Source organism: Rhodococcus sp. NPDC004095, from assembly GCF_053604015.1.
Map to the genome: position 1 here is coordinate 112623 of NZ_JBSGGS010000011.1, position 57671 is coordinate 170293.

30 protein-coding genes (2 of these 30 cut by a window edge) are annotated in these 57671 nt (G+C 67.8%); 15 read left to right on the plus strand and 15 right to left on the minus strand.

Annotated elements, in window-relative coordinates; genetic code table 11:
• On the minus strand, positions 1-189 hold the 5' end (the start) of the coding sequence (locus tag ACWEPG_RS21525; RefSeq protein ID WP_452595254.1) for a hypothetical protein. Its footprint begins 540 nt before the window's first position; the window shows 189 of its 729 coding nt (coding positions 1-189); the start codon lies at positions 187-189; its stop codon lies beyond the left edge, outside the window.
• A 771-nt stretch (positions 190-960) separates the two neighbouring features.
• On the opposite strand from ACWEPG_RS21525, the gene ACWEPG_RS21530 reads away from it, so the two are divergent.
• Positions 961-1299, plus strand: coding sequence for a hypothetical protein (locus tag ACWEPG_RS21530; protein WP_452595255.1), 339 nt, complete (start codon positions 961-963; stop codon positions 1297-1299).
• Here the strand turns inward: ACWEPG_RS21530 and ACWEPG_RS21535 are convergent, their stop codons facing one another.
• Both ACWEPG_RS21535 and ACWEPG_RS21540 read right to left on the minus strand, forming a co-directional pair.
• Positions 1300-6240 (minus strand): DEAD/DEAH box helicase, encoded by a 4941-nt coding sequence (locus ACWEPG_RS21535; RefSeq protein ID WP_452595256.1) that lies wholly within the window; start codon positions 6238-6240, stop codon positions 1300-1302. It abuts the gene before it with no gap.
• Positions 6237-9647, minus strand: coding sequence for a hypothetical protein (locus ACWEPG_RS21540; RefSeq protein WP_452595257.1), 3411 nt, complete (start codon positions 9645-9647; stop codon positions 6237-6239). Before ACWEPG_RS21540 ends, ACWEPG_RS21535 begins: the two co-directional genes overlap by 4 nt.
• A 232-nt stretch (positions 9648-9879) precedes the next feature.
• On the opposite strand from ACWEPG_RS21540, the gene ACWEPG_RS21545 reads away from it, so the two are divergent.
• The 8 genes from ACWEPG_RS21545 (at position 9880) to ACWEPG_RS21580 (ending at position 32394) form a co-directional block, all read left to right on the plus strand.
• Positions 9880-12711: a helicase-related protein gene (locus tag ACWEPG_RS21545; protein ID WP_452595299.1), complete on the plus strand. Its 2832-nt coding sequence runs from the start codon at positions 9880-9882 to the stop codon at positions 12709-12711.
• Positions 12712-12714: 3 nt separating this feature from the next.
• Positions 12715-17298, plus strand: a complete 4584-nt coding sequence (locus ACWEPG_RS21550; RefSeq protein WP_452595258.1) for a DNA methyltransferase — start codon at positions 12715-12717, stop codon at positions 17296-17298.
• Positions 17299-17378: 80 nt separating this feature from the next.
• Positions 17379-19100 carry a GmrSD restriction endonuclease domain-containing protein gene (locus ACWEPG_RS21555; protein WP_452595259.1) on the plus strand — a complete coding sequence of 574 codons (1722 nt, stop codon included), beginning with the start codon at positions 17379-17381 and terminating at the stop codon, positions 19098-19100.
• A 244-nt stretch (positions 19101-19344) separates the two neighbouring features.
• Positions 19345-25713, plus strand: coding sequence for a DEAD/DEAH box helicase (locus ACWEPG_RS21560; protein ID WP_452595260.1), 6369 nt, complete (start codon positions 19345-19347; stop codon positions 25711-25713).
• Complete coding sequence (locus ACWEPG_RS21565; protein WP_452595261.1) at positions 25714-27951, plus strand: 3'-5' exonuclease; 2238 nt, start codon at positions 25714-25716, stop codon at positions 27949-27951.
• Positions 27948-29795: an McrB family protein gene (locus tag ACWEPG_RS21570; RefSeq protein ID WP_452595262.1), complete on the plus strand. Its 1848-nt coding sequence runs from the start codon at positions 27948-27950 to the stop codon at positions 29793-29795. Before ACWEPG_RS21565 ends, ACWEPG_RS21570 begins: the two co-directional genes overlap by 4 nt.
• A gap of 170 nt (positions 29796-29965) precedes the next feature.
• A complete protein-coding gene (locus ACWEPG_RS21575) occupies positions 29966-31258 on the plus strand; it encodes a 5-methylcytosine restriction system specificity protein McrC (RefSeq protein WP_452595263.1) in 1293 nt (430 codons plus the stop codon).
• Positions 31259-31437: 179 nt separating this feature from the next.
• A complete protein-coding gene (locus ACWEPG_RS21580; RefSeq protein WP_452595264.1) occupies positions 31438-32394 on the plus strand; it encodes a hypothetical protein in 957 nt (318 codons plus the stop codon).
• A gap of 139 nt (positions 32395-32533) precedes the next feature.
• On the opposite strand, the gene ACWEPG_RS21585 is transcribed toward ACWEPG_RS21580, so the two are convergent.
• The 3 genes from ACWEPG_RS21585 to ACWEPG_RS21595 form a co-directional block, all read right to left on the minus strand.
• Positions 32534-34690 carry a DEAD/DEAH box helicase gene (locus tag ACWEPG_RS21585; RefSeq protein ID WP_452595265.1) on the minus strand — a complete coding sequence of 719 codons (2157 nt, stop codon included), beginning with the start codon at positions 34688-34690 and terminating at the stop codon, positions 32534-32536.
• 25 nt (positions 34691-34715) lie between these two features.
• The gene (locus ACWEPG_RS21590) at positions 34716-35336 is read right to left on the minus strand and encodes a hypothetical protein (RefSeq protein ID WP_452595266.1); all 621 of its coding nucleotides are present in this window, start codon (positions 35334-35336) and stop codon (positions 34716-34718) included.
• 84 nt (positions 35337-35420) lie between these two features.
• Positions 35421-35861: a hypothetical protein gene (locus ACWEPG_RS21595; protein WP_452595267.1), complete on the minus strand. Its 441-nt coding sequence runs from the start codon at positions 35859-35861 to the stop codon at positions 35421-35423.
• A gap of 370 nt (positions 35862-36231) precedes the next feature.
• Here ACWEPG_RS21595 and ACWEPG_RS21600 point away from each other — a divergent pair, with 370 nt between their 5' ends.
• Positions 36232-37518, plus strand: coding sequence for a T3SS (YopN, CesT) and YbjN peptide-binding chaperone 1 (locus ACWEPG_RS21600; RefSeq protein WP_452595268.1), 1287 nt, complete (start codon positions 36232-36234; stop codon positions 37516-37518).
• A gap of 148 nt (positions 37519-37666) precedes the next feature.
• Positions 37667-38263, plus strand: a complete 597-nt coding sequence (locus ACWEPG_RS21605; protein ID WP_452595269.1) for a T3SS (YopN, CesT) and YbjN peptide-binding chaperone 1 — start codon at positions 37667-37669, stop codon at positions 38261-38263.
• 131 nt (positions 38264-38394) lie between these two features.
• Here ACWEPG_RS21605 and ACWEPG_RS21610 read toward each other — a convergent pair whose 3' ends face one another.
• From ACWEPG_RS21610 to ACWEPG_RS21625, 4 genes are read right to left on the minus strand one after another with little or no spacing between them, the layout of a single operon-like run.
• Positions 38395-39138, minus strand: coding sequence for a glycerophosphodiester phosphodiesterase (locus ACWEPG_RS21610; protein ID WP_452595270.1), 744 nt, complete (start codon positions 39136-39138; stop codon positions 38395-38397).
• Positions 39138-40505, minus strand: a complete 1368-nt coding sequence (locus ACWEPG_RS21615) for an ABC transporter substrate-binding protein (RefSeq protein ID WP_452595271.1) — start codon at positions 40503-40505, stop codon at positions 39138-39140. The genes ACWEPG_RS21610 and ACWEPG_RS21615 overlap by 1 nt, the downstream gene beginning before the upstream one ends.
• A 49-nt stretch (positions 40506-40554) precedes the next feature.
• The gene (locus ACWEPG_RS21620; RefSeq protein WP_452595272.1) at positions 40555-41424 is read right to left on the minus strand and encodes a carbohydrate ABC transporter permease; all 870 of its coding nucleotides are present in this window, start codon (positions 41422-41424) and stop codon (positions 40555-40557) included.
• Entirely contained in the window at positions 41424-42404 is a 981-nt protein-coding gene (locus tag ACWEPG_RS21625) for a carbohydrate ABC transporter permease (protein ID WP_450114228.1), read from the minus strand. Before ACWEPG_RS21625 ends, ACWEPG_RS21620 begins: the two co-directional genes overlap by 1 nt.
• Before the next feature lie 311 nt (positions 42405-42715).
• On the opposite strand from ACWEPG_RS21625, the gene ACWEPG_RS21630 reads away from it, so the two are divergent.
• Both ACWEPG_RS21630 and ACWEPG_RS21635 read left to right on the plus strand, forming a co-directional pair.
• Complete coding sequence (locus ACWEPG_RS21630; RefSeq protein ID WP_452595273.1) at positions 42716-43543, plus strand: DeoR/GlpR family DNA-binding transcription regulator; 828 nt, start codon at positions 42716-42718, stop codon at positions 43541-43543.
• Positions 43543-44220 carry an HAD family hydrolase gene (locus ACWEPG_RS21635; RefSeq protein ID WP_452595274.1) on the plus strand — a complete coding sequence of 226 codons (678 nt, stop codon included), beginning with the start codon at positions 43543-43545 and terminating at the stop codon, positions 44218-44220. The genes ACWEPG_RS21630 and ACWEPG_RS21635 overlap by 1 nt, the downstream gene beginning before the upstream one ends.
• Positions 44221-44404: 184 nt before the next feature.
• On the opposite strand, the gene ACWEPG_RS21640 is transcribed toward ACWEPG_RS21635, so the two are convergent.
• The 5 genes from ACWEPG_RS21640 to recC all read right to left on the minus strand — a co-directional run bounded on the left by ACWEPG_RS21640 (position 44405) and on the right by recC (position 54711).
• Entirely contained in the window at positions 44405-45487 is a 1083-nt protein-coding gene (locus ACWEPG_RS21640) for an ABC transporter ATP-binding protein (protein WP_450114231.1), read from the minus strand.
• 141 nt (positions 45488-45628) lie between these two features.
• A complete protein-coding gene (locus ACWEPG_RS21645) occupies positions 45629-46111 on the minus strand; it encodes a hypothetical protein (protein ID WP_452595275.1) in 483 nt (160 codons plus the stop codon).
• Positions 46112-46193: 82 nt separating this feature from the next.
• Positions 46194-48026, minus strand: coding sequence for an exodeoxyribonuclease V subunit alpha (gene recD, locus ACWEPG_RS21650; protein ID WP_452595276.1), 1833 nt, complete (start codon positions 48024-48026; stop codon positions 46194-46196).
• Entirely contained in the window at positions 48023-51427 is a 3405-nt protein-coding gene (locus tag ACWEPG_RS21655) for a UvrD-helicase domain-containing protein (RefSeq protein ID WP_452595277.1), read from the minus strand. Before ACWEPG_RS21655 ends, recD begins: the two co-directional genes overlap by 4 nt.
• On the minus strand, positions 51427-54711 hold the full coding sequence (gene recC / locus ACWEPG_RS21660; RefSeq protein WP_452595278.1) for an exodeoxyribonuclease V subunit gamma: 3285 nt from the start codon (positions 54709-54711) through the stop codon (positions 51427-51429). The genes ACWEPG_RS21655 and recC overlap by 1 nt, the downstream gene beginning before the upstream one ends.
• A 438-nt stretch (positions 54712-55149) precedes the next feature.
• Between recC and ACWEPG_RS21665 the strand changes: the two genes are divergently transcribed.
• Both ACWEPG_RS21665 and ACWEPG_RS21670 read left to right on the plus strand, forming a co-directional pair.
• Positions 55150-56151, plus strand: coding sequence for an MBL fold metallo-hydrolase (locus ACWEPG_RS21665; protein ID WP_452595279.1), 1002 nt, complete (start codon positions 55150-55152; stop codon positions 56149-56151).
• 101 nt (positions 56152-56252) lie between these two features.
• On the plus strand, positions 56253-57671 hold the 5' portion of the coding sequence (locus ACWEPG_RS21670; RefSeq protein WP_452595280.1) for an acyl-CoA synthetase. The gene runs 120 nt beyond the window's last position; the window shows 1419 of its 1539 coding nt (coding positions 1-1419); it begins with the start codon at positions 56253-56255; its stop codon lies beyond the right edge, outside the window.

Genomic DNA, 57671 nt, shown 5'->3' on the forward strand with positions numbered 1-57671 from the left:
ATAGCCGTGGGCAACACCGACAATCGCCTTCGAGTCGTAGAAGCGTCCGTCGTGCACGAGCCGAAAGTTGCGTGCTTCGGCGAAGCCTCGTCGCCGGAGGAACTCCGCCTGCCCCAAGTCGTCGAACTCGGCGATTGCCTTCAGTACGGCAGGGTGGTTCACCGACGCGAGATTCACCGAGGAGGTCACGACGCGCACTGTAACCGAGCGTCGGACTCGCGCACGCGACGGCGCCGCTCACACCCTGATCAAGTTGGGCCGGCCTTCCCGCGCCGGCCACGTGGTGCTGCACCGGTTCTGATGCGTCGGCGCGTGCACCACTTAGACAAGGGTTCGGTCAGCCTTGGCGGCACTTACGAGCAACACAGGTAGAGCGTCCTGTCCCTTGTCGAGGACACTGCGTCGGCGACACGAAGGAGGTTGTCATACCCATCGGGGACCATCGGGCTGTGCAACCATCTGTCTCCGACTACCTCTCGATATCCGCGATCGCGGTGTCCGTGTTCGCACTGATTCTCAACCTGGAGAATCGGGGCGCATCCGCGACGCTCGACGATGTCACACCCGACCGGTTCATCTGGCGTTCGGCCGGACCGACACCGATACGTCGGTTTCAATTTCGCACACTCGAACCGGTCCATCCCAATCATTTGTGGCCCAGCGGATGGACGAAGCTGGGTGGACCGTACGCAACGGGCGAGCTGTTCGTCGGCACGTACCCGGCGGGCGCCGGTTCGGGACCTCATTCGGTCGAGGTGCGCTACGCACGGTCACGGTATGTCCCGTTCCCGATGAAACGACAGGTCTTCGAGATGCGGTGAACGGCACGACGGCATTCGAGACTCTCCACAAGTCCGAGTGATTGGTTCGGTTAGGGATGCACGTGGCTGGTTGCTCAGAGGCGAAAGACTGCCACCAGTCGGGTGCCGGTCGACAACCGCGTCGGCATACCATGCCGACATGGCACGAATCCGCTCCCTCGACAAGGGAACCCAGTCGATCACCGCGCACACCAGCTTGGTCGACTGCTTTCACAGCACGGTCCTCGATGCAGACGGCGAGCTTCTGCTGCACCTGTCGACGTTCGGGTCGGATCAGCGCAAGTCGAAGCCGAAGAGCAGCCAGTCGATCCAGATCGACGCCGCGATGGCGGCGCAGTTGCTCGAAGTTATCTATGAGGCGTTTCCGGCCCTCTCTCAGAAGACCGGCGGCGCTCACCCGATCCCGTCCGGATCGGGTGAGGCCGGCGATTCCCCCATCTACCATCAGCTCGCCGAGCAGTACGGCGCCGCCGACTGATCAGACCGTCGGCAGCAGTGGCACCAGCTGGTCGGCATCGGTGTCCTCCGCGTTGATCACCGTGTACCCCTCGTCAATGAGCTCGTAGTCCCGGTCCGGATCTTCTCCGTCGACGAGGACGACGCGCACCTCGGGCCACACCGCTTCGACGGGCCAGTAGTTCTTCCCCAGGTCGGTGCCCAGGTCGGGCTTGGCGACACCGCGCAGCGACAGCGCCAGCAGCAGCTCGACGACGGTCTGGGCAGTGTATGCCAGTTCCTCACCCCAGGGACCGTCCACGACCTCCGGCGTCGCCTCGACCTCGAGTTCCGCGAAGATCGACAGCGCACCCTCGCGGGACAGCTGCTCGTGGTGGCGTTCGTTGCGGAACGAGCGCAGGCAGCCGTAGCACGAGGTCTCCTCTCCGCAGTCGCATCGGGTCACCCGGTCGACCGCGAACTGGATGACCTTGTCCAGGTTCTCGGCGATCTTCTTGGCCGCGCCGGCGCCAGCGGGGACGGTGTCGAACAGGACGAGACTGCGTCGGCCGTCCGCCGTCCACGACAGCGTTCCCTCGATGTCGTCGCGGCTGATCTCGAGCGCCTCGGAGGCGCCTTCGAGCAGCGCGTAGAGCACCGACAGCCACCGTCCCACGGAGCCCCTGTCGTAGGCGATCGAGCTGAACGAGAGCTCGGCGATGTCGGTCTCGTAGCGGTGGGCCAGGGAGACGATCCGGGTGGAGCCCTCGCACGGCTTGTCCGTCACCGGGTGCTTGTGCGCGCCCCTGGTCGCCTTGCCGCCCTTCCCGGCGACCGACGTCGCCCACCCACAACGCCCGCACAACAGGAATCCCGGCCCACCACCGTCGGAGATCACCGCCATCCGCGCGCGGGTGCCGGCACGCGCCCGCACCTCCACACCTCCTGTGGAGACCCACGGGAACGGGTCACTGATCTCGCCGAGGCTCTCGACGTAGCTGCTTCCGCCCCAACGCCGTTCGGGTGGCTCGGGTTTGACGTCCTCGACCTTCCGGTCGGCGACGAACCCGAACTCCGGGACGACGAACGTGCGGATCTTGTCGAACTGCTGCTGGCAGCTGGGGCAGACCTCGTCGATGTCGAGTTCGCGTCCGCTCTGGAACTGCCCACAGTCCCGGCATGTCCGGTACTTGAGTTCGACCAGCTCCCGCTTCGGGAGCTTGTGCAGTCCGCGGGAGGTCCACAGCTTGCCGCCGGCCACGATCTGGTTTCCGGGCGCATAGTCGTAGATGGCCTGGCTCAGGTCGCGGGACAGTTCCAGCGACCCGCCGACGTCGCCCTCGCAGTGCACGGTGCGCAGTTCGACGGTGTCGACGGGGAATCCGTACTTGGGCAGGATGTTCTTGTTCGCGAGATAGCCGAACAGTTGACGGGTTTCGATGGTGCGCAATGTCTTCTGAAGGCGGCCACCGAACGCCAGTTTGTCGGCGGCCTTGGCCTCCTCGATCAGCGCACGGTAGGTGTCGAGGTCGGTGCAGATCTCCTGTTCGGCGATCGCCAGCAGATCGCACAGGCGCTCCACCCAGGTGCCGTCGTCGACACCGATCGAGGAAAGGAGCGGGGGTGGCAGCACGTCCCTCAGCGCGGCGTCCACCCGGTCCGGAACCGGGGTGAGGAACTGCCGCACCTGCTGCGCGGGCGAGTCCTGACCATCCTCGGTCGGGGAAAAGAAGTCGCCGGCGTGCTTCCAGCTGAGGCCGTCGTTCTCGTAGCGGTCCCGGAAGTACGCAGCGAGGGCAACGGAGTGTGCGTGCCGTCGGGCGATGCGCTCGTTCTCGATGGGAATCCACGGGATACGCATCTCGCCGGCGATCATCGACACCGGGTTCTGGTACTTGGACAGGTCGTGGGAGCTGCGCTTGGCGTAGGTGAGCACCAATGCGGCGGACGCGGCGCGGCGGCCGGCACGGCCGGCGCGCTGCACGTAGTTCGCGGTCTTCGGCGGCATGTTCCGCAGCACCACCGACTGGAGATCGCCGACGTCGACGCCGAGTTCGAAGGTGGTCGAGCAGGACAGCACATTCACCTTGCCGTCGATGAACTCCTTCTGAATGGACGCCGCCTTCTTCGACGCCCACTGCGCGGTGTGTTCCTTCGCCGACAGTGGCGCCGGATTCATCGTCCGGTACATCGTCCGATAGTGGTGGCTGTCCTGTTCGACGGCGGGAATCTCGAACGGTGTCACCGTTCCTGCGCAGGTGCCCTGCGGGCACACACCGCGAAGGTCGTTGGCGGTCAGTCGTCTGCACACCGAGCACTGGTACCAGGCACAGTCCGCGCCGGAGCGGATGCGAAGCTTCTCGTGATCGACCTGGTAGGTGTCGCCGGCGAACTTGTCCGCTGCGAGCTTGAGGTAGCCGTTCTCGACAAGGAACGTCCAGCACGCCTGGAGCAGGCGATCGGCGGCCATGTCCGATCCCAGCGCTTCCAACACCTTGCGGACCAGCAGGATTCGGTTGTTCGTGGTGCCGGGGCGACCGCCCGGAAGCCAGCTCATGATGTTCTTGGTGGCGTCCGAACCCGTCGAGCGGATCCGGATGTTGGCGTTGCGGGGTGCGAAGATCTCGGCCTTGATGTCGACGTCGTCGAGGAGGGTGATCGCGCCCTGGAGCCGGACTATCTTGAGCAGTTCCTCGAACAACCCCCAGGTCTCGTCGTCGGTCAGGCCGATCTTGGCGAAGCCGGGCGGCAGCTCGGCGCGGCGTGGGCGGAACAGCCGCACGCCCATCAAGCCGAGTCCTTCGAGGGACTGCCGCTGGTCCATCGCGGTCAGCTCGGCCATCACCCACGGGTTGACCGCACGCACGATCTCACCCTTGGTCGCCGATTCCGGGAAGTGGTACGCCTCCCGGGCCTTCTTCGCGGCGTAGCCGGCGAGGTCGTCGGCGGACAGTTCGTCGTCCCGGTATCGCGGGTCGGCGAGGACCAGCGCGAGGTAGCGGCGTTCGAGCATCCGACCGTATGTCTTGTCGAGGTACGGTGCGGCGAACGCTGCCGCCTGCCGGGAGTCCGAGAACATCAGCAGTTTTCGACCCTCGCCGATCTCCTCGACCGTCACGTCGTCGGCGGGGGGCAGGTGCTGGTAGAGCGCGGTGGTGATGACGGCCGGTGCCGCGTTGGTGTCGGTGCGCAGTCGGCGGATCACCTGCCGGGCGCGGGCGCCGCACTCGGTGCACTTGCTCATCACGCTGGTGCGGGTGGCGTGTTGACGGACCCGCAGCACCGGACCGCCGGGGCAGTCGGACTCGGTGCAGGTCTCGCCCCCCAGGGCACCGCATCCGGCACACAGGTGCCGAATGCTCGTTTCGTGCGTCGTATCCTTCTCCTGGGTGAGGGTCGCCTCGTCCTCGTCGATCAGATCGTCGCCGCGGGTGTCGGTGACCACCAGCCAGCGGGCACTCTCCTCCGACTTGACCGGTCGGAAGTACTCTCGCCCCTGGCGGATTTCGGGGTTTCCGGCCAGGTGGACTGCGCCGCACCGCTGACAGGTGCCGAACTCGAACACCGCCCGCCCGGTCTCGGGATCCACTTCGTGACGACCGAGCAGCACCTTCGGCCCCGCGTCGGTGTACACCACATACGCGCCCTCAGTGGCGCGGACGAACATGTGGTACCGCGCGGACAGCACCGGGTTCCCCGCGGTGTCGCGAACCTTGGAGCCAAGAGCGACGAGTGCCTCGAGCTTGCCGCCGCTATCCGGGTCGTCCGGCCACAGCTGCCCTTCCAGACCGCGCACGTCGACGGGCCCGCGGGAGAGGATCGACTGCAGGTTCGCGATGTGCCGCTCGGCGTGGAGGGCGTCGGCCGGGTCACCGCCTTCTCCGTGCTCGGCGAGCGCGGAGAGATTGGCGCCCGACTGCGCGAGCGTCACAAGCTGCTCGTCGTCCAACTCCCAGGTGGGTGCGTCGCGGCGGGTCTGCCGGGTCGCGGTTACCAGGTCCTGCCGGGACTGCTCGCCGTCAACGTACTCGAAGGGCACGTCGAACAGGTTGTGCGCGAACGTGGTTGCCTCGTCCCCCTGCGATGCGGGGGTGCGGCCCGTGAGCGAGGCGGAGGTAGCGATGCACTGCAGCGGTCGGGTGCCACCAACCCGTTCACGCAGGCGGCGTAGCAGCAGCGCGACCTCGGCTCCCTGTGCACCGTCGTAGACATGCGCCTCGTCGAGCGCGATGAACCGCCAGGTGCCGGCGTGGTCGCCGTCGAACAGGTCGAGGTCGGCGGGACGCAGCAGCAGGTACTCCAGCATCGCGTAGTTGGTGAGCAGGATGTGCGGCGGGGTGGCCCGCATCTCCTCGCGGCTGAGCAGCTCGTTGGGCAGCCGCTGCTGCCCGGGATGGGCGGCTCGAAAGGACGATTCCGCGTCCCGCGTGTACTCCTCGGTCTCCCCCGTGTACCGGCCGAAGGTGAGATCCGGCATCCCGGCGAGCAGCGACCGGAGCCGTTTGAGCTGATCGTTGGCGAGGGCGTTCATCGGGTATAGCAGCAACGCCCGCACGCCCGGCCCGAGCGTGCCGCTGGCACGTTCGGTGATGAGCGCGTTGAGGATCGGCAGCATGAAGCTCTCGGTCTTGCCGGAGCCTGTGCCGGTGCTGACCACCAGGTTCCGCCCGGAGACGACCTTGCGAATCGCGGTCTCCTGGTGCCGGTACAGCGGCCGGCCCAGCGGGAGGGCGTCGCTGGCCAGCAGGGGGAAGTCGCGGTGCAGGGTGCCGTCGGCGACGAGGTCGGTGAGGGAGGCACCGGGCGCGTAGGGCGGGGTGAGCTCGAGCATCGGACCCTTCGTCAGCAGCGTCGACTCGTCGACGGCGGTATCGAAGGCGGCGGAGAGCTCGGGGTCGCGCGGCGCGAGCAGCGTCTTGAGATAGCGCTTGTAGCTCGCGTCGATTCCGGCCCCGGCGGCGAGGGGGTCGAGGCGGTCGGTCATGCGGTCTCTCCGATCAGGTCTCCGTGCGCGAGGTGCGCCGCGAGCGCCTCCGCGATCAACAGGTCACCGGCCACCATCGCCGGGAAGTGCTCGGCCATCTTCGCCCAGGCCGCGCGCATGTCGGTGGTCATCGGCGAGTAAGCGAACTCGCCGCGGGCCTCGAGCCGGGCGACGGCGGCGAGGGTGAGCGACTGCACGGACAGCAGCATCCACGGGTGCGCTCCGACGTCCACGCCGTGCAGCGCCTCGTTTCGGGCGGCGACCAAGTCGTACAGTGCCGGGGACGCCTTCTTCACCTCCCGCAGCGCCTTGTTGACGTAACCGGGCAGGTCGCGGCACAGGGGTTCGTCCATCCAGTCGGCGCGACGGTGGAACGCGTCGACGGTGGCGCTGGTGCGGGTATCGATGTCGAGGAGCGCGCCGGGCACGAGCCGGAAGTGCTCGAACAGCTCCTCCACCCGGGCGGGGTCCATCGCGTGCACTGCGAGGACGTTCCGGTCGAACACGCCGGATCGGGGGTCGCCCATCTTCCCGGTACGCAGCAGGTCCATCAGCACCCGCCCGCCCTGGGTTTCGAGGTAGGCGAGTGTTTCCGCCCGCTCCCCCGCCACCGCGCGACCCCGATCTCGCAACGACGGCAGGTCGGAGATCTCGACCATGCAGCCGACCCACGCATTCGGGTGCAGATCGTTGAGGGTGAAGCTGGCCGAGTAGGGGCTGTCGACGAGCTGGGTGCGGATCAGCAGGGACATCATCTGGTCCTGCGGAATGGTGCTGCTGCCCAACGCCTCCAGTGCGGCACGCGGGTGACGTCCGAGCACGCGGATCAGGCCGCCGCGGAGTCGCTCCGACTCGGGGTCGGTACTGTCCCAGGGCAGCAGCGCGAGCGCAGCCCAGGCCGCACCGGTGGCCTCCCGCATCAGCGGCGGCTGCCCGACACCGGAGAGGAATCGGGCAAGCCCATCGCGGGCAGCGTTGTCGTCGCGCACCCACCCGAGCTGGGCCACCCGGAGTGCGTCCCGATCGGGTCGGCTGGGGCGGGTCACGATGGAGAACGGGTCGTCGGCGAACACCTGGGCGATGAGGTCGCCGGCCTCGCGCAGTTCCTCCGGCAGCGTGGCGCGGCCGGAGGTGATGTCGAGGCGGACGAGGGGGCGCCACGGCGCGGTCGCCGCCCACACCCACACCGCCGGATCGTCGATGTCGGCGAGCTGCTCGAAGACCAGGTCGGCGCCGTCGATATGCACGCGCTCGCACAGTCTCGCGGGTCGCACGTCAGCGACGGTGATCCGATGACTGACAGCGGACTCGTCCTCGACGATCGCGACGAGGCTACACACACCGACTCGGCGTGCGGTGTCGACGAAGCGGCGGGTGGACACTTGGAAGACGTTGTCCGACGGTCGTTCCGACGTCTCCTGCTGCACCGGATGATCGTGTTGGTCGACGAGCACGAAGGTGGCACGGGCTGCGCCAGGGACCCGGACCGCGATGATCGCGTGTTCCTCGAGGTCTCGCGGGCTCACCGCCTGCGGCGAGGTCCGCCACTGCGCCGGGGTACCTACCTTGTCGATGCGCGCCTCGGCGTACGGCGGACGCACCACCAGCTTCTGGGCGCGATTCCCGGCACCGACACGGATCTCGCGTTCCCGGTCGGCGACGCCGAAGCTCACCCTTGGCGTGTCGACGGTGAGCCCGTGCGCCGAGATGAGGGTGCTGACGCTGGCTCCGAGGCCGCCGGAGACAGGGAGACGGAACCTGCCGCCGTGGTCCACACCGACGCCCTCGGCCAGGAACAGGGTGGCGCGAAGATCCGCGCCGCCACCGTCGCACGTGACCTCGACCTCGTACAGGCCGAGCAACCCCGCCTCGACACCGTCGAAGGGGTCGAGAGTTGTTTCTTCGGTACCGGATTCCCACTCGCAGTCGACGAGCCACTTTCGGTCACCCGATCGGCGGGCGCGGACCCGCCACAGCACCGGTTCGGACCCGACGTACGGGGGCAGGTCCACACAGGGTCGCTCGGTGTAGACGCGCAGTCCGTTCGGGGTGTACAGGCCGGGGACCGGGTCCGCCGGCACGAACGTCGGCGATCCCAGGGTGCGGATGCCACGCACGGGGCCGTCGTCGCGACCGTTGCGGCGCAGCAGGATCGAGTCGTGTCCGGCGAGATCGAGGGTTTCAACTCGCCAGCCGGTCCACCCGGACGGCACCCGCGGATCGTCCGCGGCCCGCACGGGTGTGTCGGTCGCGGCGTCGATCACCGCGGCGTCCTTCGGGTGCATCGCCAACACGAGTCCGCGCGGGAGTGTGGCGGTGCGCCGCAGCAGTTTGCCGTCGAGTGTGAACAGCAGCAGCGGGTCGGCGGAGTCGAACACGGGGACGGTGTGGTTGGTGCCCGATGCGTCGTGGACGAGCAGCACCTCGCGCGCCGGGGCTGTGACCGCGACAGGCGTCAACGGGTGTTCTCCGTCGTCGACTCCCCACCCGCTCTCCGCATAAACCTCGCGGGTGCTGCCGGCGACGGTCAGCTTCCAGGGCACGTCGGCGTCGACGTCCGGGTACGGCACTCCGACGAGTACCTCGTCGTCCTGTACCGAGTAGCTGATCACCGGGGTGCGGCGCTGACGGATTCCCCGCGACTCCGCCGGTCCGTCGCCTGTTGAGAGGAACGGCCGCTCGTGCAGGTGCTCGATGAGTCCGTTGAGCAGCACTGTCGGGAGGCCGGTGGTGGATGTGTCGAGTTCGAGGTTGTTCCAGACCTCGGGGTTGTCGAGGGTGAACGCGAGGAACTCGATGATCCGGTCGAGGATGTCGACGGCGATCTCACCGCCGTACTTGAGGAAGTTGCGGACCGGCGCGTCGAGGCGATTGAGCCGATACTCCATGCCCGGCGCGGTCATCCATTCGAGAAGCGCCGCGCCCGTCGCGTCACGCCCCTGCCGGACATGCCCCTCGATGGTCTCGATGAGGTCGCCGAGGCAGCGCACCGGAATGCCGGCGTGCATGGCCATCGCCATGACGTAGTTGGGTCCGCGGAACTCGGGGAAATCCCGGAGGCCGAACTTGCGAAGGAGATCGGGCAACGCCTTGCGGAGCGCGTTCTCGAAGTCTTGGTCGCGATCGTGTCCGAGCTCGTCCCAGAAGCTCTCCCAGTACCGACCCTGTTCGTAGGCGAGGCCGGCATGCCCGACGAGGGTGGCGAGCGTAAGTGCGGGGTATCGCTTGATGAGCAGCGTGGAGTCGTCCACGCGCAGGTCGTACACAGCGATGCGCCCGAACAGCTCCTGACAACGCCGCAGCTCGTCCTCGTCGAGGTTGAGCTCGAAGAACAGACCTACCTTCTCGAGGCCCTGACGGATCCGAAACTCCTCGTCACCCGCCTGGTCCTTCAGGAACGATCCCACGCCACTCCTCCCGCTGGTCAGCGCGATTTACTGTGCCACAGCCCACCGACAACCGAACCGTTGAGCTCTCAACTGTCGTCCAATCGAATGACACGTTCGACGGCACGATGAACCTTGCTTACATATCGCCCGGACCAGGCGATAACGTTTCCGAGCACACGTCACCACTCCGGAGGGCTGCACCATTTCCGCACCGACCACAGAACTGAACGTCGCCCCCGGCTCGATCGTGGTGGTTCGCGACGAGGAGTGGCTGGTCACGTCCGCCGAACAGGGCTCGGACGGCTGGCTGGTAAAGGCCCGCGGGCTGACGGAGTTGGTAAAGGACGCCACGGCGACCTTCTACTCGAGCCTCGACGAGATCGTGCCGCAGGACCCGCGGAACGCGGAGGTGGTCGCCGACGCTTCCTCCGGATACCGCGACTCCCGGCTCTGGCTCGAGGCGCTGCTGCGCAAGACCCCGTTCCCCTACGGCGACCAGACGCTGACGGTGTCGACGCAGATGCTCGCCGATTCGCTCGGCTACCAGCGCGCAGCGGTGGCGAAGGCCCTCGACCCGCAGCACATCCGCCCACGCATCCTGATCGCCGACGCGGTGGGCCTGGGCAAGACGCTCGAGATCGGCATGATCCTGTCGGAGCTGGTGCGGCGTGGGCGCGGTGAGCGGATCCTGATCGTCACCCCGAAGCACGTGCTCGAGCAGATGCAGCACGAGCTGTGGTGCCGGTTCGCGTTGCCGTTCGTGCGGCTCGATTCGGCGGGCATCCAGAAGGTGCGCCAGAAGCTGCCGGCCACCCGCAATCCGTTCACCTACTTCAAGCGGGCGATCATCTCGATCGATACTCTCAAGAGCCCCCGCTACAAGGCGCACCTGCAGCGCCAGCACTGGGACGCGGTGGTGATCGACGAGTCGCACAACCTCACCAACGTCGGCACCCAGAACAACGAGCTGGCCCGCGTCCTCGCCCCGAACACCGAGGCGCTGATCCTGGCGTCGGCGACACCGCACAACGGCCGGGAGGAGTCGTTCGCGGAGCTGCTGCGACTGCTCGATCCGACGGCCGTCGCCGCGGACGGCTCGTTCACGAAGGACGACGTCGCCTCGCTGCTGATCCGCCGCCACCGGCACCACCCCGAAGTCGCGGCGGAGGTCGGCAGCGACTGGGCGGAACGCGCCGAGCCGGTCCACAAACTCATCAAGCCGTCGCCCGCGGAAGACGCCGTCGCGCAGGAGCTCTCGCAGACGTGGCTGCACCCGCAGTCGGGCCGCTCCCCGTACTCGGGTGAGACGAAGGCGCTGTTTCCGTGGACCCTGGCGAAGGCGTTCCTGTCCTCCCCCGCCGCGCTCGCCGAGTCGATCAAGCAGCGCCGCGGCAAACTCGACCCGCACGTCCCGGCGCAGGCCACCGAAGTCGCGGCGCTGACCACCCTCGACGAGCTGAACGCGCAGGCGTTGAACGAGTCGGCCGGGAAGCAGGCCGCGCTGGTGCAGCGGCTGAAGGAGATCGGTGTCGGCGCGAAGTCCGGCACCCGGGCGGTGGTGTTCGCCGAACGGGTCGCGACGCTGCGCTGGCTCACCGAGCACCTGCCGAAGGCGTTGGGCCTCAAGGCCGAGAACGTCGCGATGCTGCACGGCGGCCTGTCCGATGTGGAGCAGCAGGAGATCGTGGACAGCTTCAAGCTGGAGACCTCCCCGATCCGGGTGCTGGTGACGGGCGACGTCGCGTCCGAGGGCGTGAACCTGCACGCGCAATGCCACCACCTGATCCACTTCGACATCCCGTGGTCGCTGATCCGGATCGAGCAGCGCAACGGCCGCGTCGACCGGTACGGGCAGAAGCATCCGCCGGTGATCTCGTCGCTGATCCTCGAACCGTCGGATCCGGACTTCTCCGGCGACCTGAGGGTGCTGTCGCGGCTGTTGGAGCGGGAGAACCAGGCGCACGGCACCCTCGGCGATGTCGCATCGTTGATGGGCAAGCACTCGGTGACGGACGAGGAGAACGCGATCCGCGACGTCCTGGTCGGCAAGTCCACCCTCGACGAGCAGATCCGGGACATCGACGACGTGGCGACCGGCGACGACCTGGACGCGTTCTTCGCGCAGTTCGACCTCGACGAGACCGAGGACGACGCACCGGAGAACGCGCTGCCGCAGGCGCCGCGGCAGAGCCTGTACGCCGACGACCTCACCTTCCTCGACGAGGCGCTCAAAGCTGCGTTCCACGATGTGCCGCACGCGAAGCCGGAGGCCGGTGGCGTCGGATGGACGGTGCACGCCAACCATGCTGTCGCGGAGCTGACGCCACCGCGGGACCTGCGGCAGCGGCTCGGGCAGTTGCCGCAGAACTACTTGCAGCACGGGAGGGTGCTCGAACGCCTCACCCTCGCCACCTCCCCGGAGGTCGGCAACGCGCAGCTCGCCGCCGCCAAGGAGGGCAAGGGCGTCGCGAACACGACGTGGCCGGAAGCGCACTTCCTGGGCCCGCTGCACCCGGTGCTGGACTGGGCGAGCGACCGCGCCCTGAGTGCATTGGGCCGCAACCAGATCTTCGTGATCCGCGGCGACGTGGACTCCCCGACGGTGCTGCTGATGGGCACGTTGATGAACCGCCGTGGGCAGCTGATCTCGCGGGTGTTCTCGACGGCCGAGTTCCCCAATCCGAGCAATCCATCGTTCTGCGTGGTGGAAACCCTCGCCGATCTCGACTTCCTCACCGCCGACACCGGGCTTCGGCCCGGTTCCGCGAACCCCGGACCGGTCGCGGACGCCGAGCGATACCGCGCGCTGGTGCCGATCGCGGTGGACGAGGCGACGACGGCGATGCACCTCGTCCTCGGCGCGCAGGAGCGCACAGCCACCGAGCGGCTCGCGAGCTGGCGGAAGCGCGCCGACCGCTGGCACTCGGGCGCCGAGCAGCTCGAGCTCGTCGCCGGGCAGCGCAAGAAGGTGGACACCCTGTCCCGCCGCATCGCGGAGGAGCAGCGCCTCGCCGAATCCCTAGCCCCCACCCAGCAGTTGGTGCGCCCGCTGCTGCTCATCGTTCCCGGAAAGGACCAGTAGGTCGTGGCGTCTTTCGATTCCATCGTCATCGGCGAGGACTGGATCAGCGAGCACTACTTCACCACCGACTCGGCGAAGGAGTCGTTCCACGGCAAGGTGCTCGAACTGCGCAAGCTGTGGGATGCGGAGAAGAAGGAAGGCCGCGGGACGGTCCGCGACGACCTGCTCGGCGCCACCACGGAGCTGCAGACCGCGCTGGCCGGGCTGGCGGAGAACCCGGACGCCGCACCCGAGGCGCACGCCCTGACGCGGACCACGTTCGGCTACCCGGCGGCACTGTCGACGTTCACCGCCGAGCGGGCCGGCTCCGAGCTGGAGATCCCCGACGCAAAGCTTGATGGCGTCGCGAGTGTGCTTTTCCTGCAGTCGGTTCCGGTCACGTCGATCGAGGACCTCCTCGACCCGGATACGGGCCTGCTGATCGCCCCGGCCGTGGAGGACGGCAAGCTGATCGAGTCGGCGTCGAAGGCGGTGTCGGCGGCGTTCCGGTCGGATGCGCCGCCGGCGTTCGTGGTGGTGCAGGCCGGGCAGTGGCTGCTGCTCGCCGAGGCGGAACGCTGGGCGGAGGGCCGCTACCTGGCCGTCGACCTACTGGTGGTCGCCGAGCGCCGGCACGAGGCGAAGGGCGGCGAGATCGACCGCGTCGCCGCCATGTTCGGCAAGCAGGCGCTGCTGCCCGACGCGGACGGCAACGTCTGGTGGGCAGGGGTGCTGGAGGATTCGGTCAAACACACCGTCGGGGTGTCGAAGGACCTGCGGGAGGGCATCCGGCTGTCCATCGAAATCATCGCCAACGAGGTCGTGAGGCGACGCGGCGCCAAGGGCCTGACGTTGGACGGGATCGACGGACAGGACCTCGCGAAGCATTCACTGCGCTTCCTGTATCGGATCCTGTTCCTGCTGTATGCGGAGGCGTCCCCGGAGATGCGGGTGCTTCCGACCGGTGCCGCGGAGTACGAGGAGGGCTACGGCCTGGACCGGCTGCGCGAGCTGACGCTCACCGAGCTGGTATCGGAGCAGGCCCGCACCGGCACCCACCTGTACGAGTCGCTGGCGACGCTGTTTAGGCTCGTCGACCGCGGCCACACCCCCGCCGTCCGGGACGACAACCCCGACGACCCCGCACCGGGCCTCGAGTTCCAGCCGCTGCGCGCAGACCTGTTCAAGCCTGAGTCGACCGCGCTGATCGACAAGGTGGGCCTCGGCAACGAGGCCACGCAGCGGGTGCTCGAGCACCTGCTGCTGTCGAAGGAGTCGAAGGGACGTCGGGGCGCCGACCGCGGCTTCATCTCGTACGCGGAGCTGGGCATCAACCAGCTGGGCGCGGTGTACGAGGGTCTGATGAGTTACACCGGCTTCTTCGCCGACGAGGATCTGTACGAGGTCGCGAAGAACGGCGACTCAGAGAAGGGCTCCTGGGTGGTCCCGACGAACCGTTCCGATCACCTGGACGAGAAGGACTTCGTCCGTGTGGTCGACGAGGCGACCGGCGAGGAGAAGCCGGTACTGCACCGCAAGGGCACGTTCGTGTTCCGGCTCGCCGGCCGCGAACGCCAGCAGTCGGCGTCTTACTACACCCCCGAGGTGCTGACGAAGTTCGTCGTGTCGGAGGCCCTCGAAGAGCTACTGGATCAGAATGGCGAGCGAACGACCCCCGAGCAGATTCTCGAGCTGACGATCTGCGAGCCCGCCCTCGGGTCGGGCGCGTTCGCGATCGAGGCGGTCCGACAGCTCGCAGCCGAGTATCTCAAGCGGAAGCAGGAGGATCTGGGCGAGCTGATCGACGCCGATCAGTACCCGGTCGAGTTGCAGAAGGTGAAGGCGCACATCGCCCTGCACCAGGTGTACGGCGTGGACCTTAACGCCACCGCCGTCGAGCTCGCGGAGATCTCGCTATGGCTCGACACGATGGTCGCCGGCCTGCAGGCTCCGTGGTTCGGCCTGCACCTGCGCCGCGGCAACTCCCTGATCGGAGCGCGGCGGTCGGTGTATGCGCCGAACCTGTTGGCAAAGAAGCAGTGGCTCAAGACCCCGGCAAAGGATGTGCCGCTGGGTGAGGAGATCGGCGCCGGCATCCACCACTTCCTGTTGCCGTCGGAGGGCTGGGGCGCGGTGATCGACACCACCGAGGCCAAGACCTACGCGCCGGAGAAGCGTGAGGAACTGCGACTGTGGCGCAACGAGATCCGCAAATCTCCGAGCAAAGCGATCGTCAAACGCCTTGCCGCGCTCGCACAGCGGGTGGAGACGTTGTGGGAGTTCACGCTTCGCCGGCTGACGATCGCGGAGTCGGAGATCCGGCGCGACATCCACCTGTGGGGTTCTGAACCGGTCGAGCACACCCCGGCGGTGACGCGTGAGGAGATCGAGAACGTCCTGAGCAACCCGAACGGCGCGTACCAGCGCCTGCGCCGAGTGATGGACGCGTGGTGCGCGATCTGGTCGTGGCCCCTGACGACGGATATGGAGCCGCCGGATTGGGATCAGTGGGTGGGCGGGCTCGAGGCTGTCCTCGGCGTGCCGGTGAAGGAGACCGCAGCCGAACGGCGTGGGCAGATGAGCATCGGCCGTGATACCAGCTGGCAGGAGCTCGGTTTCGCGGAGGAGAACGACCTACTTCTCTCACGCGTGATGACGGTTGGTCATGCGTACCACCAGTTCCCGTGGCTGGATGTCGCGCAGGAGATCGCCGAGCGGCAAGGCTTCTTCCACTGGGAGCTCGACTTCGCACCGATATTCGCTAAGGGCGGCTTCGACCTGCAAGTCGGTAACCCACCCTGGGTGCGGCCCGACTGGGACGAAACCGGCGTCCTTGCGGAGTTCGACCCCTGGTGGCAACTAGCCGAGAAGCAGTCAGAGGAGACCCAACGACTCAAGCGGATAGATACACTCACCCATCCTGGCGCACTCCGCCAGCTTCTCGACGAGCGGGCAACGCAGACTGGGACCACGGCAAACCTGAGTTCCGGTGTCGACCGTCCGGCACTTACGGGATTGCGTACAGATCTGTACCGATGCTTCATGGTGCACAGTTGGCGAGCGATGACGCATGAGGGCATCGTCGGAATGATCCATCCCGAAGGACACTTCGCCGAGCTCCGCGCAAAAAACCTGCGCCGCAGCACATATCGCCGGTTGCGGCGACACTGGCAGTTCAAGAACAACGCGTACATCTTCCAAGAGATCAGCGACAAGCGCGATTTCGGTGTCCACGTGTACGGATCCCAGCGCAACAAGATCGAATTCCTGCACGCAGGTTGGCTGTACAACCCTGTCGTCCTTGAGCGGTCGCTCACACACGACGGATCCGGGAAGGCGCCCGGCGTCCGAGACGAGGACGATCAGTGGGACATGCGTCCGCACAAGGAGCGGGTCGTCCGCGTTGATGAATCGGTGCTCTCGATGTGGGCAGGACTAATCGACGAACCCGGCACCCCGCCGGACGAGGCGCGGATGCTGTATCCGGTGAACCGCGCCAGTGTCGAGGTATTGGATAAGATCGCGAGCGCCCCACGCCTAGGGAACTTGGCCTTCGAGTGGACTGCTGGATGGAACGAAACGATCGATCGCAAGCGCGGGTTTTTCGAATCCCGCGTCGCTGTTCCCCAAACGTGGGAGGACGTCATCCTGCAGGGTATACACGTCACAGTTGCGACGCCGCTGTATCAACAGCCGAATCTGAATCCAAAAGGCCGGCAGGACAACGCGATCCTCGATCTCGATACGATCAGCGACAGCTTCATCCCCCGTACGAACTACCAGGTTGGCAAGCCCCATGATCAGTACTTTGCCGGCTACCCCAAATGGCATGGTGAGCGTAGTTCTCGGTTCTACCGACTTGCGTGGCGCGAGATGGCAGACACCGCGACCGTGCGAACATTTCATCCGGCACTGGTTCCTCCAGGCCCGACGCACCTACTAACGGTGTACTCCCTGGCGACGAGCTCAAGCGCGGATCTCGTGGTTTCAGCTGGCATTGCCTCATCAATTGTCAGCGATTTCATGATGAAAATCTCGACTTCAGGACATATAAATGCCGGCGCAGTGTCGCGACTCCCGCATGTCCGAAACCATCCACTTGAGCCACACTTGATCCTGCGAACTCTACGCCTCAACTGTCTTGTTCAGCCGTATGCGCCGCTCTGGGAAGAGCGGTTTGCACCAGAGTGGCAAACGGACGCATGGGTTCCAGGTGTTGGTGTCCATTACTCCGACCGCGCCCCACTTGGTGAGGTCGCCCCAACGTGGGAGCGAGCAACCCCGCTCCGCCGTGCTGCCGATCGGCGCCAAGCCCTCGTCGAAATTGACGCGATCGTCGCGATCATGCTCGGCATCACTGCCGAGGAACTACTGACGATCTACCGCACCCAGTTCCCGGTCCTACAGAAGTACGAGCGCGAAGCTCTGTACGACGCGACCGGCCGCCAACTCCCAACGAAGCTGGCATCCGAGTACCGAAAGAAGGGCTCCCTCAAGCCGGCCGACCTCACCGTCGACGGCATCACCTACCAGGAACCCTTCACCGGCGTCGACCGTGAACGCGATATGCGTCTAGCCCACGACCACTTTCGGGCGCTGTCCGCGTGAAGGCAGATGAGAATCATGTCAATACGCACCCAAGATATCAGACAGTCCCACGAGACTGAGCAGATAGGAATGAGGCACGAATGACATCCGCATACGCCGCAGACCCAGTTTTTGAATCGAACCCGAAACTCATCAACAACCTAATCCAACGTATCCACGACCGGGACGTAGCCCTGCCTGACTTTCAACGAGATTTCGTCTGGGACTCACGCGCCACTATGGAGCTCCTCCGGAGTGTAATGTCGCGGTTTCCAGCAGGAACCCTACTTTTCTGGAAACAAAGTACCGAGCTCATCTTTGCTGCACGCGAATTTGACGGCGCACCGATCCTGAATGGACATACTCCGGATGAACTTGTACTTGACGGTCAGCAGCGTCTGACCTCACTTTACCGAGCCCTCACGGGTAGCACCGACGAGAGATACTTCGCCAGATTGACAGATTTCATCGGTTCCGACGGAGACGTGCTCGAGGTCCATGAAATTAACTTCGACAGCGCCTTGGCTTGCTATGACCTTTCCGGGAATTTGAAATTCGATCCGACAAGTCGCGATTATCAGTTCGAGAATCACCTTTTCCCACTCGAAGATATATCAAAGTTCGACGAGTGGCTCGACGACTACGCCCGCAGAAACGAAACAGATGCAGATCCGGAATCGCAGATCAAGCGGAGAATGCGCGCCTTGCGCGACTCCTACCTAGTACCGCTTCGCAGCTATGGATTCCCCGTCGTAACCTTGCCTGCGACAACACCACTCGAAGCAGTGTGCAACATCTTCGAAACCCTGAACCGAACAGGTAAACCGCTCGGCGCATTTGATCTCGTCACAGCCCGTCTGTTTCCGAAGAAGATCCGAATGCGCGACTTGTGGGATGAGGCTGTCCAGGCATATCCCCTATTTGAAGACTACGGGATCGAACCATACTCGCTCCTGCAAGCGGTATCGCTTCGTGCTCGAAACTCCGCCCAGCGCGCCGATGTATTGACGAAAATCACCGCCGAAGATATCAGCGAGCACTGGCAACCTGTTGTCACTGGAACCGCGGATGTCTTGGACATGCTTCGAACCGAGCATGGAGTGATCGCTCGTCGATGGCTCCCCTACAGCATGCTGCTGGTGCCGATGGCCGCAGTTTGGCAGGAAATAGCCGCGCTAAAGCCTTTGGAACGAAGTGGCGCATTGGATCGGTTGAGCCGGTACTTCTGGTGCACGACGTTCATGACCAACTTTGACCAGGGCGCCAACAGTCAGGCTGGCGCCGACTATATTAAGCTCAAAGAATGGCTGCACAATAAAGAAGCGGCGGCACCTGAAGCTGTCGATAGCTTCCAATTGACAGACTCAACACTTCTACGCGCAAATGTTCGCCGAAAGGCCCTTCACGCTGGAATTATGGCACTCACCACCAAGTCTGGCGCCAAGGATTTTCATTCCGCACAGAAGATTTCCCCACAGCGTGCCATCGATCGTCGAATTGATTCTCATCACATCTTCCCAAAAGCATTCTTGAACGACACAAAATATAGTGAACTAATCCTCAATCGCGCCCTAATCGATAGCGAGACCAATAAGATAATCGGCAGGAAAGCTCCCAGCCAATATTTCCAAAGCATCACGGCTGTACATGATAAGGACAAGGTTCTGGCGGTGCTTGAATCACACGCAATCGACGCGAGTCCGTCAAGCGGGATACTCAACGACGACTACGACCTGTTCCTGAGGCAGCGACTCTCGGCGATGGTCGAATTGATCGAAGATGCGACGAAGAGTCACGTAATCCGAGAAAACAATTCTGAGTAGCTGGATTTGAAGTACAAACAGCGCATCACCATCGAACCGCAAATCCGAGTGTGGTGGACGCCGGCGATGGCGAGCAGCATGTGGTCGTAGTCGCTCGCCCTCGCTCGCGACCAATGTTGGAAACTTGCGATCGTCTGTGCGATTCCTGTGCGGCCGACAGTGGACAGTAAGTAAATGATGTCGTAGCAGGCGTACACCATACAACCGCGTACATGCGAATCCCGAACCCGAGGAGCCGTCGACAATGGGAGCGCTGCTACCCACACTCCAGGCCAACCGCCTTCGCGAGGGCCTCACCGACTACCTAGCGACAACGTTCGCTCTCACCGACCCCGATGCCCAGGGTGCCCTGTCGGACTTCGTCGGTCACCCCGACACCGGGATGTTCAAAGGACCCTACGTTCGCCTGCGCCTGCCATTCGGGCCGGCGGGCGGGAACTGGGGCATGCACCTGGACTGGTGGCCAACGGGATTCACGCCCTACGGCCACCAGGCCGCCGCGTTCGAGCGGTTGTCCACGAAATTCCATGACCGCCCGCAGCCGACGCTCGTCACCACCGGCACCGGCTCCGGAAAGACCGAGGCGTTCCTCTACCCGATCCTCGACCACGTCCTCCGAGCCAAGGCCGCCGGTGTCACCGGGATGAAGGCGCTCATCCTCTACCCGATGAACGCGCTTGCCAACGATCAGGCCGAACGCCTCGCCCGCCTCATTGCCGAACACCCCGAGCTCTCCGGTGTCTCCGCCGGCCTCTACACCGGCGAACAATCCACCGGCGGACGCACCAAAGTCACCGACGAGGGCCTCATCACTGACCGCTCGCTGATGCACGCCGCTCCCCCGGACATCCTGCTCACCAACTACAAGATGCTCGACCACCTGCTGCTGCACCCCGACCGAGCCGACATCTGGCGCCTCTCCGCCGACTCGCTGCAATACGTCGTCCTCGACGAGTTCCACACCTACGACGGCGCACAAGGCACCGATGTCGCGATGCTGCTGCGTCGCCTCGGTCTCACCGTCAAAGCTCATTGGACCGACAGCTCTGACGTCACCGACGACGATCGCGCCCGCCCCCTCGGCCGCATCACCCCCGTCGCCACCTCCGCGACCCTCGGCTCCAAGGCCGAACCCACCGCCATGCTCGACTTCGCGCACACCGTCTTCGGCGAGAAGTTCGATGCGGACTCCGTCATCGGCGAAACCCGCCTCACCGCCGCCGACTGGCTCGCCGACCGCGACACCACCCTCGACCGGCTCTACCGGCCGATCACCCCGACCGTTGCCGACGCCGCCGCACGCCTCGACGAGCTCGCCGCCGGCTCGCCCACCAACGCCGCTCTGACCACCGCGGTGCTCTCCGAACTGTTCGAGCGTGCGAAAGTCTTCGAACGCACCGAGCTGTTCGCGGCCACCGACGACCTCGACACCGACCTCCGCCTCACCCCCACCGACCTGCGCTCCCTCACGCCCGCCGAGCAACTGCACCTGCTCAAGGCACATCCGCTGCTGGCCCGCCTCCTCGACCACGCCGTCGACGCGATCTCCCTCGCCGACCTCGCCGGCGCCCTGTTCGACGTCCCCGCCACCGAACGCGACACTCGCCGCGTCCGCACCGCGCAGCAGCGCTTCCTCGACTACCTCTTCGCCGCGCTGTCCCACCTCCGCGCCGAGATCGGCCGGGCAGCGTTGAACGTCGATGTGCACCTGTGGATTCGGGAACTCTCCCGCATCGACCGCGCCGTCGCCACGAACACCACCTACCGCTGGTCCGACGACGGCGTCCACGAGGACGGCGACGTCATGCACCTGCCGGCGGTGTTCTGCCGACACTGCGGCCGCTCCGGGTGGGGTGCCCGCCTCGCCCCCACCGGCCATACCCTCGACGTCACCGACGAATCCATCCGCGCCGACCACGCCGCCGGCGCCTCCCGTTTCCGGGCCCTTCTCTCCGCGCCCGCCGAAGCTCTGCTCGCCGCCTCCCGGCCCGACGAGGAGATCGAGGGCCTGCGCTGGTTCCGCATCGACGACCGCGAGATCTCAGACACCGCGCCCGACCCGGATAGCACCGACGAACTCGAAGGCAAGGTCCTCCCCGTCCTCACGCTCACCGGCGAGAACGTCGAGGAGAACTCCAAGAACGACATGTGCCCCGCCTGCGGCGCCGCCGACGGCATCCGCTTCCTCGGCAGCGCCGTCGCCACCCAGCTCTCGGTGACCCTGTCGAACCTGTTCGGTGACGCCCGCCTCGACGCCGACGAGAAGAAGGCGTTGATGTTCACCGACAGCGTGCAGGACGCCGCGCACCGCGCCGGCTTCGTCCAGGCCCGCTCCCACACCCTCAGTCTCCGCTCCACCCTCCGCAGCGCCATCGGCGACGGAAACCTCACGCTGCCGGAGCTGTGCGAGGCCGTCGTCTCCCGCGCCGGCGACGACCCGGCCCGCCGCTACCATCTCCTCGCCCCCGACATCGTCGAGCACGACGAGTTCACCCCGTTCTGGAAGCCAGACGCATCCACCGCGGCGCGCAAGAAGGCGGCCGCGAAGGTGCTGCGCCGCCTCGAGTTCGACATCGACCTGGAATTCGGGCTGCAGTCCCGGCTCGGCCGCACCCTCGAACTCACCGGCAGCGCCGTCGCCGAAGTGGACCTCGGCGGCAGCGAGCGGCCCGTCCGGCTCGGCCGGGCCGCCCTCAACGCCACCGAACACCAACTCACGCTCACCCCGCCGGACGCCGCGGCAATCACCCGCTGGGTGCGCGGCACCGTCGAACGCGTCCGCACCCGCGGCGCCATCCACCACCCGTGGCTGCGCAAGTACGTCGAGAAGGACGCCAACCGACGCTGGGTGTGGGGCGCCCGCCCCAAGGGTGAGGGCATGCCCGCCTTCCCGAAGGGCCGGCCCGCCCCCGCGTTCCCCGCCGTCGGATCACGCTCCGTCCCCGAGGGATTCGACGCGATCACCGCGGCATCGTCCTGGTACGCGCGGTGGGCGTCGCAGTGCCTGGGCGTGTCGCCGTTCGACGGCAGCTTCCTCGCCCGCTCCCTGTTCTCGGTCCTTGCCGAGCAGCGGGTGCTCACGGCGGTTCTCACCGAGAGCGGCCTGACCGCGTACGCCCTCCCGGCCGCCGCGGTCGTCGTGTCCGCCCCCGCCGACGACGACCTCGCCGCCGGCCGGCACCTGTTGGTGTGCAGCGTCTGCCAGACCCCGACCCCCGGCAGCGTCACCGTCGTCGACGAACTCGACGACGCGCCCTGCCTTCTGGTCCGCTGCCCCGGCACCCTGGCCCGCGCACCGAAGGCGCAGAACTTCTACCGCCGGCTCTACGACAGCGCCGAGATGAAACGCGTCGTCGCCCGCGAACACACTTCGCTGCTGCCCACCGCGACCCGGCTCGGCTACGAGACCGCGTTCAAACGCGGTGGAGCCGACCCGCAGGCTCCCAACGTCCTCGTCGCCACGCCCACCCTCGAAATGGGTATCGACATCGGCGACCTGTCCACGGTGATGCTCGGGTCGCTGCCACGCACCGTCTCCTCGTACCTGCAACGCGTCGGCCGCGCCGGACGCCTCACCGGCAACTCCCTCGTCCTCGCGTTCGTCCGCGGCCGCGGCGAACACCTGCCCAAGCTGTACGACCCGACGTCGGTGATCCAGGGCGACGTCCGCCCGCCCGCCACCTTCCTCACCGCCGAGGAGATCCTGCAACGCCAATACGTCGCGCACGTCATCGACCGACTCGCCCGTGACCCCGGCACCGTCGCGCCCCACGGCGCCCGCGCCGTGCTCGGCAGCTTCGACCCGGGCAGCTGGATGGCCGACCTCCTCGCCGCGGTGAGCACCGACCCCGACGCGCTCGTCGACGGCTTCCTCGCCCAGTTCGGCGACGTCCTCGACGACCACACCCGGGACACGTTGCGCGCCTGGGCAACCCCCAGTGCCGATGGCATCCCCAGCGGACTCGTCACGGACCTGCGGGAGGCGGTGCACCGCTGGAACCGCGACCTCACCGAACTCACCGCGCGCCGCGCCGCCGTCGAAGCGGAGATGCCGGAGTTCGAACGTCGCGCGTTCGCGCCCGCCGCCACCGACGACGACCGACGCGACCTGCGGTCCGCGCAGGGCTCGCTGCGGCTGCTCGGCGGGCAGATCCACGACCTCACCGACGACTACTGGATCAGCGTCCTCGAACGCTACGGGGTGCTGCCCAACTACACGCTGCTCGACGACTCCGTCACCCTCGACGTCGGTGTCACCTGGATCGACCCCGACACCAACCAGTACATGGGCGAGGCCACCAGCTACCAGCGCGGCTCCCGGGTCGCGCTCACCGAACTCGCGCCCGGCGCCACCTTCTACGCGCAGGGCCTGGCCGCCCGGATCGACGCCGTCGACCTCGGTGCCGGTGAATCCAACATCCACACCTGGCGGCTGTGCCCGCAGTGCGGGTGGGCGGGCATCACCCTCGCCGGGGAGGAACCGCCGACCGTCACCGCGTGCCCGCGCTGCGGGACCGGCGCGATCGCCGACGTCAGCCAGCAGCTGCAGGTGGTGGAGATGGCGCGGGTGTCCGCGGAGGTCCGCCGGGACGAGGCGTCCATCAACGACTCCCGCGACGAACGGCACAAGGAGTCGTTCACCGTCGTCACCGCCGCCGACATCGACCCCGTCAACGTGGACCGGTCCTGGTTCGTCGAGGACCTGGAGTTCGGTGCGGAGTACCTGCGCCGCATGGACGTTCGCTGGCTGAATATGGGCCGGCGCACCTCGCAGGGCGGCACCCGCACCATCGCCGGACAGGAGACCACCACCGGACTGTTCCGGGTGTGTTCGTCCTGCGGGCAGCTCGACAAGTCCGCCGGGCGCAACAGCCGCTACGAGCACCGCAGCTGGTGCCGGCACCGCAACGCGGCCACCGAGCACGTCCGCGAGATCGCCCTCGCCCGGTCGCTTCGCACCCAGGGTGTGCTGCTGCACCTGCCCCGCTCGCTCGAGTACGACCTGTTCGCGCACCCCAGCCTCAGCGCGGCGATCCTGCTCGGCCTGAGGCAGGTGATCGGCGGCTCCCCCGAGCACCTCGACGTCGCCACCATCACCGACGCCCTGCACGCCCCCAGCCAGCGGGCACTGCTGATCCACGACACCGTCCCCGGCGGCACCGGCTACCTCGCCGAGTTCGCCGACCCGGCGAAGGTGTGGGCGGTGCTCGACGCCGCCCGCACCGTGGTGCGCGACTGCGACTGCGCCGACCACGACCGGCTCGCCTGCCACAAGTGCCTGCTGCCGTTCGCACCGCCGCACGAGCTGGACCGGGTCTCCCGCACGACCGCGCTGCGGGTGCTCGACCACCTACTCGGCGTGGACGGGGACGCCGGGCCCGACCTGAACTGGTGGCTGTCCGCCGTAACCGAGGAGCGCGCTACACCGATGCAACCTCTGGAATCGCCGCTGGAGAAGGAGTTCTACGTCGCCTTCGTGGAGCGACTGCGCGCGATGGGCGCCACGGTGAAGGAGACGCCCGGAACCTACGGCCCGTCCGCGACGATCACGCTGCCCGGCAAGAAGATCCGCACCTGGAAGCTCACCCCGCAGGTGCACATGGCGAACTCGAAGCCCGATTTCGAACTCGCGACCAACGACTCCGAGGTCCCGCGGATCGCGATCTTCGCCGACGGTCGGAAGTTCCACGCCGTCCCCGGCTGCAACCGCGTCGCCGACGACGCCGCCAAACGCGCGATCCTCCGCGCCAGCGGGCACATGGTGTGGTCATTCGGTCACGAGGACCTGCAGCGGTTCAAGGACGGCGAGACGGCGAAGCCCGCGTGGCTTACCGAGAACGGATCGTCGACCGCCATGAAGGCCGGCCAGCTGCGTCCGGCGATCGTGAAGCAGCTCGCGGCCGACCCGATTACCGCATTGCTGGCATTCATCACCGACCCCGACCGCGAAGCATGGGAATCAGTCGGCAAGTGGCTGCCGATGACGTTGGTGCGCGCGGACAATCGCAGCAAGGGTGACGGTTCGTCCATCACAGACAACGCAGTGGCTCTCCTTGACAGCGCCCCTGCGTCGTTCGGCGAGGGCACCGACATGTGCTGGTTCCACACCGACGGCCCCCTGTCCATTGCTGCCGCGATGCTCCACGGCACCCGGACGATCAACGCGGTCCTCGTCGTCGACGACCGCGACGAAATGCTCGAGATCCTCGACGGCCGGGCCTGGAAGGAATGGCTGCGGCTATCCAACTGGCTCGGACTGAGCAGCAACCACCTGGTGACCACCCTCAGCCTGATCGAGGCCGGCATCGGCGGCCCCGCCGCGAAGCCGGACGCCGATCTCACCCCGGAGTGGAAGGCCGTGTTCGACTCCACCGTCTCGGACGCCGAGAAGCAGCTGGTGATCGCACTCGCCGCGGCCGACCTGCCCCTGCCGACCGTCGGCTACGAGACCGACAACGGCGAGGTCGTGGACTTCGCATGGGACGACGTCCGCATCGGGGTGCTTCTCGACCCCGACGACGACACGGCAAATACGATGTCCGAAGCCGGATGGACACTGTGCCCACCGGATGCCGAACAGATCGCGGCAGCGATGAAGAATGGAGTGTCGTAAGTGGCGAATCTGGTCATCGCATCCAACACCAAGGCGATGAAGAAGCTCGACAAGAACACCAAGGACAAGGTCTGGGCGTTCATCGAGAAGCTCTCCGCCGACCACACCGCCCCCGGACTCCACATCGAGCCGATCAACGCCGCAGTCGACCCGCGGGTCCGAACCGGGCGGGTGGACCTGCACTTCCGCGCGATCATGTTCAAGATCGAAGACAAGCTCGGCGACGACCCCACGTTCATCTACATGGGAACCTGGCCGCACGACGAGGCCAACAAGCTGGCGGAACGGTCACGACTCCGGGTCAACCCGATCAACGGCGTCCTCGAAGGCATCATCGGTGAACTCGACGGCGACGACGACCGGAAGAAGCGCACAGTTGTCCCCGATCCGCGCGGTGAGCTGGATCGAGCGCTCAAGCGGGAGCCGAAGTCGTATCTCGCCGAACGCTTCAGCCTCGCCGACCTCACCGAGCGTCTGGGCCTCGACGCCGACCTGGCGGAACGCGCGCTCGCCGCACCCGACGAGGACACCCTCCTCGACATCGCGGCGAACGCGGTCGGTTGGCAGGGCAGCGCACTCCTCGACCTCGCGACCGGCCTCCACATCGACACCATCCGGGAGAAGCACGGATTCACCGACAGCCCGGTCGACGAGACCCTCGACGAGGACGAGCAGATCCTCAAGGCGCTCGAGCAGCCGGCCTCGAAGATGCAGTTCACCTTCGTCGAGGACGACGAGGAGCTCCGCCGCATCATCGAGGGCGGAGATTTCGCGGCGTGGCGCACATTCCTGCACCCGGAACAGCGCAAGTATGTCGAGCAGAACCACAACGGTGCCTTCCGACTGTCGGGTGGCGCCGGCACCGGCAAGACCGTTGTCGCGATCCACAGGGCCCGTCGCCTGGCGAAGGCCGACCCTGCCGCGCGGATCGTGTTGACCACCTACAACAAGACCCTCGCCGCCGACCTCAAGGCCGCGCTCAAGACCCTCGATCCCGAGGTCAAGATCGTGGATCGGCTCGGCGAACCGGGTGTGTACGTGGCCGGCATCGACGCGGTCGGCAATGCCGTACTGAGCCAGGCCGGGGACATCGCCGACGCCGCCGAGGCCGTGCTCGGCCACCGCGGAGTTGATCTCACCCACCTCCGGACCAACTCCGACAAGGTGTGGCGTGACGTCTCACAGTCCGTCAACAGCGGCCTCGACACCAAACTCGCCACGCCCGGGTTCCTCGAAAATGAGTACGTAGCAGTCATTCTCGCAAACCGTGTGACCACTCTCGAGCAGTACGCGAAGGTCGCTCGCCCCGGTCGCGGAGTGCGGTTGAGCCGGCCCCAGCGGATCGCGGTGTGGAAGTTGGTCGATGCGTACCGCCGACAGAGCCGAATGGACGGTAGCCTCAGCTTCCCCGAGATCCTGGCCCTCGCCGCCGAGCACCTCCGGTTGCGCGCCGAATCCGGCAAGGACTTCCTCGCCGACCACGTGCTCGTGGACGAGGCGCAGGACCTGCACGCCACCCACTGGGCGCTCCTGCGGAACCTGGTCGCCGAGGGCCCGAACGACCTGTTCATCGCCGAAGACTCACATCAGCGGATCTACGGTCAGCCGATCGTTCTGTCCCGCTTCGGGATCAAGATCGTCGGGCGCTCGCGGCGCTTGACGCTCAACTACCGCACCACCGCACAGAACCTGCACTTCGCGGTGAGCATCCTGTCCGGCGCCGAGTACAAGGACCTCGAGCAGGGCGAGGAGTCGACGGCGGAGTACCGCTCCGCCCGCCTCGGCCCCGACCCGGAACTCCTCAAATGCGACTCTGCGGCAGACGAACTCGACAAGGTGGCCGAACTCGTCCAGTCGTGGATCGACGAAGGCGTGGACAAGTCGACGATCGCCGTCCTCACCCGCGGCCAGAACGACCGCAGCCAATTCGTGCGGGCACTCGGCGAACGCGGCATCGACGCACGAGCCTTGGACAGCAACCCCGCCACCACCGGGCACGTGCAGGTCCTCACAATGCACCGGTCCAAAGGCATGGAGTTCTCTCGCGTCGTCCTCGCCGGCATCGACAACTCCCACGTCCCGTCTGCGGCGACACTGCGCTCCGTTCCCGAAGAAGAACGCGACGAGGCACTCCTGCGCGAGCGGTCGCTGCTGTACGTCGCGGCAAGCCGGGCGCGGGACGCGCTGGTGGTTACGTGGAGTGGGAAGAAGTCTGAGCTGTTGGGGACCGAACAGTGATCAGCGAAATCGAGTTGGACCATATCGAGAGTGCGATCGCCGAGTTCGATGCTTCGGACCGGCGGACCATGCTGAAGACGTACAAGTTCAAGCCGGCGACCGGGTATCTCGTTCGGCGGCGCGGCAAGTTCTACGACCCGAAGGCCCTGATCGGTGTTGCACACAAGTACGCGGCCGGGGAACCGCTCGCGTACGACACGTTCGTCACCGACGACGCCCGTTCGCGCCTCAGGACGCTGGGCGTAGACGTTGTTGAGTTCAGGGGCCTGTGGTGGGTCAACCAGGGCGGCAGCTTCAAGGACGAGTGCTCGGGTGGCTACCTCTGGGCGAGCGAGGTCACATCGGACGGCAGGACTCTCAAGCATTGGTCCAATGTCGAACGCCTCCGGCCAGGCCAGATGGTGATTCACAACGCTTACGGCAAGATCGTCGCCATCGGCAGGGTGGCGGGCAAGCCCGGAAAAGGACCGAACCCTTCGGGAGCCCTGCCCTCGTCCGACGGATTCGTATGCGCTGTCGACTACCACGTCCTGAACGAACCCATCGCCCGACAGGAGTTGCCCGACTCCGTGACCGCGGCGTCACCATTCGACCGAAATGGCAAGACCAAAGAGCAGTACCTCAATGAGATCGAGGACGACTACACTCTCGCGTTCCTCGAGTTCCTCGATGCCCGAATCCCAGATCTCTTTGCATTCGAACCGACGCACCGATCCACGTACGTACCACCGTCCTCGAGCGAGCCTGCTCCTGTCGAGAATCCGATCCTCGACGCACTCCTCACGTTCAGGAATGTCGTCCTCGAAGGGGTGCCAGGTACCGGAAAGACCTACGCACTCCAGCAAATTGCGAATCACTGGACCTCCCGCACCCGGCGCAAACTCCTCCAGATCGACGGCCAAGACTTCGCCACGATGGTGATGCACCCGAGCTCGTCGTACGAGGATTTCGTCGAGGGCCTGCGGCCGACAGGGCCGGCACCGCAGACCGTGCGGTACTTCGACGAAGATCCTCCCGCCTCCACCGGATTCGCCGTGGCCGATGGATTTTTCGTCGATGTGTGCAGGCGGGCATCCGCCAACCCCGACAAGGACGTGCTGGTCCTCATCGACGAGCTGAACCGGTGCAACATCCCGAGCGTGTTCGGTGACCTCCTGCTCACCCTGGAGCCCTCGAAACGGGCGTCCTACTCCGGGCGGACGTCCGATGGAGACGCCACCGCCTCGCAGTGGCACGCGAAGACAACCGCGCGCCTCCCCTACTCGGGACGAATCTTCTTCGTCCCCGACAACGTCTACGTAGTTGCGACCACGAACACCACCGACCGCTCAGTCGCGCCACTCGACGCCGCCCTACGACGCCGGTTCGCGTTCCACCGGATCGAACCCGCGCTCACCACGGTGACGCTCCCGGGGCACATCACAGAGGAGGTCCGCACCCTGTTCCAGGACGGCGCTGACGCCCTCCATGCGGTGAACGAGGCAGCACTGCGCCCGGCACTCGGACCGGACTCCCTCCTGGGGCACTCCTACCTTCACGCCATCGCCGATACTCTTTCCACGAACACCGGCCACGATCCGCTGACGACCATGTCGAGGCATTGGCGCTTCACGATCCTGCCCCAGCTGATCGACTCGACTCGGTCGTTCAACGCCGAGGATCTGCTCGATCCTCTCGCCCGGGCGACCTGGTTCGATCACCACCCTGAGGTCGATCCCGACACTCGAGAAGCAGCGGTCGAGGCACTTTCGCGGTTGGACGACTACTTGACGGAAAGCATCGGCGTGCGGCTCGCAGTCGAGGGCATCGGACTGTCCCGAGGAGCGAGAGTGGTCGACGCGTGAGTCTGACGGTCGCGGCATCCCCACGGGGATCCCGCATCGGAGTGATCGCGGCCGGGAACCGTGCGACCCAGATGACGTTGACCGTCGCCCCGAAGGCGTGGAGGCCCGCCAACCGTCTCCCCCACCTACGGCCTGGCCACGCTCACAGTCCGCGCGCACACCATGACATCGTGCTGTTCGAGACGGACCGGCTCCACGTCGATGACGACCCCGCGTTGGAAGGCCTGCTTCGTACCTGCCTACGCCGTGCCCATACCGACCCAGACTCCGGTGGTGACGCACTCCTGCAGCCGGCCGTGGATCCGCTCCAGCCGAACGATACGAACAGCGTCGACGGCTCCGCGACAACGGATCTGCTGAGACTCTTCGAACGACTCGATCTCCTGCAGCCGCAGATCGACACCCTCACCTCGGGCACCGCGCGCTCGCCGCTACATCGCCCCATCCTCTATCGACGCTTCCTCACCGAGGTCGGGAACCGACTGTCCGGCGCTCGCCGCGGCTACCGCGCCGTCAGTCGGGTACACCCCGTCATCCGGGGTCGCGCCGACCCCAGCAGTCTCGGGCGATACACCCTAACCGGGGACCCCCACATCCTGTGCCACTATTCCGAGCTAACCGAATCCACGGTGCTGCTGGGAATCGTGTGTGCAGCCCTGGACCGCATCGCGGGGGGCGAGACGTCGATGTCGGTGTTCTCCGGCGAACTCTCACAGCCGCGCCTCCGACACGACGCCGTCGGGCTACGCCGCCTGCTGGCGGAAGTCGAGTCGGTGCCGATACATCGGGCGTTGTTGGAAGGTCCACGATTGCGCCTCAGCCGTCTGGACCTCGCCTGGGCATCGGCGCTCGCGATGAGCCTCGCGATCCTCTCGCACGTCGAAGTGGTCGCTTCAGCCGCCGACACCCACCGCACCGAGACCTTCGAACTGTCCGTCCGCACCGACAAGCTGTGGGAACGAATCGTCGAAGAGGCTATGCGCCCGCTCGGCTTCGACTTCGTTCTCCCCCAGACGAAGATCGACCGCGACATGGTCGAAGATCCGTGGATCGGTGCAGTCGAAGGCGTCCGGTCGCGCACGTACCCGGATCTTCTCGCCGGCTCCTCCGACGAATTCTGGATCGTGGACGCGAAATACAAGATCCGCAACGAGGCGAGCGCCCCCAGCCGCGACGACCAGTACCAGATGTTCGCCTACAGCCACCTCGTCACCGATCTCCGCACCGCCCCACGGACAGTCGTCCTGGTGTATCCGGGCGAAGGTGCACCCCGCAGGTGGGACCGAGGAGGCACCGGATCCGCCATCCTGATCGCATGCAGTATCTCCTTCCCAGGCCCGGAAGACGTTCGTAGCAAGGCCGCGTGGGACCGCTACCTATGGGCTGCCGGAGAAGGGCTTGCAAGCGGACTGGCCACCTCCGGTGCAGGCATTCCGACGGCCGCCTTCGCAATGGACCGCTAGTCAGACTCGGAATAGAGAAGGGAAACGTGCCCATGGCCGTACAGATCGGGTTGTGGCGGGTGGACGGAACGCCGACCAGGATTGTGCCGGCACGAATGCCGCTCGAGAGCCGGCTCGAGGAGATCGTCGAGTCCGACCCCGCGATCCTCGGCCGGGACCTCATGATCATCGGGCGACAGGTGACGACCACGTACGGTGGCCGGGTCGACCTTCTCGGCATCGACGCCTCGGGCGGCCTCCATCTGCTGGAACTCAAGCGGGACCGCACACCGCGGGATGTGGTCGCACAGGTACTCGACTACGGCTCGTGGGTGCAGGGACTGAGCGACAGCGACGTCCGAGACATCTTTGACACCTACCGACGCGGTTCGGTCGACATCGGCTTCGACGAGGCTTTCGCCAAGGCCTTTGGAGTGTCCAGCGTTCCCGACATCCTGAACGAGACCCACACTCTCACGGTCGTCGCCTCGAGCATGGACGACTCCACCGAGCGCCTGGTGACTTACCTCGCCAGCGGATACGACGTGCCGATCAACGTCCTGTTCTTCGACTACTACGAAGACGACGGTCGGAGCTATCTCGCGCGTACATGGCTGGTCGACCCCGACATCGCTGAAACCCCGGGTGGACGGGGCCCTGCCAGCCCGAAGAAGCAACCACGGTGGAACGGCAGGGACTGGTACGTCAGCTTTGGTGAAGAGCCCTCTCGCAGTTGGGATGACGCACGCCGATACGGATTCGTCTCGGCAGGTGGGCGTCAGTGGTTCTCCAGGACTCTGCGGCAGGTGCCAATTGGTGGCCGCGTGTTCGCCTACATTCCGAAGGCCGGATATGTCGGGGTCGGCGAAGTGACCGGTCCTGCACAGCCGGCGGACGACTCCACGCTCGTTCTCGATGGCCAGAGCGTCCCCTTCCGGGAGCTGGACCTGCGTGGGACCTACAGGCACGACATCGCCGATCGCGAGGACGGCGAGGATTACAGGGAATGGGTGCTCCCAGTTCGCTGGATAGTCACCCATGACCGCACGCAGGCCCTGCAACGGGCCGGACTCTTCGCCAATCAGAACTCGGCCTGCAAGCTGCGCAACCAGTTCACGATCGAGACCGTATCGGACTTCTTCGCACTGGACGCCTAGGTGTACCCGGCCAGGCGTCGGTAACGCGCGGTATGGGTCTGCGACCTGCACATGTGCGATGCGTCGGCTGACGTCGCCAGCGGAGACCGTCGGAAACAGGGCGATCGACGTCCTCCACAGGCGCCTGCATCTGGTCTCGTTATTCTGAGTTGCTCGGGCCTACGCGCAGGCGCTGCTGCTCAACTCGCACGAAATCCCGCTCCGTCGCTCCCACGCCGGTGTCCCATGAGGTGTTCACCGATGCTGTATCTGACTCCTTCGCGTGGCTTCGTCGCGCGTACTCGTCGAACAGGTCCGATTTCTTCGCGAGCACCGACCGCATGAGTTCGTCGACGCTCTCCTTGGCAAGCAGCCTGTGGACCTGCACGGTCCGAACCTGGCCCATCCGGTGCGCCCGGGCGATCGCCTGTGCCTCGGTGCTCGGCTTCCATTGCGGCTCCGTCAAGATCACCATTGATGCGGCTTGAATGTTGAGCCCGACGCCACCCGCCTCGATCTGAGACAGGAGCACCGCACTTCCCTGATGGGCGGTGAACTCGTCGACCAGCCTCTGGCGCTCGGCGGTCCCGGTCGATCCGGTAATCGGTCCGAACAGGGTTCCCGGCAGCGCATTCCGCACTGTGTCGAGCACCCCACGGAAGAACGAGAACACCAGTACCTTGGCCCCGTTCTCCTCCGCTTCCTCGACGACCTCGACCAGCCGATCCAGCTTCGCCGACCCGGCCCGCGTCCCCGGCTCATACGCTGCTCGGCGCATCGCCATGAAGTTCCCCGACCCCACGGACGAGCGGTAGGCCGCCGCGTCCTCGCCGTTGAACAGGACCCAGTCCTCCACCTCGATCAGCTCCGGAAGCTCGGTGAGGACGTCGACCTGATTGCGGCGCAGGTACACCGGCGCAACCGTCTTCCTGAACGACGTCGATCCGGCCAAACCGTCGCGGACGTGAATTCGCTTCGCGACCGTCGGCTGCAGGTACTCGACGAGGTTCTTGAATTCGGAGACCCGGTTCTCCATCGGTGTTCCGGTGAGAAGTACTGCGCGGCCGGCCGAGTCGACGACCTCGCGGACTGCGAGCGTCCTCTGTGCCAACGGATTCTTGATGTAGTGCGCCTCGTCGACGATCAGCAAATCCGGCACCACTGGAACACGCAACATCTTGAGTGTGTCGAAGGTGGTGACGGCGACCCCGCCCGCCCCCGCCCACCTGCCGAACTGCAGTTCTCGGTCGTCGCCGTGGACCTGCCAGGGGACCAGCTCGGTATGCTTCGCCGTCTCGTTCATCCAGTTGCGAACAACGCTCGCCGGGCACACCACCAGAGTGTGCGGTTTGTCTTCCGCAGCGAGGTGAGCGGCGACGGCCAGTGCCTGCACCGTCTTGCCCAGCCCCATCTCGTCGCCGAGGATCGCCTTCCTGCGCGTGAGAAGGTACTGGGCTCCGAACGACTGGTAGCCACGCAGACTTGACCTCAGGTAGGTCCGATCCAGCGAGGTGCGATCCGCCTCGTCTACGTACTCCCGCGTCAGGTAGCCGTGCGCGGAACGCGCTTCCTCGTCGGAGCCGATTGCCACGAACTGGCTGAGTAGCGCGTTGACCGCCGCGGCGTCGCGCTCGTACTCACTCCACGGATCGGCGAACACCGGTGGCGAATACGCCAACGCCGTCAGATACGAGTGGAGCGACGCCAGGCGCGGATCGGCGGTGATCCCACGCAGCTGCGCCACCGCCCAAGTCGCCTGTTGCCGCTTGACCCGCCCAGCGAAGAACATCGACAGTGCGCTGTTCGCCCGCCGGGCCGGATCACGAAGCGGATCCACCTGAGTGCGCAGTGCGGCGAGCGGACCGCGGGCCTTCTCGACGGCCGGCTCCACCAGACGCAGCGTCAGCAGCGACATGAGGATCGCGGTGTCTGCCGCCCCCCTCACCTCAACGTCCAACCGGTACCGCACCTCCGCACGGACCCGCTGTTGCTGCGCGACCGCCTCGCGGTGAACCGCCGCGGCGGACTGGGGACCGACCCCCGGAACTGTGGCGAGCATCTGGGGCGCGACGGTCGCGACATCGGCCACCGTCCGCCATGGGGAGCGAGCGAGCCCTCCCAACCGGGCGCCCCTCGGCAACGCATCCCGGAGGGACTCCACCGGCATGTCACGAAGACGCCTGTCGACTCGACCCTCGATCTCGGCCGCGACACCGCCCGCGATCGACGCGCGAATCGCCGCCGGGATGCCGAGCACGTGCTGACCGAGTGTGAGCAGCGCGTCAATGGACTGCAGCGCCGGATCCGTCCGTGCCATCGTTCCTCACCTCAGCCTCGTAGGGTCACCACCCGTACTGCTCGCAGATCTCCCGCCCGATGTAGCCCTGCTCGCAGCCGTGCTGGGTCTGGATGTCACCGCTGGTCGGCGCATCGCCGCACAGCACACCGCACCGTTCGTACCCGTTCACAACGCCGTCGCCGTTCCGATCCTCCTCGGGGTTGTACGGGTAGCCACCGCCGGGATTCGGATTCGTATTGGCGTTGTTCCGTGCTTCTGCCTCGGCCCGCATCGCCGCGCACGCAGGGTCGGTCGTCGAGTAGGTGCCGTCGGTGTAGACGGCGGTGCCGGGATAGTCGCAGTACTGCAGCACCTTCGCGGGCGCCTCGGTGGTCGGCAGGGGAACGTAGGTGTCGCATGCTTCCTCGTAGCCGACACTTCCATCCGAGTAGAAGGCGGTGCCGGATTCGTAGGCGGTGAGATCGCCGCACTCGAAAGTGATCGCTGCTGCTTCAGGAGTTGTGGTCTGCGCAGGTGCCAACGATGCGGTTGTCGTTGAAACGGTTCCCACCGAGGTCGTGGGACTCGGCGTAGCCGTCGGTTCCGATTCATTTCCACCCGAACATGCCGCCAGGCCGAACGGCACGAGCAGCGTCACCGCCGCGAGGACCAGCTTCTTCTTCACATCATCTCCATTGGTACAGCCAGACTCGACATCCACAGGTCCAGTCGAGGAATCACCTCGACAAACACAGATCACGAGCTCTCGCTACGAGAGAACCATGGAAGGAAAGGCGTTTCGGGCGATCGGTGCAAGATTCGTCGACCGACTCGCGACACGCAAACGCTTTCCCGGATCGGCGGTCACCGTGAGCGCGCTGCTGTTGCCGGCATCCACATCAACCATCGCAAGAAAGTCATCACCGGTGATCGCTGTGATCACCATTTCACCGCAAACCATGACCACGAAGACATGTCCCCGCCCGAGGGTGTCCGCGATTCGCTGCTTGTCTTCGGCATCGAACGTGAATGCGTAGGTGCATGTGTTCACCCTGGGAGCCGAGCAGTACTTGATGAAGACGTTTCGATCCTGATTCACGATGTAGTGGCCGTACTTGACGCTCGCCTTGTTGAGCGCAGTGAAGTTCGGAGAATCGGCGATCGCCACAAGTGCGGCGCCGTGCATGAAATCCTTCTTGTCGATGGCCATCTGCAACCCCTGGTCCGCCGGAGTGGATAGATCATGACTAAGTCAATGCAACCAAGAACTGGGAATCACTGCAGGCTCATGCGTGAAATCGGTGCTTTTATTCGTCCTGTGCAGCCCCAACACAGGCCCGGCGCCCAGTCGAGTACGAAATCCAAACGCCAAACCACCACCGCTTACCGCGGTGCGTCAGTCGTCGACCTTCCCCGCTGACGGCTCGAGCTCCGCGTGTAGGAATCGCCGCCGGCCGGTCCAGCACCCCGCGGGAGTCAAGGATGTCGGTGCCCCGCGATAGCGTCGTCACAAAGGACGCGAGGCACTCCACCGAGTGCATCGATCGTCCGGGGAAGCCGCAGCACGACAGGGGGTTCTGGTGTCCGAGGTGGAAGTGTTCGACGAGGCCGTCGACGCGTCGTGGCGGGTGTTTCGCTCGGCCCTGGCCGACCACCTCGCGACGATGAGCGCCGACGACATCTTCATCGTCGGTGCGGCGTCCGCGGACTACTCGAAGCTGGCCGTGACGCTCGACTACTGGCTCGCGCAGGATCATCTGGTGTGCTTCGCCCGGGTGGACGGCTTGGCTGGCAATCGTGACCTCCTCGACCTGGCACGCACCGGAGATTGGCGGCCCGTCGGTACGGACGAGCCCGACACGGTCCACCTCGGCATCCCACAGCGGCTCGCGGACCTCGCCGCGGTGAAGGCGGTGGCGATGCTGCGTGACGTGGCCGGCATTCCGCACCCCAGCTTCGTGCACGCCCGCACCTCGGCGGGCCCGTTGGCGTTGACGCCGGCGATGGCCGACGTCCCCGAGGAGCCGGCGCCGATGGTGCTGCCCGAACTCGACCATCCGACCAACCCCAGCGAACTGCACGAGGCCGTCGCGCGGGCGCTGGCGTGGAAGTTCGGCTCCCCGCCCGTCACCGACGAGGACAACGACTTCCCCGTCATTCTCGACGGATTCGCGGGGTACGTGCTCCCCCACGCCAAGGAGCCGCAGGTCCGGATCCTGGTGCCGCTGCTGCGCGACGTCACCGGCCGCACCCGCGCCGCCGAGGTCCTCGCAGACCTCAACTCGCAGCTCGCGTTCATCCGCCTGACACTGACCGCCGATCAGGTCAACGCCGTCATCGACGTGCCGGGGCTGCCGTTCTCCCACGAGCAGTTCGGCGACCACCTCGACCGGATGACCACCTTCCTCCGGGGCCTCGACGACCAGTTCGCCCACCGACTCGGCGGCCGATTCTGCGACGAATCCCGCGCCACGGAACCCGAAGCCGCGTTCCCCGACCACGAATGCGAACCCGACCTGCCTTCGGGACTGCTGACTCTGATCCAGCTGGACCCCGACGGAATCGGAGCACTGAACGCCGAGCAGGTCGCCGACGTGTGCGGCCGCGATCGCGACACCATCCTCGAATACCTGCGGATCAGCGAGGAACAGGTCGTCGAGTGGCGGGGCAACACTGTCCTCGCCTACGAATCCGACGACGCCGATGACGACGAACGCGAGATGTGTGAAGACGAGGCCGCCGGATGGCAGCAGACCGTCGACTCGCTCCGCGCCGCCCTCCGCTTCGTCACCCTCGGCGCACCCCGCCGACCACGGCAAACGGAACTCTTCGACCTTGAACCCGACCAGCCCGACCTGTTCGACTGAACCACTCCCCACCACAGACCCCGAGGTCCGGAAAGCCGCACACCAACCCGGCCACCCCGCCCGCCCGTGCCGCGCTACGGTGTACGCGCACACCCGCACCAGACAGCGCCTCGCCCCACACCCGGCCGGCGCCGGAGAAGAGGACGCCATGACCGAGCACGACCACACCGACGACCAGCCGCTGCAGCTCGACGGCACCTACGCCGTCGCCACCGAGGACCGCGACCAGCTGCACGCGCTGTGTGTCCGTGCGCTGACCGAACTGCTCGGTGAGGCCCCGGAGACCGACGAGGACGGCGACATCGTCATCCCCGTCCACGGCTTCGGCGTGTTCGTCACGGTCGCCGACGACGGCCCGCAGCTGCACGTGTGGTCCTCGCTCCTCGACGGGCTCACCGACCGCGCCAAGGCCGCCGAGCAACTCGTCGAGCTGGCCCATGAGTGGCCGCGCCTGCGCTTCGTCCTCGACGACGGACACTTGCTGGCGTCCACCATCGTCGACGCGGACCCGTTCGCGCCGCAGCACCTGCTGAACCTGGTCGACGAACTCCACGACCTCACCCACGAACTGGACGACGACTTCGCCGACCGCTTCGGCGGCACCCTCGACTGCGACGCCGACGACGACAGCTACGCCGGCGAATGCGGAGCCGGGGGCTGCGGCTGTGGCGACTGCGGATGCGGCGACGCCGGTGACGCCGGGGACCTGGGCGACACCATCCCCGTCGGAGCACCGCAGGCCTAGCATCCTCCGAGGCAGGCCACCGACGGACGAGCGGATCGCCTCTCATCGCAACGCCGAACCGGCGCCGACACCCGTGAGTGTCGGCGCCGGTGGCGTCTGCGCAGTGCGACCGAACGTGGGACGCGAGCTGTCTAGCCCTGGCGCACGAGCTGTCGCGCCTCGGCCAGCCACGCGACCCCAGCGCGCGGGTCGTCGACGGTCCCGCTGACCAGACCCCATTCCAGGCCCTGCCGCACATCGCCGATGCTGCGGACCGGCCACGCACCCACCGCGTAGCCGGCGTCCTGCATCCGCCGCACCACGTCGACGGTCAGCCCGTCCCAGCCGCTGTAGAACGTCGACGCCCCGATCGCCTCGAGCACCGCCTCGATCCCGTCCGGGTGCCGCTCGGCGTCCGGGTAGCCCATCGTGATGAGCCCGCGCGGCACGTCCGGGGCGAGCTCGCGCAGCCGCAGCAGCGCCTCCGGAAGGAAGCTGGTGAACTGGATGCGGCGGGCGTCGTCGGGACGTGCCGCGACGATCCGCGCGACCTCGTCGACCGCCGAGGTGGCCTTGATCTCCACCTGCAGGGTCACGGTGGTCGCGTCGATCACCTCCTCGAACGTCGGAACCCGCTCCCCCGCACCGACATCCACCGCACGGATCTGCTCGTAGGTCAGGTCCGCGACCGGGCCGAGGCCTCGACCGGACTCGTCGGCGGCGCGGCGATCCAGGGTGGCGTCGTGCACGATGATCGCCACGCCGTCGGCGGAGAGCCGCACGTCGAATTCGAGCTCGTGGACGCCGATCTCCTCGGCGAGCCGGAACGAGGCGATCGTGTTCTCGGGGGATTCGGCCATCGCGCCTCGGTGGCCCACCACTGCATACGAGGTCATCACGCCACCAACTCCTGGTACTGGGCACGGATGTCGTCGGTGTCCTTGCGGATCACCTTCGCGGCGGCGGACAGCACCGTCGCCGGGTCGGCGTTCTCGGTGTACATCTTCTGCATGGCGTTGCGGGCCTCGATGATGGTCGAGGACACGTAACGGCGGACCGGGTCGGGCTGGCGGGCGATGTCGAGTTGCTTCACCGCGAGCCCGTAGTTGGGGCTCTCCGCGATCTTCTTGGTCACCACCGCCGACGCGGTCGCGCCCGGCGTCGCGGGCAGGTAGCCGGTGCCGACGGCCCAGTCCGCCGCCTGCTGATCCTGCGCCAGGAACTCGATCAGCTTGGCGGCGGCCGCCTTTCGCTCGGGGTCCGCGTTCTTCAGGATCGACAGACCGGCGCCACCCGTCGGGACACCGGGCGCCTGCGCGGTGGGCATGAAACCGGCACCGACCTCGAAGTCGGCCTTCATCAGGCCGGTCAGCGCGCCGGTGGAGTTGGTGATGGTGGCGGCCAGCCCGTTGGTGAAGTCGGTGGCGTAGTCCTGCGCCAGGTAACCCATCTTGTCGTCGTTGATCAGCGCGCGGTCGAACTCCGCCGCGGCGACCGCCGCGGGCGAATCGATGGTCACGTCCAGGCCGTTCGACATGGCGGCGCCGTAGTTCCACAGCAGGCCCTGCAGGTACCAGTCGTCGGCGCCGGTGTAGGCACGCATGGCGACCTTGTTGCCGCGGTAGCTGCGACCGTTCACCTTGTGGCCCCACTCGCGGAACTCGTCCCACGTCTGCGGCGCCCGGTCCGGCAGGCCGGCGTCGGCGAAGATCTGCCGATTGAAGTAGAACAGCGGCGTCGACCGCCCGAACGGCACCCAGTACGACGCGCCGCGCACCACACCCTCGTCGAACAGCCGCTGGTGATAGGTGCCACCGTTCCAATTGCTCGTGAAGTAGCCGTCGAGCGGTTCGATCATGCTGGACAGGAAGAACTTGTTCCACGACACGTCGGAGAACACGGCGATCTCGGGAATCTGCTTCGCCTGCAGGCCCGCCGACAGCTTCTCCGTCACCCCGTCGTAGCCCTTGAACTGCTGGACCTCGGCGTAGATGTCGGACTGCGATTCGTTGAAGCGGGTGACCAGGCCGGTGAACGCGTCGTGGTTGGTACCGGACCACGGGCTCCACACCACGACGTTGGTGCGGCCCGCGAACTGGGCCGGGGGTGCGACGTCGGGCTGCGCGAAGCCGCCGCCGGAGCCGGACCCGCCGGGCGAGCCGCACGCGGCGAGGACCGGGACCGCGGCCGCGGTCATCCCGGCCAGGGTGAGGAAGCGGCGGCGGCTCAGCGACACCGCGCCGGGACGCGAGAACACGGACATGAGGGAACTCCTCGGGATCGTGAGGGTGGGGGTGAGGGGTGGGGCGGTGTCAGTTCTTGACGGCGGCACCGGCCAGGCCGGCGATGATGTACCGCTGGGCGAACAGGAACAGCAGGAGCATCGGCAGCACCACGAGGACGGTGCCTGCCATGATCGGGCCCCACTGGTCGACGCCCTCGGATTCCTTGAGGAACATCAAACCGATGGGGAGCGTGCGCATCTGGAGCGAGTTGGTGACGAGCAGCGGCCAGATGAAGTCGTTCCACTCGTCGATCACCGCGATGAGGGCGACGGTGACGACGGCGGGCTTGGACATCGGCAGCACGAACCGGGTCAGCCGGCGCAGGTGCCCACAGCCGTCGAGTTCGGCGGCCTCGAGCACCTCCTTGGGCAGGGCGAGGAAGTGCTGCCGCAGCAGGAAGGTGCCGAACGCGCTGGCCAGCCCGGGCAGGAAGATGCCGGCGTAGGTGTTGATCAACCCGAGGTTGCCGATGGTGATGTAGTTCATCAGTAGGGTGACGTGCCCGGGCACCATCAGCGCGCCGAGCACCGCCAGGAAGATCACCCGCTTGAACGGGAAGCTCAGGAACGCAAAGGCGTACGCGCTGAACACGGCGAGGAGCACCTTGAGCGTGGCGCCGCATGCGGTCACGATCACCGAGTTCACGAAGATCTGCCCGAACGGCACCGCGTCCCACGCGCGCCGGAAGTGGTCGAGGACCAGTTCGGACGGGATCCACTGCAGCGGCCACCGGTAGATCTCGTCCTCCGGTTTGAACGCCGAGCTGAACATCCAATAGAACGGGATCAGGAACAGCAGGCCGACGACGATCAACACCAGCAGCCCGGGAAGGCCGCGGAGTCGACGTTTGGTCGCGGCATCACGCCGCTCGGCGGTGGTCGTCGTGGTGATGGCCATCAGTAGTGCACCTTCTTCTCCACGTACCGCATCTGGACCGCGGTGACAACCAGCAGCAGCACGAACATGATCATCGCGCCCGCCGCAGCGGTGCCGGCCTTGAACTGCATGAAGCCCTGCGAGTAGATGAACCAGCTCAGCGTCGTCGTGGCCTCGCCGGGCCCGCCGCTGGTCATCATCGCGATCAGGTCGAACGACTGGAAGGCGCCGATGACCTGGGTGACCGCGAGGAAGAACGTGGTCGGAGACAACAGCGGGAAAATGATGTGCCGGAACGTCTTCCACTTCCCCGCCCCGTCGAGACGAGCGGCCTCGAGAACGTCGCCGGGCAGCGACTGCAGCGCCGCGAGGTAGACGATGGCGACGAAGCCGACGCCCTTCCAGACGGCGACGATGATCAGGGCGGGCAGTGCCCACTGGCTCGACGTCGTCCAGTGCGGGGAATCCATGCCCAGCGCGGAGAACACGACGCGGGACAGGCCGTAGTTCGGGTCGAACAGGAACAGCCAGATCGCCGCGACCGCCGCCCCGGACAGGATGTGCGGCGAGAACGCCAGCGCCGAGACGACCCGGCGCCCCGGGATCCGGGCGGCGAAGAGCAGCGCGAGGGCGAGGCCGCCCGCGAGGCTGATCCCGACCACCGCGACCACCCACACCGCGGTGATCCGCAGCACGCGCAGGAACGACGGGTCGGTGAGCAGCGTTGCGTAGTTGTCGAATCCGACGAACGTCGGGCTCGGCGCGATCATGTCCCAGCGGGTGAGGCTGAGGTAGGCGTTGCCGATCACGGGCCAGTAGGCGAACACCGCGATGAGGGCGAGGTTGGGGAGGGCGAACAGCGCGAACAGCAGGTACTCGCGCCGGCGCCGCCGGGAGCTGCCGCCGCGGCGCCGCACGGACGCCCTCGCACGCTCCGGCTCACGCGCGGGCGTCGGCATCGGTGTCGGTGCCGCCGCGGGGCGCTGCATTGTCAGGGACACGGCCACAGACCTTTCCTGGGTATCACTCGGGTGTTATCTACGAGCTCGGCCACCGCAGATGTTGGCACTCGTCCCGGGCGCGGTCAAAAGCACCGACGGCACCCGTTTCACGCCGGGAGAGCAACGACGATCACGCCTAATAGTGGTGCTGTGCAGGCAGTTTGACGCATGATCCGACACCGGGACACGACGGTGGACGCCCACGGTTCCACGGTCGTCGGGGAAAGCTTCGCGGCGCGTTCACCGACCATTCATCACAGTCGCGTTGTTATGAACGGGTGCCCACCACAGACGACAAGTGAGGACAGTTGATGGCGCAGCGGTCGATCAGCGATACCCGGCAGGAACGCCTGGACGCGATCCTCGAATGCCTACTCGCACAGCAGGATGCGTCGGCGCAGGCGCTGGCCGCCCGATTCGGGGTGTCACTGATGACGGTGCACCGCGACCTCGATGAGCTCCAACGGCGCGGCGTCGTCCGCAAGTTCCGGGGCGGGGTGAGCGTCCAGCGCACCAGCACGTACGAGATCGCGGCGACACTGCGCCGGCTGATCGCGGTGCCGCAGAAGCGGGCCATTGCCGCGGCCGCGTCGCGACTCGTGGAGCCCGGCCAGTCGGTGCTGCTGGATGATTCGACGACCGCGGCCTCCATGCTGGACCATCTGCTCGACGTCGAGGACCTGCACATCGTCACCAACTACCTGCCGGCGATGTCGCGCATCGCGGCGGACGGGCGGGCGGCTCTGACCGCGATCGGCGGCACCTACGACGTCAGCCACGAGTCCTTCCTCGGGGTGGCCGCCGCGTCGGCCATCCGCGGCGTGCGGGTGGACACGGTGTTCTTCTCCACGACGACCGCCGACCTGGACGGCACCTACCACCAGGAGGAGTCGATCGTCGCGGTCAAGACCGAGATGATCCGGTCCGCGCGCCGCCGCGTGCTCCTGATGGATGCGAGCAAGCTCGCCGGGACGTCGCTGCGCCTGGTGTCGGACTGGTCGTCGATCGACGACCTCGTCACCGACACCGCCGCCCCCGCGGGCCTGCTCGACGCACTGCGCTCGCGGGGCGTGACCGTGACGGTCGCCGACCCGGAGGACACCGTGTACCAACTGTTTTCATCAGATGAGGAGAAGTAGTGATCGAGCTCGACACCGCCGTGCAGGCGGTGCTGTGGGACATGGACGGAACGCTCGTCGACACCGAACCGTACTGGTTCCGGGCGGAGACCGAGTTGCTGGCCGCGCACGGTATTCCGTGGAGCCACGAGCAGGCGACCGCCCTTGTCGGGAACGCGCTGCCCGACTCGGCCGCCGTGATCCGGGCGGCGGGGGTCGACCTCGGGATCCGCGAGATCATCGACACGCTGCTCGCGTCGGTGATCGCCCAGGTGCGGGCCGAGGTGCCGTGGCGTCCCGGGGCGCGTGAACTACTCGCCGACGTCCGCGCCGCCGGCATCCCCTGCGCGCTGGTGACGATGAGTGAGCGTCCCCTGGCCGCGGAGATCGACCGTCTGCTGCCCGCGGGCACGTTCGAGTTCCTGGTCACCGGCGACATGGTCACCCGCGGCAAGCCGCACCCGGAGCCGTACCTCCTGGCGGTCGAGAAGCTCCGCGGCACGCGGGCCGCCGTCACCCACGACCGGGTGGTCGCGATCGAGGACTCCCTGCCGGGGCTGGCGTCGGCGAAGGCGTCCGGGGTGGTGACGATCGGCGTCCCCAACATGGTTCCGCTGCCCGCGGATTCGGGGCACACCCTCTGGCCCACCCTGGCCGGCCGCACCGCCGCGCATCTGCACGAGCTCGTCGCCGGCTGAGCCTGGCACTTCGGCCGCCCGGCGCCCCGACCACCCCGCCCCCCATTCCCCGCCTGACCGAATGTGGGACTCGGACAGTTCAACTGACCGAATCCCACATTCGGTCAGCAAAAGGGGGCCGGTCAGCGAGGGAGGGGCGGACGCAGGAGGGGCCGTCCCGCCCGGGGACGGCCCCTCTACTCGTTTACGCGCTCAGGCGCATCCCGCTCTCATGATCGAACACATGCACCGCGTCGGGTTCGGGGCGTACCCGGATCGTCGAGCCGATCGGCATCGACCGATGGCCCTCCATCCGCACGGTCAGGTCGTGGCGCGTGTCGCCGGCGCGGACGTGACCGTAGACGAAGGCGTCGGCGCCGAGTTCCTCGACGACGTCCACCCGCATCTCCACGCCGGTGCCGTCGGTGCACAGGCGCAGCGACTCGGGCCGCACGCCGACGGTCACCGACCGGGCCGAGGAGGCGCCGAGGACGCCGCGCGCGATCGGCACCGTCAGCCCGGCGAGGTCGGCGCCGCCGTCGGTCAGCGGCAGGTCGAGCAGGCTCATCGCCGGGGAGCCGATGAAGCCGGCGACGAACCGGTTCGCCGGACGCAGGTACAGGTTGCGGGGCGTGTCCACCTGCTGCAGGACGCCCCCGTCGAGCACCGCGACCCGGTCGCCCATCGTCATCGCCTCTACCTGGTCGTGGGTGACGTACAGGGTGGTGACGCCGAGCCGCCGGGTGAGCTGCGCGATCTGATTGCGGGTCTGCACACGCAGTTTCGCGTCCAGGTTCGACAGCGGCTCATCCATCAGGAACACCTGCGGCTGCCGCACGATCGCCCGTCCCATGGCGACGCGCTGGCGCTGACCGCCCGAGAGCGCCTTGGGCTTGCGGTCCAGGTACGGCTCGAGGTCGAGCATCTGCGCCGCCTCCCGGACCCGGCGCGCGATCTCGTCCTTCGGCGTCCGGGCGATCTTCAGGGCGAAGCCCATGTTCTCCGCGACCGTCATGTGCGGGTACAGGGCGTAGTTCTGGAACACCATCGCGATGTCCCGGTCCTTCGCGTCCACGTCGGTGACGTCGCGGTCGCCGATCAGCAGGCGGCCGTCGTCGACGTCCTCCAGCCCGGCGAGCATGCGCAGCGAGGTGGTCTTGCCGCAGCCGGAAGGTCCGACCAGGACGAGGAATTCGCCGTCGGCGATGTCCAGGTCGAGGGCGTCGACCGCGGGGCGGTCGGCTCCGGGATAACGGCGGGTGAGGCCGTCGAAGGTGACGGTGGCCATGAGCGGTGTCCTTTCACGGGCAGGAACGTGCCCGACGATCCGTGGTGAAGGGGCGAGATGCCCGGCCGCCATTGCATCGCGCCGACGTGAACGCCATCTGGTCGCGAGGGGTCACGGGGGCGAACAACACCAACCGACCGCTCACACCGCTCCCCGGACGTGGCGCCCGTCGGGTTCAGTCGAGTGGCCCCGGATCAGGGCGATCGCGCCGTCCCGGTACGCCTCGGTCGGTCGCACCGCGACGCGCTGGGCGGGATCGAACGCGATCCACCCGAGGGTCACGGTCAACGCGGCCACCAGACGCTGCACCAGGCCGACGGTGTACTCGGCGTCCGCCGGCGCCGGGTCGGCGAGCAACCCGATCCGCACGGCGTCGCCCATCACCGTGACGCGCAACCCGATTCGCTCGTCGACGAGCGAATCCGCGCCGTCGAACGAGCCGGGTGTCAGGTCCGCGTGCACCAACCGCACGCAGTTGTGGACCACCCTGGTGAAAGTGGTGTCGTCGCCGTCGAGGCGTGCGAACTGACGGGCCTCGAGGTCGAAGGCCGCGTCGAATTCGCGGTCGAGTGGGTGATCGCGGTGCCGCGGCACGACGAAGACCACGTACTCGGTGTATCCCATGTGCGTCTCCCCAGTTTGTCTGTACCTGGTTCGATGCAGCCACCACGCCAAAGGTTCCCGTCGAATCCCACGCTGTGGACAGCTACCCCAACCGCAGCCCGCTCGCGCGGCGCACGTTCCGGGTCACGGCCGCCCGGACGGCGTCCTCCGTGCCGATGATGCGGACCTTCTTCCTGGCGCGGGTGATGGCGGTGTAGAGCAGTTCCCGGGTCAGCAGCGGAGAGTTCGCGTCGGGCAGGATCACGGACACGGTGCCGTACTGGCTGCCCTGGCTGCGGTGGATCGTCATCGCGTAGACGGACTGCACCGACGAGAGCCGGCTCGGGTGGATCAGCAGCGGCCGGCTGCCCCGGGCGAACGCGGCGATCAGTTCCCCGTCGTCGCGGCGGACCACGACGCCGGTGTCGCCGTTGTAGATCTGCGCGTCGTAGTCGTTGGCGGTCACGAGCAGCGGCCGGCCTGCCGACCAGCCGTCGGGGTCGAGGCGGTGTCCGGTCGCGGCGCCGATCCATTCGAGAGACGCCCGCTCCCACCAGGACACGCCGTACAGCGGCCGGTCGCGGTGGGCGCAGAGCAGCCGATGCTGCTCCGACAGCTCCAGCGCCGCCGCCACGTCGCCCGCCTCCGCGGCCGCCGTCACCTCCGCCGCGTTCGCCACCACCTGACGCCGCAGCGCATCCAGGTCGTCGGGGGCCAGGAACTCGATCCCCGTGCCGCCGGTGCGGAGCAGGTCGATCACCCGGTCCGGTTCCTCGTCCCGGACCGCGTCCGCGAGGGCGCCGATCTCCTCGTCGAACCGCCGGTTGCGATCGAGCCGGACGATGCCGCCCCGCAGCCGGTCCCGCTCGCCGGCGGCCCAGCGCGCCGCGCCGAGATCGGGGCCGACCGTCTGCTCGAGCAGCGGGTTCTCGGGCACGGTGACCGGACGGTCCACGAGGTCGGCGAGTACCGCGCCGGCGTCGACCGACGCCAGCTGGTTCGGGTCGCCGACCAGGATCAGGCGGGTCTGCGGTCGCAGCGCCTCGAGGAGCCGGCACATCATCGTCAGCGACACCATCGACGTCTCGTCCACGACGATCACGTCGTACGGCAGGTGGTTCCCGGCGTGGAACTTCGGACCGTTCCGGCCCCAGCCCAGCAATCGGTGCAGGGTGGACGCCGCCAGGGTGTCGGGGATCCCGAGGGCCGCGCCCTCACCCTGCACCGACTCCTGCAGGCGCGCCGCCGCCTTCCCCGTGGGGGCGGCCAGCCCGATCCGCAGCCCGTCGCCATGCAGCCGCCGCAGCATCGCCAGCACCCGCGCGACGGTGTACGTCTTGCCGGTCCCGGGACCGCCGGCAATCACCGCGGTCCGGTGGGTGGCCGCGACGGCGACCGCCACCCGCTGCCGGTCCGGCGCCTCCTCGTCCCGGAAGATGTCGGCGAGACCCGCGCGCAGCACGTCCACGTCGACCTCGGGGTGGTCACCGGCCCGGGCATCGAGCACGCGGCGGACGGTCTCCTCCTGCCGGTGGTACTTCTCCAGGTACAGCAGCGGACCGATCGGTGTGTGAACGAGCCGCAGCGGACGCAGCGGTCCGGCCTCGCCCCCGACGACCAGCGGGCTGGCGTTCAGCGCGTCGAGCAGTGCCGCCGGTTCCGGCCACGGCAACGCGTCGAGGTCGACCTCCGTCTCCTCCTCCGCGACCAGCGCGTCGACGCCCATGTCGCGAATCCTGTCCAGCTCCAGGCACACCGAGCCGGAGCGCACCGCCCGCACCGCGAGGGCCGTCGCCAGCACCGTGTCCTCGGACCGCTCCCCCGCCAGCTGCGCGAGCCGCAACGCGACGTGCACGTCCGCGGCACCGAGCACCCCCGCCTCGTTGAACGCCCGCAGCGCCCCCTGCCCACGCTGGGCCACCCACGCCTCGGTCACAGCCCCTCCTCCCCCGCCGGGTGAAGGGCCCCTCTGTTCGGATCAACCCAACGAAGGTGCCCTTCAGCCACCTCGGGTGCGGGGGCGCCGGCCAGCAGATCGGACAGGTCCGTCACCAGCGCGGCCGGCGGATGCCAGTCGAACACCCCGCAGCCGGCGGGGGTGTCCGGGCCGGCCATGCCCCGGACGAACAGGTACTGGATGCCGCCGAGATGCACCGCCGGGTCGTAGCCGGGCAGCCGCCAGCGCAGGTAGCGGTGCAGGGCAACGGAATACAACAGTGCCTGCAGCGGGTAGTGCGAGCGCATCATCTCCGCGGCCATCGCGTCGCGGGTGAACTGTCCGGTGGTCAGGTCACCGGGCGCGATCCGGTTGGTCTTGTAGTCGACCACCACGAACCGCGGCTGCTCGGGATCGACTCCCGGCAGCCGCAGCACCGCGTCGATGCTTCCGGTCAGGTAGCCGCGCAGCGGGGCCGGCCCGAGCTCGGCGAGCTGGTCGGCGTACGGGGCGAGGACGTCGTCGGCGGGCAGGTGCCGGCGCAGCAGGGCGACCGCGGCGTCGAGCGTCACCCGGTCCGATGCGGCGTCGCCTCCCGCCAGTGGCAACTCGAAGTCGAGTTCCGGCAACCGATCCGCCGGCGCGATCGACGCGAGAGTGTGCTTCGGCCCCAGCGGCGTCGCGAGGACCGGGAGCAGGGAGGCGGCGAGTGCGTCCGGGTCCACCCCGGCGAACCCGGCGGCCACCTCGTCTCGGCACCGCTGCCGGACCTCGGCGGCCAGGTCGGGGGCGGAGGTGTCGACGTACTCGAGGACGGCGTGCACGAGGGTGCCGAACGCGGCGCCGGCAGGAAGCCCGTTCATCGGGGAGGGCAGGTGGCCGTCACCGGTGTCGACGCCGACCGCGGTCAGCGGCGGTTCCTCCGGTTCGTCGTCGAGTTCGGGTGTCTCCGCCTCGCTGGACACCGGCGCGAGCGCGTGCGCGGCCGCGGTGATCGCCGTGTAGGACGTGCGCCGCCAGTCCGCGTCCAGGATCCGGTCGAACCGGGCCGCGACGAGCTTCTTCGCCTGCTCCTGCGGGGCGTTCCAGGTTCCGACGACGATCGGGTCCGGCGCGACCGGTTCGATCTCGATGCCGTCGACGCCGTCGGCCCAGCGGGAGAACAGCTGCGTGACTTCGGGATCCGCGGGAATCGGCAGCATGCGCGGCACGTCGGCCGCGCCGGGGGTGCGGGCGAGCAGCATCCGGTGCAGCGGCGAGGACGCCGTCGAGGAGGACGGCGCCCACCACAACACCAGCGCGCACTTGGCCCGCGTCAGCGCGACGTACAGCAGCCGCAGTTCCTCCCCGGCCTCCTCCTCGTCGTGTCGCTTCCGGCGTTCGGCGTAGCCGGGGCCGTCGGGCCCGCCGACGTCGAGGATCCGGGTGTGGGCGTCGTCGTGCAGCAGCAGCCGGTCCGGGGTCGGGATCTTCGCCGCGTCCCACCCGTACGGCACGTAGACGATGGGGTACTCGAGCCCCTTGGTGGCGTGCACGGTGGCGATCTGCACCGCGGCGGCATCCGAGTCGAGGCGGCGGCTGCGGTCGACGGTGCCGGACGTGGGGTCCCGCATCCGGTCGGTGAGCCAGCGGGTCAGTGCGGTCAGACCCAGGCCCTGCCCCACCGCGACCTCACCGAGCAATTGCGCGATGTGCCGCAGATCCGTCAGCAGGCGTTCGCCACCGACCCGGCCGAGCAGCCTCGCCTCGAGCCGGCTCCACGCGGACAGTCGCTCCACCATCGCCGCGAACCCGGCCGTCGCGAACACCCGCGCGAGATCCCGGATCCCGCCGCCGATCCGCGCGACGAGCTCGTCACCGCCGGCGTCCAGCTCGCTCGCGGTGTGCCCGAGCAGCGACGTCAGCGCCGCCAGCCGCACGCGATCGGCGCGGTGCGGCTGTTCGAGGGCCTGCAGCACCCACAACCAGTCCCGGGCGGCAGGTGTGACGAACACGCTGAGCCCGCCGACCGTGACCGCGGGGATGCCGGCGCGGTCGAGGGCGTCGTGGACGAGAGTGATCTGCTTGTTGGTGCGCACCAGCACGGCGACGTCGCCGGGCGCGACCGGTCGCGGTCCGGCGCCGAGTGGGTCGTCGGAGCCGAGATTGATCGTCGCACCCCCTTCGACGAGCCGCACCACGTCCGCGGCGACGTCGTCGGCGACCCGCGACCGCAGCGCGGCCACGAAGGGAAAACCGTTGCGGCCCAGAGGTCCCGCACCGGCGCGGGTCAGGTGCCGCAACCGGATCGGCGGCGCCCCGGACACCCGCGCGGTGGACCTCGCCGCCGACACGGGGTGCACGACGATGTCGGGGTGCCCGAGCGCGGCACCGCCCTGGACGTGGGCCAGCGCATCGAGCAGCGGCTTGTCGCTGCGCCAGTTGGTGGTCAGTTCGAGGGTGCGGGCCTCGGTGACGGCGTCGAGGTACGCGAAGACCTCGGCGCCGCGGAACGCGTAGATCGCCTGTTTCGGGTCCCCGACCAGGATCAGGGTGGCGTGCTCGTGGAAGGCGGCCCGCAGGATCCCCCACTGCAGCGGGTCGGTGTCCTGGAACTCGTCGACGAGTACCACCTCGAACCGTTCCCGCACCCGGCGCCGCGCGTCGGCGCCGTGCTCGGGATCGGTGAGCACGCCGTGCAGCAGGGCGGGCAGGTCGTTGAAGTCGCGGATGCCTGCGGCGCGTTTGCGCCGTTGCACCTCGACTCGGACGGCCTGCGCGAACGCGACCGCGTCCCCGGCGGCGGTGCCGTCGGCGTTCTGCGGCGCGAGGAGGGCCTGGGGGTCGAAGATGGCCCCCCGCGCCGCCTTTCGCGCCTCCTCGGGGGTCAGCGACGGGTCCGGGTCGCGGCCGAACCGGTTCAGGTACAGGTCCGAGATGGTCTCGGCGATCAACTCGGTGGCTTCCTCGACCAGTTCGGTGTCGGGGTCACGTTCCCCGGCGATGCCAATGCTGTCCAGCATGCGTTGGCAGAAGCTGTGCGTGGTCGCGATGGTGGCGGCGTCGAAGTTCGACAGCGCCTGCAGCAGCCGGCGGCGGCGCAAGGCCACCGTGTCCGCGTCGGCATCGGCGAGATACCGCACCAGCCGGTCGTCGGTGGACGCCGGGTCGGCGAGACCGGCGGCGACGTCGGCGAAGCGTTCGCGGGTGCGCTCGCGCAGCTCCTTGGTCGCGGCGCGGCTGAACGTCACCAGCAGCAACCGCTCGGGGTCCACGCCGCGTTCGGCGACGTACCGCACGGCGAGACCGACGATGGCGTACGTCTTGCCGGTCCCGGCACTGGCCTCGAGGACCGTCGTCTCCGACGGCAGCTCGCCGAGCAGATCGAACGCGGCGCGATTCGTGGTCGTCGCGGGCGCCATCACACCGTCCCCACCGTCTCGGCGGCGAGCAGTGGCGCCCACAGGATGCGGGCCTGCTCACCGAACCGGGTGCCTTCCGACCCGGCGGCGACATCGGCGGTGAGCACCGTCAGCGGCGCATCCGGCCCGTACAGGTAGCTCACGTGCTTGTCCTTCCCGTCACCGAACGGGCTGTCCCATTCCTTCTGGGCCGCGTCGACGGCGATCGCCACCGAGTCGCCCTGCGCGCGGCACTGCGCGTACATCGCGGTGGCCCCGGTCGCGATCGGCAGCGGTGCGCGAAGTCCCTCGTACCGCAACGCGATCAGCGCGGCGAGCTGCTCGCGGGCGTCGGCGGGGGCGACGATGTGCGACCGCCAGGCCGTCGGCCTGCGGGACCGTCCCTTTCCGGTGGTCTCGGCCCGCCACCGGCGGTCCGGGTTCGCGGCCGCCAGCGCCAGCACCTGCACCCACGCCGTGAGCCGGTGCTTCGGGCCGAGTTTCGAGAAGGTGGTGCGCGCGACGACGTCACCGTGGACCCCGTCGACGCTGCCGGTCAGCCGGAGTCCGCCCCCGAGATCGAGGTCGACGTCGAGTGTCTCGGGCGGCCCGGGCATCCGGCCTGCGGACGCGAGCACCCGCACCGTCTCCTCCACCTCACGCAGCGCCCGCTGCCCGAGCTCCGCGGGCGGCAGGGTTCCGCGACGCCATTCCGCGGCGCGGAAATCGGCGACGGCCGTGGTGATGTCGCGGTCGTCGGCGAGGACCGCGGCGAGCATCCGCTCCCCGATCGCCCATTTCGCGAGCGAGTCGAGTTCCAGGTCGAGTGCGTCGGCGATCTCCTCGTCCAGGTCGGCCAGCCGAACGCCGAGGCGCTGTTTGAGGAACCCCTGCGTCGGATGCACGACGAAGGCGATCAGGTCGGCGAGGTCCACGTTCCCCCGCTCCCGCTCGGTCAACGGCGACGGCAGCAGCCCGGGGTCCAGTTCGGCGGGATGCTGCGCGGCGAGGGCGCCGGCGAGGGCAGCGGTGTCGAAGCTGAACGGGGCGGAGAATCCGAGGGGCGTGTCCTCCCGGAAGTTGCGGGCATCGAACGGCTGCAACGGATGTGCGGTGACGGCGGCGCCGGGACGGCCGACCATCTCGTCGAGCACGTCCCGCACCTCGCTGAGCGGGATGGCGGGCGGGCGCACGGCGCCGCTGACCGGATCCCTGCCGGTGTAGAACAGCAGCAGCCGCTCCCCCGCCGCACCGATCGCGTCGAGCAGCAGCTGACGGTCCTCGCTGCGCGGATCCCGTTCCCCCGGAAGCGGGTTGCGACCGAGAACATCGTCGCCGTCGACGCCCGGACTACGCGGAAACGCCTCGTCGTCGAGGCCGAGCAATGCCACCACCCGGTGCGGGACCGATCGCATCGGCACCATCGTGCACACCGTCAACTCCCCGGTCCGGAAGTTCGAGCGGGTGGGCCTGCCGGCGAGCCGGGACGCTAGCATCGCGCGCACGTCGGCCAGCCGCAGCTGCGCGGTGCCGTGTTCGACCGCGGCGGCCAGTTCCCGCTTCGCCTGCCCGAGCTGCCAGGCGTCGCGCTCGCGCACGTCGACGAGCAGGTCCAGCGACAGATCCAGCGCCGCGGCCCACGCGTCGACGGACTGCGGTCCGGCGAGGCCGTACAGCGACTTGTCGAGCCGGTCGACGAACTCGGCGAGCCTGCCTGCGAGGTCGATGTCGCCGCTGTCCACCCCGCCGAGGGGCAGGGCGAGCCCCAGCCAGTCGCCGTCGGCGTCGTCGGTGGCGGCACCGAGCAGGATCCGGTCCAGCGCCGACCGGACGGTGTTCTGCCGGAATTCGGGCAGTCCGTGCGCGGCACGCTCCCTGGTACCGATGCCCCACCGGGCACCGGCGACGGTGATCCACTCCCGCAGCCGCTCGAGGTCGTCGTCGGAGAACCGGAACCGGCGGCGGACCGGTTCCGTGGCGGCGAGGTCGAGCACCTGGCTGGCGGCGACCCGGCCGTCGGCCAGCTCGAGCAGCGATGCCACCACTCCGAGCACCGGATTGGTCTGGTGCAGTGCGCGATCCGCCAGCCGCACCCGCAACGCGTGCCCGGGGTGCCCGACACCGTCCTGCCCGAACGCCGCACGGATCAGCGGCGCGTAGGTCTCCACGTCGGGGCACATGATCAGCACGTCACGGGGTTCGAGGTCGGGTAGTTCGGTGAACAGGTGCAGCAACGACTCCCGCAGCACCTCCACCTGCCGGGCCGGACCGTGGCAGGCATGGATCTGCACCGAGCCGTCGAGCGGGCGCCGGGTCGGTGCCCGGTCCGTGGCGAGGTCGGACTGCAGCGTGCCGAGCAGGGTGTCCGGGCGCGGCGGCGCCGGATGGTGTGCGTGCGCGACGGCGTCGAGCCTCAGCCGGCCCTGCAGTTCCCGCACGTCCCGCCCGAGGCTCGCCAGCAGCGGATGCCGGACCGCGAGGCCGCGCTCGTCGGCTGCGCGGGTGGCCGGTGGGTCGAGACCGGCGAGGGCGTCGAACATCGCCGGACTCGGATGCGGAATCCACAGGTGCACATCGCGATTGGAGGACAGTGCGTCGAGGACCTCGAGCTGGGCGGTCGTCAACCGGGTCGGCCCGAACACCGAGATCCGCTCGGGAAGGTCGACGATGCCGTGGCACTCCCGCAGCGCGGCACACGCCGGAGCGAGCCGTTCGGCGGGGCTCGGCGCGCCGAGGCGGTCGCGGAGCCGGCGCCACAGTTCGGCCTGCCACGCCAGGTCGGGCGGGAGCATCGCACCGGCGCCGTCGCTGTCGCGCCCGGCCGCCCAGTCGACGAGCATCGCGGGTCGCTGATCACCGTAGGCGCGGAACAGTTCGGCCAGGTGCGCGGCGGTGCCGTAGCGGCGGCCGGCGCGATGCCCGTCCGGGTCGTCCTGGCCGAGGTGTCGGGCCAGCACCGCGGCCCAGGGCTCGTCGAGGCTCGCGTCGATCACGTCCAGCAGCGTCCACAGGATCCGCGCGGGCTGCCAGGGGTCGGTGTCGGCGGTGGTGCCGGTGGCCGCGGCGAGCGTCTCGTCGACCAGCCTCGTCGGGGACGGGAAGTCGATGTTCGCCGCGACCCCGTCCGCCGCATTCGGTGCCGCGCCGAGCACAGCCGAAAGCCGTTGCGTCAACCAGCGTTCGACCCCTTTGGCCGGGACGGCGATCACCTCCCGCGCGAACGGATCCGCGAGCGGGGCGGCAAGGGTGCGCGAGAGGGTGTCGGCGAGCGTGTCCGACCGCTCGGCGCGGTGCAGTGTGAGCACGATCCCCCCATCGGTCGGTGTGCGGGTCGAGTCAGGCTTACCACAGGCCCCGGACACGACAGCGCCGCCGCGCGCCAGGTCAGGCGGGCATCCCACCCGATCCGGGTACTCGCCGCACCGCGACTCCGCCTCGGGTGCACACACCCTTTCCCTCGTCCACACCCCATCTGCACGCCCAATCTCCGTGTACACGCGGCAACGCCTGTGTGCACACGGCCGATCGCGGGCGCACACATCTTTTCCGGCATCCACCCCTCGGCACGCGCAACGCCCCAGCACACAGGCAAAAACCCCTGTGCACACCCCACGCCAGGTCCAGTTACATATGTCACAGATCGTCCTGCAAAGCGGGACCCGGGGTGTGCTCCAGGCCACTGGGTGCGGTAGTGATGAACGAAAGGATTTGAGGCGTATTTCACGGGTACAGAGGTAATGACTATGTCTGACGCAGTGGCCATCGGCGATGGCATCTTTCAGATCACGGTTCCGATGACGCACAACCCGCTGGGCAGCACCTTCGTGTACGCGATGGAGTCGCCGGGTGGAATCGTGCTTGTCGACGCCGGATGGGACGGCGACGAGGGCTGGGAGGGACTGACACAGGGACTGGAATCTGTCGGACACTCGGTCACCGAGGTCGAGGGCGTCGTCCTGACCCACTTCCACCCCGACCACACCGGCCTGTGCGGGCGCGTGCGGGAGGCATCCGGGGCGTGGATCGCGATGCACGAGGACGATCACGAGCTGTTCCGGCTGATGTCGTCGAACCACGACGAGACCTGGGTGGCGGACCAGCTGGCCAACATGGCTCGGGCGGGCGCCTCCGAGGAGGATCGCGACGCGTACGCCGAGGCGGTCCGCGGGATCAGCGCCCCCGCAGGCCCCGAGTCCACCCCGGACCGCACGCTGAGCGGTGGTCAGGTCATCGCCCTGAAGGGGCGTGACCTGCGGGTGGTGTTCACCCCCGGCCACACCCCCGGCCACGCGTGCTTCCTGCTCGAGGACGCCGACGTGATGTTCACCGGCGACCACGTCCTGCAGAAGACGACCCCCCACGTCGGGAACTTCGTCTACCCACTCGAGGAACGCGACGCCCTCGCCGAGTTCATGGACTCGCTGCAGCGGGTGCAGTCGATGGGCGTCACGCGCGGCCTCGGCGCCCACGGCCTGCCGATCACCGATCTCCCGGGCCGCGCGAAGGAACTGATCGAGCACCACGAGGAGCGCCTCGATCACCTGTACGAGGCGTTCGGCGATGACGAGATCACCCTGTGGCAGGTCGCCGAGCGGATGAAGTGGTACCGCGGGTGGGACGCGTTCTCTCCCCAGGCACGCGGCATGGCGGTGTCCGAGGCCGCCGCGCACCTGCGGCATCTGGTGGCGCGGGAGAAGGTCGCCCAGGTTCCCGGCAGCGAGCCCGCACTCTTCGCCCGGCGGTGACGTAACGGTCTCCGCCGGTGCGGAACCCTCGACCGGCCCGCCCGGTCATGGGTTCCGCAAAACCCTTCCCAATTAGTTGGACGTCCCATAATCTGACGTGCATGAGTCTCGATCCGCGCACCCACACCGTCGACGGCGTCCTTCGTCGCTCGGCGGCGAAGTTCCCCGACCGCACCGCGCTGGCGTTCGACGGTCGCGTCCGCACCTACCGTGAACTCGACGACGCGGTGACCCGCGCCGCCGCCCACCTGCTCTCCCTCGGCCTCGCACCGGGCGACCGGGTCGCCGCCTATGGCACCAACTCCGACGCCTACGTGATCGGGTTCCTCGCGAGCGCCCGCGCCGGGCTGGTGCACGTTCCGGTGAACTACGCCCTCAAGGGCGAGGAGCTGACCTATCTGGTGTCCCAGTCCGGGGCTCGGGCCGTGCTGGTCGACCCGGCGCTCGCCGGCACGCTCGACGGCGTGCGGGCCGACCTGACCGGCGTCGAGCACGTCCTGCCACTGCGCGACGCGGACGGCTCGCTGCTCGAAGCGGCCGAGGCCGGCGAGGTGCCCGACCTGACGCCCCGCGCCGCCGCGACCGACCTGGTGCAGTTGCTGTACACCTCGGGCACCACCTCGAAGCCCAAGGGCGCCATGATGACCCACGAGGCCCTCGTGTACGAGTACGTCTCGTCGGTGATCGCGCTGGACCTGAAGTCGGACGACAATCCGCTGATCGCGATGCCGCTGTACCACTCGGCGGGCATGCACGTGTTCATGCTGCCGTACCTGTCGGTGGGCGCGACCGTGAATCTGATGGCGGCACCGGACATTCCGGAGATCCTGCGCCGTGTCGAGGCCGAGCGGATCGGGTCGCTGTTCCTCGCGCCGACGGTGTGGGTGCCGCTGGCGAACCACCCGGACCTCGAGACCCGGGACTTTTCATCGCTGCGCAAGGCGCAGTACGGCGCGTCGATCATGCCGGTGACGGTGCTGAACCGGCTCCGCGAGAAGTTCCCCGACCTGGGGTTCTACAACTGCTTCGGCCAGTCGGAAATCGGTCCGCTGGCGGCGGTGCTGCGTCCGGAGGAGCACACGGAGCGGCCGTCGTCGTGCGGGCGAGCGGTGTTCTTCGTCGAGACCCGGGTCGTGGACGCGGAGGGCAACGACGTCGCCGACGGCGAGTCCGGCGAGATCCTCTACCGCTCCCCGCAGCTGTGCCAGGGCTACTGGGAGAACCCCGAGGCGACCGCGGAGGCGTTCCGCGACGGCTGGTTCCACTCCGGCGACCTGGTCAGCCGCGACGCCGAGGGCTTCGTCACCGTCGTGGACCGGATCAAGGACGTCATCAACACCGGCGGCATCCTGGTCGCGTCCCGCGAGGTCGAGGACGCGATCTACACCCATCCGGCGGTCGCCGAGGTCGCGGTGATCGGCACTCCGGACGAGAAGTGGATCGAGGCGATCACCGCGGTCGTGGTGCTGCGCGAGGGCCAGGAGCTGACCGAGGAGGCGCTGGTCGGGCACGTCAAGGAG

Bases quoted from the DNA above. Each gene is read 5' to 3' on its own strand.
- ACWEPG_RS21555 (WP_452595259.1), top strand. From the start codon at position 17,379: ATGACATCCGCATACGCCGCAGACCCAGTTTTTGAATCGAACCCGAAA.
- ACWEPG_RS21655 (WP_452595277.1), bottom strand. From the start codon at position 51,427: ATGGCGCCCGCGACGACCACGAATCGCGCCGCGTTCGATCTGCTCGGC.
- ACWEPG_RS21665 (WP_452595279.1), top strand. From the start codon at position 55,150: ATGTCTGACGCAGTGGCCATCGGCGATGGCATCTTTCAGATCACGGTT.
- ACWEPG_RS21615 (WP_452595271.1), bottom strand. From the start codon at position 40,505: ATGTCCGTGTTCTCGCGTCCCGGCGCGGTGTCGCTGAGCCGCCGCCGC.
- ACWEPG_RS21595 (WP_452595267.1), bottom strand. From the start codon at position 35,861: ATGGCCATCGACAAGAAGGATTTCATGCACGGCGCCGCACTTGTGGCG.
- ACWEPG_RS21610 (WP_452595270.1), bottom strand. From the start codon at position 39,138: ATGACCTCGTATGCAGTGGTGGGCCACCGAGGCGCGATGGCCGAATCC.
- ACWEPG_RS21535 (WP_452595256.1), bottom strand. From the start codon at position 6,240: ATGACCGACCGCCTCGACCCCCTCGCCGCCGGGGCCGGAATCGACGCG.
- ACWEPG_RS21585 (WP_452595265.1), bottom strand. From the start codon at position 34,690: ATGGCACGGACGGATCCGGCGCTGCAGTCCATTGACGCGCTGCTCACA.
- ACWEPG_RS21630 (WP_452595273.1), top strand. From the start codon at position 42,716: ATGGCGCAGCGGTCGATCAGCGATACCCGGCAGGAACGCCTGGACGCG.
- ACWEPG_RS21560 (WP_452595260.1), top strand. From the start codon at position 19,345: ATGGGAGCGCTGCTACCCACACTCCAGGCCAACCGCCTTCGCGAGGGC.
- ACWEPG_RS21645 (WP_452595275.1), bottom strand. From the start codon at position 46,111: ATGGGATACACCGAGTACGTGGTCTTCGTCGTGCCGCGGCACCGCGAT.
- ACWEPG_RS21605 (WP_452595269.1), top strand. From the start codon at position 37,667: ATGACCGAGCACGACCACACCGACGACCAGCCGCTGCAGCTCGACGGC.
- ACWEPG_RS21640 (WP_450114231.1), bottom strand. From the start codon at position 45,487: ATGGCCACCGTCACCTTCGACGGCCTCACCCGCCGTTATCCCGGAGCC.
- ACWEPG_RS21620 (WP_452595272.1), bottom strand. From the start codon at position 41,424: ATGGCCATCACCACGACGACCACCGCCGAGCGGCGTGATGCCGCGACC.
- ACWEPG_RS21530 (WP_452595255.1), top strand. From the start codon at position 961: ATGGCACGAATCCGCTCCCTCGACAAGGGAACCCAGTCGATCACCGCG.